A 55389-nucleotide genomic window follows, 5' to 3' on the forward strand; every position below is an offset into this window, starting at 1 on the left:
GACAAACTCCCCCGCCGGGCGTGACCCCCCACCCGGGGGGGCCCACGACGGGAGTCCGTGCGGTGACCGCCTCCGGCCGCCGGCCACGCCGTGGAATCATCGGGCCGCCGGGTGGGCACGCAGCGCTGTGAAGGGTGGTGATCGGCCATGGCCGCCGACTGGCAGTGGGACGACACGTTGTTCGCGGGCACCGCCGCCTACTACCACCGCGGACGGCTGCCCTACGCCCCCGGCCTCGCGGACCTGCTTGCCGAGGCCGCAGGGCTCGACGGGCGGGGGCGCCTGCTCGACGTGGGGTGCGGACCGGGCACCGTCGCCCTGGGACTGGCGCACCTGTTCGCCGAGATCGTCGGCGTGGATCCTGACGGCGGAATGATCGCCGAGGCCGAGCGCGGCGCCGCGCGGACGGGAGCGGCCCCGAAAGCGCGCTGGGTGCGGGCTCGGGCCGAGGACCTGCCCGCAGGGCTCGGAACGTTCACCGTCGCGACCTTCGGCCAGTCCTTCCACTGGATGGATCAGGATCTGGTGGCGGCCACCATCAAGGACATGCTGCTCCCCGGCGGGGTGCTGGTGCACATCTCGGACGTGAAGACGGAGGACCGGTCCGTCGATGGCCTGCCCCATCCGGCAGTGCCCTATGACGCGATGGACGCCCTGGTCAGGCAGTACCTGGGACCGGTCCGACGAGCCGGCCGGGGAGTACTGCCGCAGGGAACGCCCGGCGGTGAGGCGGTGGTGCTCACCCGGGCGGGTTTCGCCGGCCCCCAGCGTCATGTCGTCCCCGGCGGCCACCCTCTGGAACGCACCGTCGACGACGTCGTCGCGTGGGCGTTCTCCCTGTCGTCCTCGGCTCCGCATCTGTTCGGCGCACGCCGCGTCGACTTCGAGGCAGATCTGCGCAGGCTGCTGACGGACAGCTCGCCGGCCGGCCGGTTCTCCGCACGGCAGCCCGGCACCGAAGTGTTCCTCTGGCGGAAGAGCGACGTCGGACAGGTGCCCGGGACTACCACGCCGAGCGTCAACCTGGCGTGACAATCGGGGTCACCAAATCGAGTGGCGCTGTTTCAGCGAATGTCCCTTGATCATTGGCGATGGACCAATTCAAGCCACGGATAGGGATCTTGGTCGGGCTATGTTCCGGATGCAGGAGAGAAATCTCGCCATTCGCATACAGGAGCATGAACGTGACCTCGATTGCCCACCAGACGGCCCCGCCGGGTCGGACGATGGAGCGGACGACCGACCCGGCGCCGGTTCCGCAGGTCCTGCAGGGATTGACCGCCGTCGTCACCGGCGGTTCCGCAGGACTGGGACGACACCTGGCGAAAGGTTTCCTCGCGGCCGGAGCCCGGGTCATGTGCGCAGCACGAGGCGCTGGCGACGTCATGGATCTGCTGGCCGACCACGAGGACCGTGCCGCCTTCCTCTCCGCCGACGTACGTGACCCCGACTCGTTGCAGCGGCTGATGTCGGAGACCGCCGAGCGTTTCGGGGGCATCGACATCGTGGTGGCCAACGCGGGCATCACCCGCAACGGCGGTGTCTCACGCCTCAGCCCGCAGGACTGGCGCGAGGTGATGAACACCAACGTGGACGGTGTCTTCCACACCGTGCGGGCGGCGCTGCCCCACCTGGAGCGGTCCGGCGGCAGCATGCTCACGGTCTCGTCCGCGATGGCCTCGCGCGCGGTGCCCGGCGCGAGCGCGTATGCGGCGTCCAAGGCCGCGATCGAAGCGTTCACCCGCTGCTGCGCGGTGGAGTTCGCCCCCCGTGGTATCCGGGTCAACTCCCTGTCCCCCGGCATCCTGAACACGGGCATGGGCGAGATCGTCGGCGCGGACGAACGGCTGCGCGCCCTGTACTGGCCGAGGATGCTCGCAGGCCGTGCGGGCACGGCGCAGGAGGCGGTGGACGCAGCCGTGTTCCTGGTCAGCCCGGCAGCGTCGTACGTCAACGGACACGTCCTCGAGGTCAACGGGGGGCTGATGTGACGGTGCGCATGGAGATCGACCGGAAGGTGGCGTGGCTGCACCTGGACCGGCCGCGTCTGAACCTCTTCGACAGCGCCCTGCAACGCGCCGCCGAACAAGCCCTCCGGACGTTGGAGGGGCACCACGGGATCCGCGCCGTGGTGTTCACCGGCGCACACGGGAACTTCTCCGCCGGCGGGGACCTCAAGGAGATGACCTCGCTGACCGGCGACGCGGTGACGGAGTACGCCGCCCGGATCAGCCGTCTGACGCGCGAGGTCGCCGCGCTGCCGCTTCCGGTGATCGCGGCCGTGCAGGGCCTGGCGCTGGGCGGCGGGTGCGAACTCGCCCTCGCCGCCGACTTCCGTATCTGCTCGCCCACCGCCCGGTTCGGTCTGCCCGAGACGCCACTCGGCCTCATCCCCGGGGCCGGGGGCACTCAGCGGCTGCCGCGCCTGATCGGGACCTCGCGCGCCAAGGACATCGTGTTCTCGGGCCGGCAGGTCGACGCCGACGAGGCCGCCCGCATCGGACTGGTCGACCTGGTCGTTCCCACCGCCGACCTCCGCACCGCCGTCACCGAGTGGGCGCTGCGCTACACCGCACATCCCGCCGGGGCACTGGCTGCCGCCAAGCAGGCGATCGACGCGTCCCAGGAGGGCCCGCTCGCCCAAGGGCTCGACCAGGAGCGCGAACTCTTCGCCCCGCTCCTCGCCGCCGGCGAACGGACCCGGTGGTTCCACCGTTTCCGGCAGACCCCCGCGGTGTCCGTCTCCTGAGCCAGCGGCCCCGAACCGCAGCGGCCGAATGCTCAGGCCGCCCGCCAGAACCGTCAGACCGCCAGAACCGCCACACCGTCCGAGTCGTCCCGGCACGGTCGCTCGCACGCGCGCCGGCTTCCTGTGCCCCTCGTGGAAAGCACCGCCCTGATGCACGCAGCTCCCGCCCCGTTCCCGTACGCCCTCACCGGCGCCCACACCACGCTGGGACCGGTGGTCACCATGGACGCCTGGGCCAAAGTCGCGCAGGTCCCCGACCGCCGCAACCCCGGCGAGGCCCTGGAAGGCTCCTTCATCACCCGCCTGCTCGGCGTCGAGAGCAAGAGCTGGGGACCGGATCAGTTCGCCACCCCCGAGACGGTCGCCGAGACCGCCCGGGCCGCCCTCTCCAGCGCGTGCCTCGAACCGCGCGACATCGACGCCGTCGTCGTGGTCACCTGCAACCCGTACCAGATCCTGCTCGACCAGGACGCCTTCACCCTGATGCGCCTGCTGGGCATCGCGGACCACGTGCCGCCCCTGCAACTGGGCGCGGGCTGCGCCGGCCTGGCCCGCGCAGCCTCTCTCGTGAGCCGGCTGAGCGCCGAACGCGCCCTGGTGATCGCCTACAGCGTGCCCAGCCGGACCAGCACCTGCGCCGATGGCACGCTCCTCCCGGCCTACCGGGACAACACCGTCCACCCGTACGGAAGGAACATGTGGTCGGCGCCCGCGCTCTTCTCGGATGCGGCGTCGGCCATGGTCCTGGAACGCGACGAGGCCATCGACGGTCTGGTGCTGTACTCCCGGGACAGCCAGTCCTTCGGCGACGAGGCCGCGATCGACGACCCGCTGATCCACTTCCTGGGCGGCGGCACCGACAGCCCCGCCGGAACTCCCGGCTCGGCGGAACTGGCCTGCTTCGGCATGAACCCGCCCGAGATCACTCGCTATTACAGCGGCGGGATGACACTCAACCACCAGGCCCTGGAGACCGCGCGCCCGGGCTACCTGGATCACGTCAGCCGGGTCTACACCCATCAGGCCAACCCCCGCCTGGTCGACGAGTTCATCCAGGAGACCGGCCTGAGCGCGGAGAAGGCGCCCAGCAACGTTCGGCAACTGGGCAACACCGTGTCGCCGTCCACACTGGCGCTGCTCCACGCCGACCAGCTGAACGGCAACCTCGCCTACGGCGACCGGGCCTGCTTCTCCGTCGTCGGCTCGGGACCCGAACGCGGCGCGTTCATCACCCCGATCCGCATTCCCGCGCTCCGGCAGCCCGCCACGCTGCCGGCCTGACACGAGCCGGCCGGAGTGCTCGGCCCGCGCCGGCGAACGCAGACCGAGCAAGGCCCGCTGACCCCGTGCCCGCCGCCCGCTGTCGACCGGGCGGCGGGCACGGGGGCCCGGCAGACATCAGGAGCTCGTGAGGATGACGAGTTGCTGCGTGGCTCGGGTCATGGCGACATAGCGGTCGACCGCTCCTTCGATACCCGTGCCGAACGACTCCGGATCGACGAGGACGACCAGGTCGAACTCGAGCCCCTTCGACAGCTCCGGAGTCAGCGACCGGACGCGGGGCGTCGCCCGGAACGCGGGATCGCCGATGACGCACGCGATGCCTTCGGCATGCGCGCCGAGCCAGGTCTCGAGGATCGAGTCCCGTTCCGCGGCCGATCCGTGGACGACGGGAAGGTCACTGCTGCGGACGGAGGTCGGCACGTTGGCATCCGGCAGTTCGGCGCGGATGACCGGCTCGGCCTCCGCCATGACCTCCTCCGGCGTCCGGTAGTTGACGCTCAGCGACGAGACGGTGACCCGGTCGAGCCCGACGCGCTCGAGCCGTTCCTGCCACGACTCCGTGAACCCGTGCCTGGCCTGGGCGCGGTCCCCGACGATGGTGAAGCTGCGCGACGGGCAGCGCAGCAGCAGCATCTGCCACTCGGCGTCGGTCAGTTCCTGTGCCTCGTCGACGACGATGTGCGCGAACGGGCCCGCGAGCAGGTCGGGCTCGGCGACGGCCAGTGCGCTCTCATCGATCAGGGTGTCCCGCAGGTCCTGTCCGTGCAGCATCCCCAGCGCGCCTTCGTCCTCGCCGATCTGGACGTTCTGCAGGAAGCTGTCGATGGCGTCGGTCCTGTGCGCGCGTTCGGCGGCGACTTCGGCCTCGTTCTGCCGCATGCGGGCGGACGCCTTCGGGTCGCCGAGCCGCTGGCGTGCCGCGTCCAGGAGCGGCAGATCGGACACCGTCCAGGCCTGCGTGTCCGCGCGCCGCAGCTTCCGGACGTCGTCCGGCTCGAGCCAGGGCGCGCATTTGCGCAGGTAGGCGGGCACGGACCAGAGATCTGCGACGAGGTCGTCCGCTTCGACCAGGGGCCACGCCCGGTGCAGGGCCTTGAGCAGTTCCCGGTCCTGCAGCAGCGACCTGCGCAGCAACTCGGGCGAGGCTTCGCTCGCGTCCTTGTCGATCAGGATCGTGAGCAGTTCCTCCATGATCTGGTCGTGGGCCTCGTTGTGCGGGGTGCCCGGCTCCACCGCTTCGAACGCCACCGCCCAATCGCGGGGGCTCAGCCAGATGCTGGACCAGTGGGTCTCGACCGACATGCCTTCGGTGGGCGGCTCCTCGTAGAGGCCGACCGCCGGCTCGATCGCCCTCACCAGGGCCGCCGACGCCTTCAGAAGGGCCACGTCCGGGTCGCCCTCGACCACCGCTCGGGCTCCCTCCGCGACGAGGTCGCGCAGAGTGCAGGTCTGCACACCCTCCTCGCCGAGACTGGGCAGGACATCGGCGACGTAGGCCAGGTAGGGCTGGTGCGGACCGACGAACAGCACACCGCCCCGACGGTGCCCCAGGCGCGGGTCGGAGTAGAGGAGGTAGGCGGAGCGGTGCAGGGCGACGACGGTCTTGCCCGTGCCCGGACCACCGTCGACGACGAGAGTGCCGCGGGAGCCCGCCCGGATGATGGCGTCCTGGTCGGACTGGATGGTGGCGAGCACGTCCCGCATCCGCGCCGAGCGGTTGCTGCCCAGGCTGGCGATGAAGGCGGACTGGTCGTCGAGCGCGGCGCGCCCTTCGAGTCCGTCCGCGGTGAACACCTCGTCCCAGTAGTCGCTGATCCGGCCGCGGGTCCAGCGGTACCTCCGGCGGCTGGCCAGACCCATCGGGTTGCCGTGGGTCGCCGCGAAGAACGGCTCGGCCGCGGGCGAACGCCAGTCGATCAGCAGTCGACGCCCTGTGCTGTCGGTGAGGCCGAGTCGTCCGATGTACACGGGCTCGGGGCTGTCGACCCCGACGATGTGTCCCAGGCACAGGTCGAGACCGAAGCGTCGCAACGCGCGCAGGCGGCTGCTCAGCCGGTGGATCTCCAGATCCCGGTCCATGGCCTGCCGGCCGATGCCGCCGGGCGCCTTGAGTTCGGCGTCGAGACGGTCGGACAGTTCGGCGATCGCCTGATCCAGGCTCTCCGCGATGGCGGCGAAGTGCTGCTCGTCGTCGGCGATCAGCGCCGGGGCGGCCTTGGGAAGGAGACGGTCGGAGAGGTCGAACGCGCTGGTGCTCAGGGGGTTCATGGCATCAGCTCCGGTCCGGGGTCGCCGCACAGCCCATACACGGCAAAGGCAAACGCACTGAGTAAATCTCCCATTTCCGCAGGTTCTGGTGTAGGACCGCGATTGTGCCCCACCACCGGGGCCTTGCCGCAAGCCCCCCAGTGAGTTATAAGTTGAAAGTGGCAAGGAGTGCCTGTTCCTCGTTGCCCACGGTGTCCACTCCCGACTGATTACTCGCGTCCGGCCGCACCCTGACAGCCGCGGTATGTGATCTTCCCGTCCGTCTCATAGGCTCCGGGACATGAGTAACGGGGAACCCGCCAGACGGGTCATCGACGGGCGCTTCGAGCTGGAGGCGCGACTCGGAGTCGGCGGCATGGGGTTGGTCTGGCGGGCACGGGACATCGTGCTCGACCGGGCGGTGGCACTCAAAGAAGTACGACCGACGGATCCGGGTCTGGCCGAGTACGATCCGTCCGCGGCAAGCCTGTTGCGCGCCCGCGTCCTACGGGAGGCCCGGGCGCTGGCCCGCGTCGAGCATCCCAACGTGGTCACCATCCACCACATCGTGGACGGCGGCGAGGGCACCTACCCCTGGCTCGTGATGGAGCTGGTGACCGGCGGATCGTTGCAGGACCGGCTGGAGCGCGGGCCGATGAACCCGGCGCAGGCGGCCCTGTTGGGCCGCGAACTGCTGGCGGCGCTGCGGGCCGCGCACGCCGTGGGAATCCAGCACCGGGATGTGAAGCCCCCCAACGTCCTGCTGCGCCCCGACGGGCGACCGGTGCTCACCGACTTCGGCATCGCCGCGATCCGCGAGTCGACGGTCCTGACCGCCACAGGGTCGATGATCGGCACTCCCGACTTCATGGCGCCCGAGCGGATCACCGGGGACGGCGGCGATCCCGGTTCGGACCTGTGGTCCTTGGCGATGATGCTGTACGTGGCAGTGGAGGGCCATCACCCGCTGCGCAGGGGAGCCACCCTGGCCACCCTGGCCGCCGTCCTCAGTGAGCAGCTTCCGCCGCCGCGCCAGGCAGGACCGCTGACGGAGTTCCTCAACGCCGTTCTCGTCAAGGATCCGGCCGCCCGGCCCGATGCCGGGACCATGGACCGCATGCTGGCGTTCGCGTCCCAGCAGCCGCCGACCGGAACGTGGCCCGGTGCGGGGACCGCGCCCGGAACCGGACCTGTGGCCGGGGTCGGACCTGTGCCCGGCCCGGGGACCGCGCCCGTAGCCACGTCCTTCCAACTGCGGCCACCGGCCGCGCAGGCCGCTGGGTCAGGCTCACACGGATTCGGGCCGCCCACGCCCCAGGACGCCGCTCCCCACGGTGGCGGTCCTGCGCCCTACCCCTCGCAGTACCCCCTGCCGGAGCCGGGCCCGACGCGGTCGACCGCGGGCAACCAGCGGCGCAGACCCGGCACCCGGTGGGTGGCGATCGGCTCGGCGGTCTGCGGAACCGTGCTGACGGGCGTGCTGGTGTGGACGCTGCTCCCGGAGCACCCCGGAGACGACCTCGCTTCCCAACAGCCCGGTGCGACCCCCTCCGCGTCCCACTCGTCGAGCCCGACGCCGGCGACCACACGCTCCACACCGCAGCCGCAGAACGACCCGGCGAAGGGCAACCTGCTGACGCCCGCCGGTATCCGTGCGGCGGTCAAGGAGATGAAGGCGCAGATGGGGACCGACAAGGTCGGCCGCTTCGTGGTGTACCCGGAGTACATCTCCGCCTACGGCATGGTCAAGGGCAGCGCCACCCGCTACGACAGCTACGACTACCGCGTCGGCCAGGGCGTCACCCGCGGCTCGAGCAGCGGAACGCTGCCGGGCGGCGACATGCCCGTCAGCCTGGACGCCTACAACTGGGACGCCCTTCCCGCCTTGATCAGCCGGGCGGAGAAGGACCTGAAAGTCCCGAAACCCACGACGCGCTACCTCGTGATCCGCCAACCCAACAAGACCTTCAACACCCCGGCGGCCATCGCCGTCTACCTCGCCGACGCCTACGACGGCGGCTACCTCGAAGCCAACCCCCAGGGCAAAGTCACCAAGCTGATGCCCGCCGGCGACTGAGGACGCCGGCCTTGCCGGTCCGCCCCGGGCTCGAGCCCGGGGCGGACCGGGGACCTGGCCGGAAAAGCCGCACTGTCCTACGGGTGACCCACCGTCACGACGCGCCGCCGAAGTCGACGTCCTTGGTCGTCGCTGTCCCGGCCGTCCGCCCCGGCGCCGTCTGGTACGTCCAGTACAGGTTGGTGTGCGCGACGACCTTCTCCGGCGTCGGAGCACCCCACTCCGACTGGTCCTCCGTCGTGTGGGCATCGCTGACCAGCAACGCGTCGTACCCTCGCACCAGCGCGCCGTGGAGCGTGGAGCGGATGCACGCATCGGTCTGCGCACCGACGACGACGAGCCGACCGACCTCCAGGTCCGACAGCACGGACTCCAGAGTGGTGTCCTCAAAAGAGTCGCCGTAGTTCTTCTCGACCAGCGGCTCGGCCTCGCCCGGAGTCAGCTCGGGAACGATCGGCCAGCCGTCGCTCCCCCGCTCGAGGTTCTCGTCGGAGTGCTGGACCCAGACGACCGGGACCCGCTGCCCCCGCGCCTGCTCGACCAGGCTGCCGATGTTCGCGACGACCGCGTCGCGCTCATAGGCCCCCTCGACGACGCCGACCTGCACATCAACGACGAGCAGCGCGGTATTGGGTCGGTTCTCGAGTGTGGTCATGGCCCCTCCTGATCACGCCGAATCCTTTGAACAACCCACGGTAGACCCCCGCACCGACAGCGAGGGTGACCGCCGGTCGTCAGCCCGTCAGACCCGCGGGGCGCCGCAGCTCCCCACCCCACCGATGACAAACGATCTTCTTCCCGGGCCTTGACGCGGTTTCGCCACAGCGAACAGTCTGGACCCCATGACGTTAGGAAACTTTCCTAACTACTAGCTCTGGGGTCCCCCATGACCACCATCCCCGCTCCCCCCACTCCTCCGGAGACGCCCTGATGCCCGAACCCCGCACCGCAGCCTCCCGGACCACGACCGCCCGCGCGTTCGGCAGTCACCGGCGGCGCACCCGCCGACGCCTGGTGGCCGCCTCACTGGTCGCCGCGGCAGCCGGAGGCGCCGCTTTCGCGGCCACGCTGCCAGGTTCCGCCTCGGCCGCCGTCGCCACCCGGACCGTCAACGTCTCCTCCGCCGCACAGCTCACCGCGGCGCTGGCCGATGCCAGGCCGGGCGACACCATCAAGCTCGCCAACGGCACGTACAAGGGCCAGTTCAAAGCCACCGCCGACGGCACCTCGTCCTCCCCGATCACTCTGACCGGCGCCAGCGGGGCCGTGCTGACCTCCGGCGGCGGCAACGGTTACGGCCTGTGGCTCAGTACCGCGCCCCGCTGGAACATCAAGGGCATCACCGTGGCCGGCAGCAACAAGGGCATCGTCATGGACGCCTCGCCGTATGTCACCATCGACGGCGCGACCGTCCGTGACATCGGATACGAGGGCGTGCACTTCCGCTCCGGCAGCGACCACGGAGTCATCAAGAACTCCTCGGTCCACGACACCGGCACCACACACCCGAACTACGGCGAGGGCGTCTACATCGGCTCCGCGAACAGCAATTGGGACCAGTACGCCGGCCCCACCGGCGTGGACGCCTCCGATTACGTCCAAGTCCTCAACAACACCATCGGCCCCAACGTCGCCGCGGAGGGCATCGATATCAAGGAAGGCACCAAGGGCGGTCTCGTCCGCGGCAACACCCTCGACGGCACCGGGGAGAAGAACCAGAACTCCGGCGACTCCACCATCGACGTCAAGGGCGACAAGTACGTCATCGACGGCAACACCGTCACCCACCCGTACACCGACGGGTTCCAGGTCCACAACGTCTATGACCCCTACGGCTGCGGAAACACCTTCACCGGCAACAAGTTCACCCTCGGCTCCGCTCCCGGCTACGGCATCAACGTGACCGACAACAGCGGCTGTGCCCTCAAGAACACCGTCGCCTCGTCCAACACGTCGAGCGGCGGAAAGGGCCTGACGAACATCCCCGTCGTCAACTGACGCGGGCCGGTCCCCCGGCCGGCCCAACCGAACCCCGACTCCGGTTCCCCCGCCCAGGGGGGCGGCCGCGAGCCGGGGTTCGGCGCGTCACGCGAAGGTCAGGCCGCCGTGACGACCTCGGTGTCGTAGAAGCAGAAGTGGTCCTTGATCGCGGCCACGTCGTCCTTCGGCTCGTGGTACGCCCAGACCAGGTCGGCCGCGCCGGGCACCGACCAGTACGAGGCGTCCCCCTTGAACGGGCAGTGCGTGGTGGTGTCCGAAGCGACGAGCAGCTCCGTGCGCACATCCTCCGGCGGCAGGTAGTAGCGCACCGGACAGCCCGTCTCGCGCAGCTCCAGCGGCCGGCTGCTCTCCGCCAGGAGCTGTCCGTCGCGCACGACCCGTACCGCGGTCGTGCCCTCTTCGATGGTGATGCGGTGTCCATTCGTCATATCCACTGCAGCGCCGGGAGACCGTCGGTTCTTCCCCCCGCGGCCGATCCCCGGCGCGTCATTGCGCCCGGGTTCCGTCACGGAGTGCCGGACGGGTCGTCGAGATCCCCTCCGCCGGCGCGGATTCCCGGGCGGCGAGCACCCGGGCGACCAGGATCTGCCCCGCGGCCAGCGCGAGGGAGGTGGCTGCCAGTCCCGACCACAGGAACGCCGGGCCCGCGTGTTCGAGGATCTGGGTGCCGGCGATCGGCGCGGCGACGCCGGCGAAGCCCCAACTGATCCCGTACACGGCCAGGTAGCGGCCGGTGCCGCCGGGCGGCGCCAGGTCCGCGACGAGTGCGTAGGACCGTCCGAGTATCACCAGATCGCCCAGGCTCCAGACGACGGTCGCGACCAGCGAGCCCGTCAGGGTGTGCGCCGCCGCGTAGCCGGCCAGGCCGGCCGCGAGCACGACGTGGCCGAGCGCGAGCGCCGCGGGCGCCGACAGCTCCGCCAGGCGCCGCAGACGCAGCAGGGGCTGGGCGACGACGATCGTCAGGGCCGAGACCGTGAAGAGCACGCCCGCGTCCGCCGGTCGCATCCCGCGGCGCGCCAGGGACAGCGGAAGCGCCATCATCACCTGCAGATAGACCAGGGCGGAGACGGTGCCGCAACCGAGCAGGAGCAGCAGGGTGCGATCACGCCACGGCTTGATGCCGACGGAACGTTCGGAGGCGCGGAGGACCGTGGGATCACGTCGAAGCGGGCGGTCGCCGGGCAGCACGAGCCGGATGATGACCGCGCAGGCCAGGCAGCTCAGGGCGTCGGCGACGAACAGCCAGCGCAGGTCCCACCGCCCCAGGCCCGTCGCGATCAGTCCGGCGCCCATGCCGCCGACGGCGAGGGCGGCGTTCAGCAGGCTGTAGGCGCGGACCCGGTCGGCGGGTCCCACGCAGTCGGCGATCATCGCCTGGCTCGGCGGTTCGTACAGTTCGAAGACGAGTCCGAGCAGCACGGCGAAGATCGCGACCGCCGTCAGGGACTGTGCCGCCGCGATCCCGAGCTGGGCGACGGCGCAGCCGGTCAGGCCGAGGACGATGGTGCGGCGCCGCCCGAGGTGGTCCGCCAGGCGGCCTCCCGCCAGGCGCGACGGGATTGTCGCGAGCCCGAAGGCGGCCGAGACCAGCCCGGCGGTGGCGACGCTCGCCCCGAAATCGGTGCTGATCAGGACGGCGAGGAAGGACAGGGAGAAGGCCCCGAGCCGGTTGATCGCCCGGGCTGCGAGCAGCAGCCAGACGGTGCGGGGCAGTCGGCCGCCGCGCGCCTTGGGTCCCATGCCCGATCCCACTTCCTATCACTGGTGAATCGACTATCGTCAGTGACGGACGTTAAACCGGAAGAGGTAACTGGTCAAGTGCTATTCGACAGTCACATGGCGGCACTGCTCGACGCGTGCGTTGCGCTCGTCAACGCGCTGACCGACGGCGACGCGCGCGGCAAACCGTTCACCGCACCGGCGGGCGCCGACCTCCCCGCCGCCGTCCATACCGCACTGCCCTCCCCCGGCGCGCGCTCCGGCACGATCGAACCGGCGGCGGCCGCCCACCTGGCCGAGACGGCGCGGAGACTGCGGGAGGTCTTCGAGGCGGTGGCCGGCGACCGCATGGACGACGCGGTCACGGTCCTGAACGAGCTGCTCCGCTCGAACGGCGCCCGCCCGCAGCTGGACCGGGTCGAGGGCGAGCCCTGGCAGGTCCACTTCCACGGCGCGGACGACTCGCTGGCGGTGGGGTGGAGCGCGGGTTGTGCGACCGGCCTGGCCATGGTGATCGGCGGTGACCTCGCCGGCCGCCTCGGCATCTGCCAGGCGGCCCGGTGCGATCGGGTCTATGTCGACACCTCACGCAACGCCGCCCGCCAGTTCTGCTCGACGGCATGCCAGAACCGCTCCAAGGCTGCCGCGTTCCGTGCGCGCCGCGCCACGAAGCCGTGAGCCCTGAGCCCCGAGTGAGCGCTGAGCCGTGACCTCGCTCCGGGCCCGGAGCCGGCCCGGCACACAGGTGCCGCCGGCGCGTGCACCCGGCCGAGGCACGTTCCTCGGCCGGATGGAGCACCGTGAAGGGCGCGGCCGGACGCGTCATCCGAAGCTGGGCACGTGACTGCGAGGTTCGACCCGCGCCACGCTCCCCGGGAGGTACGCACGTGCTGTCACGATCGTCCGGACGCCGCCACACCCGACGCCTGATGCCGTTCGCCGTGGTGATCGCCGCCGCGGCAGCCGGCGGGCTCGTCCAGCCCGCGCACGCCGGGGACCAGGCCCGTCCCGACCCGGACCAGGCGCTGCGGCGCGGCCTCCAGCAGCTGGTCGACACCGCGGGCGGGCCGCCCGGAGTGATCGCCGTGCTCAAGCGCGGCAACCGGACCGAGGTGTACCGGGCCGGTGTCGCCGACGTCGAGACCGGCGGCCCCCTGCACGCGACCGACCACATGCGGCTCGCCAGCGTCTCCAAGGCGTACAGCGGGGCCGTCGCCCTGCGACTGGTGGACCGGGGGCGGCTCAAGCTCGACACCACGATCGGCGAGCGGCTTCCCGCACTACCCGCCGCCTGGTGCAAGGTGACACTCCGCCAGTTGCTGAACCACACCAGCGGACTTCCCGACTTCACCGGCTCCGCCGAGTTCCGGCGGATCCTGACCGAGGACCCGCACCACGTCTTCGACTCGCGGAAGCTGCTCGACTTCGTCGCCGACAAGCCGCTGGTCTTCCCCGCGGGCACGCGGTACCAGTACTCCAACTCCGACAACATCGCCGTCGCGCTGATGGCCGAGGCGGCGACGGGCCGGCGCTACGAGGACCTCCTGAAGGAGCTGGTCTACCAGCCGCTGAACCTGCGGCAGACCAGCCTCCCGCAGGGTTTCCGGCTCCCCCGGCCCTACCTGCACGGCTACGCGGCCGACCCGCCCGCCCCGCCCGAGGACGTCACCGAGCTCTTCGGCTCCTCCGGCGTGTGGGCCTCCGGCGCCGTCGTGGCGACACCGAACGACCTCACCGCGTTCATCCGCGGCTACGCCGGCGGCAGCCTCGTGTCGCCGCAGACCCGCAAGCAGCAGCTGACCTTCGTCCCCGGCGGAGCGTCGGAACCCGCCGGCCCGGGCGTCAACGCGGCGGGTCTGGCGATCTTCCGCTACACCACCCGCTGCGGAGTGCTCTACGGCCACACCGGAAACACCGCCGGCTACACCCAGCTGGCCGCCGCGACACCGGACGGCAAACGATCCCTGACCTTTTCCGTCACCACTCAGATCAGCAAGAGCATGAAACCCGCGCTGCTCGCCCAGGTCCGCGACATCCAGGAGGACTTCGCCTGCGCCCTGCTGCGCCCCTGAGCTCTCGCGGACCCGCCGTACCCGCCGTGGCCCGACGTTCCTCAGCCGGCGCGGAAGGCCCGGCGATACGCCGTCGGTGAGACGCCGATCGTGGTGGCGAGGTGCTGGCGGAGCGAGACCGCGGTGCCGAAACCCGCGTGGGCGGCGACCTGGTCGACCGGCAGGTCGGTGGTCTCCAGCAGCCGTCGGGCGTGGCCGACGCGCTGTTGGAGGAGCCACTGGCCCGGCGGCATGCCCACCTCGTCGCGGAAGCGCCGGCAGAACGTCCGGACGCTCATGCGGGCGTGCGCCGCCAACTCGGCCAGGGGGACGGGGCGGTGCAGCTGGCCCAGGGCCCAGTCACGGGTCGCCGCGGTGGTGGCGGCCGAGGGCTCCGGGATCGGGCGCTCGATGTACTGGGCCTGACCGCCCTCCCGCCAGGGAGGCACCACGCACAGCCGGGCCACCTGGTTGGCGACTTCGCTGCCGTGGTCGCGGCGCACCAGATGCAGGCAGAGGTCGATCCCGGCGGCGACACCGGCCGCCGTGAGCACCTGCCCGTCGTCGACGAACAGCACGTTCGCGTCGACCTGGATCAGCGGGAACGTCCGCTGGAAGTGCTCCGCCTCGCTCCAGTGGGTCGTCGCGGGACGGCCGTCGAGCAGACCTGCCGCGGCCAGCACATAGGAGGCGGTACAGATCGAGACGATGCGCACGGCGGACGGCAGAAGGGCGAGCGCTCCGGCCAACGCGTCGGGCAGCCAGTCCCGTTCCTCGTCGGGGCCGCAGGCGAAGGGCGGGATGACCAGCGTGTCGGCGCTCCGCAGCGCCTCGCTCCCGTGGGCCACCGTGACGGCGAAGTCGGCGCTGGTGGTGACAGGTCGCCCGTCCAGGCTGCACGTGACCACCTCGTACAGCGCCTCGCCGTCACGCCCCACGGCGGTGCCGAAGATCCGCGCAGGAATGCTCAGTTCGAAGGGATAGACGCCTTCCAGGGCCAGGACCACGACTCGGTGCATGGCAAGATTCTTTCAGATGCTGGCCATCTTGCCACTCGTTCTCCCGTGCGCGATACGGAAACCTTGATCCCAACGGGCTGCAGGGGCCCGGCGGAACAGGGGGAATGACGATGCGCGCGATCGGCCAGGACGGCTTCGGCGGGCCCGAGGTACTGAAGGTCGTCGAGGTGGAGCGGCCCGAGCCCGGACCGGCCGAAGTGCTGGTGCGGGTGCACGCGGCCGGGGTCAACCCGACCGACTCCTGGCACCGGGCCACCGGTGGCCTCGCGGGTATCGCGATCCGGCTCGGCTGGGACGTCTCGGGGGTCGTCGAGACGGTCGGACTCGGGGTCACCACACTCGCCCCCGGCGACGAGGTGTTCGGGATGCCACGCCACCCGCTCCCGGCGGGCACCTACGCGGAGTACGTCGTCTCCCCGGCCCGGCACCTGGTCCGCAAGCCCGCCGGACTGACCCACGCGCAGGCCGCCGCCCTGCCGCTGGCCGCGCTCACCGCCTGGCAGGCGCTGGTGGACGTCGCGGACGTGCGTGCCGGCCAACGCGTACTGATCCACGCGGCGGCGGGCGGTGTCGGCCACCTCGCCGTCCAGATCGCCAAGGCCCGCGGCGCGCACGTCATCGGCACCGCCCGCTCGGCGAAACACGCCTTCCTGCGCGGCCTCGGCGCCGACGAACTGATCGACTACACCCAGGCCGACTTCGAGACCGCCGTCGAGCCGGTCGACGTGGTCATCGACACGATCGGCGGGGAGTACGGGCCCCGTTCGCTGCGCACCCTGCGCGCGGGCGGCATCCTGGTCGCCCTCGCCTCCCCGGCCGAGACCTACCTCGCCGACCTGGCCCGTCCACTCGGGCTGCGCGCGGCCTTCATGGTCGTCGAAGCCGACCAGGCGGGCCTGCGGGAGATCGCCGCCCTCGTCGAAGCGGGCCTGCTGCGCCCCGAGATCGACACGGTGCTCCCCCTCGAACACGCCGCCAAGGCCCACGAGCTCGGCGACGGCCGCCGCGCCACGGGCAAGATCGTCCTCTCCGTCACCGACTGACCCGCGGAAGGTCCTGCCGGCCGCCGCACCGGACCGAACACCCCCCGTCAGGCCGCCTTGGCCTGACGGCGGTAGCCACCCGGCGCCACGCCGAACTCGCGCTTGAAGGCCTTGGCGAAGGCGAACTCCGAACCGTAGCCGGTACGGGCGGCGACCGTCGTCAGGGGAGCGTCGGACTCGCGCAGCAGGCGGGCCGCCGCCGTCATGCGCCAGCGGGTCAGGTACGCCATAGGCGGTTCGCCCACCAGCGCGGCGAACCGCCGGGCGAAGGCGGCACGCGACAGCCCGGCCTGCTCGGCCAGCGACTCGACCGTCCACTGGGCGGCGGGGTCGGCGTGGATCGCCTCCAGGGCCGGCGCCACCGCCGAGTCGCCGAGCGCCGCGGCCCAGCCCCGCGCCGCCGCCGGCGGTTGATCGTCGAGCCACGCCCGCAGGATGTACAGGAGCAGCGAGTCGATCAGGGCGGGCACGATGCCGTCCGAGCCGATGCGTGGGTTCTCCAACTCGGAGCCGAGCAGTTGCACGGCGGCGGTCAGCTCCGGATGGCGGCCGTGCCGCGTCGCCAGGTGGATCACCTCGGGCAGCTGCCGCACCAGGGGGTGCGGGCGACCCTGGTCCAGGTGGTAGTTGCCGCACAGCAGGCTGGTCTCGGGGCCCTCGCCGCCGATCGTGACCGAACCGATCGGCGAACCGGCCCGGAACTGCTCCGCTCGGGACTCCTCCCCCGGTGTCGTCGGTTGGTCGGCGAGGATGTGGCCGCGTCCGTCCCGCAGGAAGACCACGTCGCCCGGGCTCAGCGGGATCGGCTTCAGGTGCGGCGCCTCCCCGTCGAGCGGCACCAGCCAGCAGGTCCCGTACAGCACCACATGGAACCCGGCGCCGGCGACCGGCGGCAGCCGCAGGCCCCAGGGGGCGCGGCCGTTGGTCCGCACGGACGCCGGCTGCCCGGTGCGCATCGAAGCCAGCGCCTCGGTGAGGATGTCCATCCGGACTCGCCCTTCCTGGTGCGGCCCGTGTGGTCAGACCGTCAGGACAATCTTGCCCTGTACGTGCCCCGAGCCGACCAGCTGGTGGGCCTTTCCAGCCTCCTCCAGCGGGAACACCTCCTCGACGTATGGGCGGATCCGTCCCGCGTCGACCAGCTCGGCGATCGCCTCGAGGGCGGCGTAGTCGGGCTCGACCGATATGCCGGCGAAGCGCCGCCCGGCCGCCCGCACCCGCGCGGCGAGCTCCGGGTCACCGTGTTCCAGGATGCTGATGAGTACGCCGCCGGGACGCAGCACGCCGAGCGACAGATCACCCTGGGCCGTGGAGTCGAAGACCGCGTCGACGTCCTTGACCGCCTCGGTGAAGTCGGTGGTGCGGTAGTCGATGACCTCGTCGGCGCCGAGGCCGCGGACGAAGTCGTGCCGGGCGGCACTGGCGATGGCGATGACATGGGCGCCGCGCGCCTTGGCGATCTGCACCGCGAAGTGGCCGACGCCGCCGGCCGCCCGGTGGATCAGCACCCGGTCGCCTTCCTTGACGTCGGCTGCCTGCACCAGACCCTGCCAGGCGGTGAGCGCCGCGAGCGGGATGGCGGCGGCGTGCACATGGTCGATCGAGGCGGGCTTGCGGGCCACCTGGCGGGACGGCACGGCCACGTACTCGGCGTACCCGGTGGCCGCGCGGGGGAAGAACGGCATCCCGTACACCTCGTCGCCCACCTCGAACCTGGCGCCGGGGCCGGCTTCCTCCACCACCCCGGAGATGTCCCAGCCCACCCCGAACGGCGGCTCGCCGAGAAGCGGGAAAGCACCCGCCCTGACGGCCACGTCCACCGGGTTGACCGCGCTGGCGCGGACCTTGACGAGGACTTCGCCGGACAGCGGCTTCGGCCGCTCGACTTCGGCGACCTCGAGGACCTCGGGACCGCCGAAGGACTTCTGGATCACTGCGCGCACGGTGACTCTCCTGGGGTTGTGTTCTGTTGCCGTCCTTGTCGGCGGCTTGATGTCCTCAACCCTAGGGAGATCGAATGAGCGGCAGAATGGCCTTCCGTCTCGGCTACATGTCTCAGCGTCTTGCACAACGTTGCGCACGGCCATACGCGCCTTCACATGATGACGGCATCCCCGGCGTTCTCGCGGTTCTCGCCCTTCGCAAGGTCGCTACGCGCCCCGGCGCGCGTAGCGCCGACACCCGCGACCACCACGAACGCGACACCGAACGCGGACGCCGGGCCGGGGACCTGGCCGAGGATGACGAGCCCTACGGCTACAGCGATGGCCGGCTCAAGGCTCATCAAGGTGCCGAAGGCCGTGGTGGTGAGTCTGCGCAGGGCGAGGAACTCCAGGCTGAACGGGAGCACCGGATGCAGCAGGGCCAGTGCCAGCCCGATGAGCACCAGGGGCCAGGTCACGTGGCCCACTTCGGTCGGTGCGGCGAAGAACGTGGTGACGATCGCGGCGACCGGCATGGAGAGGGCGAGGCCCTTCAGGCCGGTGACCTGGTCGCCCACCTTCTGCGTGAACGCGATGTACACCGCCCAGCACAGCGCGGCGGCCAGCGCGAACCCGACCCCGACGAGGTCGGTGCCCCCGTGCCAGGGTTCGGTGAGCAGCACCACGCCGGCCCCGGCCAGCAGGGCCCACAGCCTGCGGCCGCCCGCCGCGCCGTACAGGGCCAGACCCAGCGGCCCCAGGAACTCCAGCGCACTGGCGGTACCCAGCGGGATGCGGGTGACCGCGCACATGAAGAGCACCATCAGACCGGCTGTCGCCACGCCCAGGACGGCACACGCCACCAGGTCCTTGCGCATGAAGTCCGACCGGCGCGGCCTGACCAGCACCAGGAGGAGGAGTGCGGCCCAGACGAGCCGCAGCCACACGGTGCCCACGGGGCCGAGCCGGTCGAGCAGCGGGACCGACACGCCCAGGCCGAGCTGGACGCAGAGCATCGACGCGACGGCCATGAGCGCGCCGTTCCGGGCTCCGCCGGGCGGCCGGCCGAGGCTGGAAGGTGGTGCGGGGAGCGCGGGAGCCGCGGTGTCGGCAAAGGTCATGGCTCCAGTAGACGGCGCATCCATCGTTGATGTCCACGTTCCGATCATGGACAGTCCGTTCATGAATGCTGAACAATGGCGGGATGGAGACGCGGAGGCTGGAACTGCTGGCGGAACTGTCCCGGCTGGGCTCGATGCGTGCTGTCGCCGACGTCCTGGGCACCACGACCTCGACGGTGTCGCAGCAGATCGCGGCCCTGTCCCGGGAGACGGGCAGCGTCCTGCTGGAGCCCGACGGACGCAGGGTGCGGCTGACGCCCGCGGGGCGCCGGCTGGCCGAGCACGCCGTGACCATCCTGGCCGCGGTCGAAGAGGCCCGCCTGGACCTGGGCCCGGAGGCGGAACCCAACGGCACGATAAGGGTCGCCGGTTTCGCCACCGCCATCCGCGGCTCCCTGCTGCCGGTCATCACCGAACTCGCGACGAGCCACCCCCGGGTGCACCTGCTGATCCGCGAGCACGAGCCGGCCGAGGCCCTCGCACTGCTGGCCGGCGACGGCGCGGACCTGGCGCTGACCTACGACTACAACCTCGCTCCGGCGACCATCGACCCGTCGCTGCGGGCGACACCACTGTGGACGGCGGACTGGGGACTGGGTGTGCCCGCGCTCCCCGGTACTCCGACCGGGACGGCGCAGGAGGTGTTCACCCGGTTCCGCACGGCCGACTGGATCGTCAACTCCCGGAACACCGCGGACGAGCACGTCATCCGTACCCTCGCCTCCATGGCCGGCTTCAGCCCCCGCGTCACCCATCAGGCCGACAGCCTCGACCTCGTGCAGGACATGATCACCGCGGGTTTGGGCGTGGGCCTGCTGCCCATTGCCGCCACGCCCAGCTCCGGCATCCGCATTCTCCCCCTCACCTCCCCCGGCGTCGTGTTGCGCTCCTACGCCGTCGCCCGGCACGGCCGCCTGAACTGGCCGCCGCTGGCCCTGGTCACCGGCCTCCTGCGCGACCGTGCCGACGGCAGTGACGCAGCGGAATCGTGATGGAGAGGGTGACCCCATGATCTCCTCGCGGAAGCCCGTCGCCCTCGTCCCCGTCTCTCCCCGGTCCGCCGAGGCACGCGACCTGATGAGGGCCTATTTCGACGACATCCTCAGCCGGGCGTACGGCCGCCCGGCGACCGGCAGCGAGATCGACACCGTGCTGCGGAACGCCCCCAGCGCCGATCTCGCCCCGCCGCACGGCCTGTTCCTGGTGGCCCGCCAGGACGACGTCGCCGTCGCCTGCGCGGGGCTGCTCCTGCTGCCACCCGCCACCGCCGAGATCCGCCGCGTCTACACCGCGCCGACCGCCCGCGGACAGGGCATCGGAGCACTCCTCCTGCGAGAGCTGGAAACGCGCGCCCGCGATCTCGGAGTGACGCGCATGCGGCTCGACACCCGGGACGACCTCGTCGAGGCGCGCCGGATGTACTCCCGGCTCGGCTACAAGGACGTGCCGGCGTTCAACGACGACCCGCACGTCGACCACTGGCTGGCTAAGACCCTGCCGTGAGTCCCGCACCGAGGCCGAGCCGGTACGCCTCCAGTCGGTCGACCAGATCCTGCGGACGGGAGAGGGACGGGAGGTGTCCGCTGTCCATCTCGTCCGGGGTGAAGCCCAGCCGTTCCCGGACGACACGGCGCTGGAACGCTGCCGGGAGGAACCGGTCGTGCCGGCACAGCAGGAACCGGGTCGGCACCTGCGGCCAGCTCCGCAGCGGCCAGGGCTTGAGGAAGGGCGCATCCGCCTGGTTGCGCGAGTGCTCCGCCATCAACTCGGCGGCCAGCTCCTTGGGAACGTCGTGGAGGAACGCGACGTCCGGATCGAACGGGGCATCCGGGTCACGGCCCGCGGCCGCCTCCGCCTCCCGCCTGGCACCGGACAGACCGGTGTTGTCCCACCATTCCCCCGGCGACTCCCCCGGGGCGGGAACCATGGCCGCCACCAGCACCATCAGGTCCACCGGCACCCGTTCGCAGACCAGCGGCGCGGTGAACCCACCCAGCGAGTGCGCCACCACCACCAGGTCGGTACGGTCGCCGATCGCGTCCAGGACCGCCTCGGTGTACGCCGCCAGACCCGCCGACTCGTCCTCGCACGGCAGGTCGGCCGCCACCACGTCGTGCCCCCGCTCACGTAGCAGCGGCACCACCAGATGCCAGTACCAGGGGTCGCATCCGGCGCCGGGAATCAGCACATAGGTCGTCATCGTCAGTCCTCACACAGTCCGGCAACGCGCACACCACGCCACCCCAACGTCAGACACCGCCAGGCCCCGAAACTCATCGCCCGGCCCGAAGCGGAGGTGACGGCCGCACCGGGGCGCCCTCACTTCCCGCAGTTCCGGCCCGGCGGGTGCCGGCGCATCTTGTATGGCGTCGCGCTCCGCGGGCGGGCGTCGGGCGCTTCGTGACGGGTTCGGGTGGGCCGGATTGACCCATGATTCTGTCGCTGAAATGAACCCTGCACCGGGTCTATTGGAGACCTAGAGTTGTCTTCATCAAGCCACCGAGAAGTCCGCGGTCATCGCTGCGGAGCAGGGAGAACCACCATGAACGCCACCGCACTCACGCCGGTTCTGACGCGCGCCGCCACCGCTGAGACCACCAGTGACCCGAGCAGCGTCATGACCCTCCTCGCCGACTGCGGTACCGGCGGCAGTTCGGTGACGAGTTACCGCTCGCAGTTCGCGCAGGGGGCGGTGGGCGCGCCGGCTCACTTCCACACGCGGGCCTCGGAACTCTTCTTCGTCATCGGCGGTTCCTTGCAGGTGCTCGTCAACGACGAGGTGAAGATCCTGAACGCGGGCGACCTGCTGCTCGTGCCGCCGCACACCCCGCACGCCTTCGCGGCGGCCCCCAGCGCCGAGGCCGATGTGCTGTTCGTGTTCACCCCCGGGATGCCGCGCTTCGACTACCTGCGGCTGCTCGGCCGGGTGATGCGCGGCGAGGCGAGCCCCCAGGAGATCAAGGACTCCTCCGAGCAGTACGACAACCACTACGTCGACAGCCCCGCGTGGCGAGCCGCTCTCGACGCGGCGAAGTGACGGGACGCGAATAAGCCGGAGACGTCCGCCGCTCCTCTGCTACCGTTCGAACCATGATGCGCGCTGCTATGACGACGACGCCGGAGAGTGTCCCGGCGCGCTGACTACTGTCTTAGTCCGAAGCCCCGGGGCGAGTGCCCCGGGGCTTCGCCGTGTGGTCACTCGCCTCATCGTCCGCGAGGAGACCACCATGCACGATCACCGCAAGCTCGGACGCGAGCTGGAACTGTTCGACACCGACCCGCTGATCGGCGCGGGACTGCCGTACTGGCTGCCCGACGGTGCGGCCGTGCGCCACGCGCTGGAGGAGTACATCCGCACCGCGGAGCGGCGCGCCGGCTACCGGCACGTGTACTCACCGGTGCTCGGCAAACGCGAGCTCTACGAGATCTCGGGGCACTGGTCGCACTACAGCGACGACATGTTCCCACCGATGGAACTCGGCGGTGAGCAGGTGGTGCTGCGGCCGAGCCTGTGTCCGCACCACGCGGTGATCTACCGCTCGCGCTCCCGCAGCTACCGTGAACTGCCGCTGCGCATGGCCGAACTGGGAGGCATGTACCGCTCCGAGCAGTCGGGCGTGCTCGGCGGACTGACCCGCGTGCGGGCCATCCAGCTCAACGACGCGCACATCTTCTGCACCCTGGACCAGGTCGCCGACGAGACCCGGTCGGCGCTGGAGATGATCCGCTCTGCGTATGCGGCGCTCGGCATCAGCCCGAGCCGCTACCGGCTCTCGCTCCCCGGCCCGGGCGGCAAGTACGTGGCGGCTCCGGAGATGTGGCAGCGGTCCACCGCCCTGCTGACCCGCGTCCTGGACGACTCCGGCCTGCCGTACGAAGCGGTCGAAGGGGAAGCCGCGTTCTACGGCCCCAAGATCGACGTGCAGGTCACCGACGGCGCCGGCCGCGAGTCCACCCTGTCCACCGTCCAGATCGACTTCCATCAGCCCGAGCAGTTCGATCTGTGCTACGTCGGCGCGGACGGCGCGAAACACCGTCCGGTCATGGTCCACCGCAGCATCATCGGCAGCGTGGAACGGGCCGTCGCCCACCTCATCGAGCAGCACGGCGGCGCGTTCCCGGCCTGGCTCGCACCCACCCAGCTCGTCGTTCTCCCGGTCTCCGAAGCCGAGTTGCCGCAGGCCGCCGCACTCGTCCAACGCTGCCTGGACCAGGGGTTGCGCGCAGAGCTCGCCGGTCCGGAACGCGGCACCTTGGGTGCGCGCATCCGGCTCGCGCGGCTCGTGCCGTACCAGGCGGTGATCGGCGCCAAGGAGGCCGTCGACGACCACGTCGCCGTCCGACTGCGGGACGGTCGCCGGTTGCCCGCCCTGCCCGCCGCCGAGGCACTGACCCGCATCTCCGCTCTCGTCGGCGCCCACCGCACCGACCTGTGGGACGACGACACCCGGGTATAGGGCCCGGCTCGCTTCGGAGGCACTGCGACGAGCCGGATCGGATGGATTTGGCCGGGCCATCCGATCCGGCACCTCGGCCCCGTCGGCGGGGTCCAGGGGTCTAGCGGGTATCGCCTTCCCAGTCCCAGTGGTCCGGATCGCCCGCGCGGGGGCCGTAGAGGGCGCGCCCGCCGGGGCCGAACTTGCCGATCTCGGTGACCAGCGCGGCGCTTTCCCGCAGTTGCCGGTCCGTCCACCCGGTGACGTCGAGCAGCAGTCCGTCGAGGGGACCGCCGACCAGTTCCCGGTATACGTGACCGGTCCGGGGCCCCGGATCCGGATCGTCGTGGTCGGCGCCGTAGACCCGGCGCCAGATCAGTTCACCCATGCCCGTCAGCATTGCAGCCGGCACTGACACCGCGCCGGGATCGACTGCTCACGCGCAGGTCGGCGACCGTCGTCGCGCGATGAGGCCGACGCGGATACGGACGGTCCCCCGTGACCGGATGACAGGAGCCCGTCTGCCGGGGGTGGAGAGGTCCACGGCCACCTGGACGGTTCAGTCCATCCAGCGCACGACGAGCAGCGCGGCCAGTGCCACCGCGAGGGCGATGACGCGGAAACCGCTGTCCATGGCACCGCTCAGGGCCGCCGCCGAGGCCCCGCTGCCCGCCGTGTTCGCACCGAGCGCGGTACCCATGGCGGCGACGCCCAGGGCGCTCCCCACCTCTCGCGCGGCACCGTTGACCCCGGATCCCATGCCAGCGCGTTCGCCGGGCAGAGCGGCCATGATTCCGCCGGACAGCGGGGGCAGCGCGAGTCCGATACCGGCCAGCGCCAGCGCCGGGCACAGGATGTAGAGCGCGTACGGGGTGTCCGCGCCGACCAGCGAGAACGCCGCGAGTCCCGCGACGAGTGCGGCGAACCCGACGGCCACCACCGGCCTGGCGCCCCAGCGGCGCACCAGTTTCGTGGAGGCGCGGGACGTCAGCCCCATCGCGACCGCGATCGGCGCCAGCGCGACGCCGGCCAGGGCGAGGGAGTAGCCGTGGGCGACCGTCAGGTACTGGGCGTTGACGTAGAACATGGCGAAGGCGCCGACGAAGGCCACGGCGACCCCCAGCGTCCCGGCCCGCAGCGGGCGCAGCGCGAACACCCGGGGGTCCAGCAGGGGGTGGCGCCGGCGCAGCCCGACGAGCACGTACATCAGCGTGATCAGGGCCGCCGCGGCGAACGATCCCAGGACCAGGGCGGACGTCCAGCCGCGTTCGCGTCCCTCGATCAGTCCGTAGAGCAGCGCGATGATGGCCGCCGCGAGCAGCACCGAGCCGGGTGCGTCGAGCGGCGCCGGGCGCGTCGGTGTCCGAGGGGCCCGCAGGGCCGTGATCGCCGCGAGCAGGGCGCCGGCTGCTCCGAAGACGATGAACAGCCCCTGCCAGGGCAGGTACTCCAGCACCACGCCGCCGACCACGTTGCCGAGGATGCCTCCCGCGGCCAGCGACGCCGTCCAGGTGGCCACCGCGTGCGGGCGACGGGCCGGCGGGAAGAGCAGCATCAGCAGTCCGAGGGTGACCGGCAGCGCGAGCGCGGCTCCGGCGCCGGCCACCAGCCGGCCAGTGATCAGCAGCGGCACCTGTCCGGCCATGGCCGCGAGTACGCTGCCGGCGGTGAACAGGCAGAGTCCGGTGATCAGTACACCCTTGCGGCCGAGCCGGTCGGCCAGCGCGCCACCCGGGATCAGCAGGCAGGCGAAGGCGATCAGATAGGCGTCCACGATCCACACCAGGGCGGTGGGACCGGGGTGCAGCGAGCTGTGGGCGAGCGACGGGATCGCGAGGTTCATCGCGGCCGCCATCGCCTGCAGGGTCCCCACGCACAGGGACATCAGGACGAGCATTTCCCGGCTGCGCGGGTGCTCCTCGGATGCCGGCGGCGGTGCGGGTGATGCCAGTTGACCGTCTGTCTGTCGCCCTGCCACAGCGTCTCCTCGAGCTCTCGGTGCGGTACCCGGGAAACGGTAGGAGCGGCCTGACACAACGGCAAATGCACTTATCTCACAAGTATATTGCGTCACACACAATCAACCAGGCGAGAGGCATCGCATGACCCGGAACATGGATCTGAATCTCCTGATCGCTCTCGATGCCCTGCTCGACGAACGCTCCGTCACGGCCGCCGCCGATCGCCTCGGCCTGTCCGCTCCCGCGATGAGCCGCACCCTGGCCCGGATCCGTACCGCGTTCTCGGACCCGATCCTGGTCCGGTCCGGGCGGTCGATGGTGCCGACCCCGCGGGCCGAGGCCGTGCGCCAGGAGGTCAAAGCCCTCCTGGACCGCTCGCGTGCGCTGTTCGCCGAGGGCCGCCCGGTGGACGCGGCGCGGCTGGAGCAGACGTTCACGATCGTCGCCAACGACCTGCCGTCGACCGCCCTCGCCACCCGGCTGCTGCCCGGCCTCCAGCACTCCGCCCCGGGCGTCAGCGTCGTCCTGCTCCCCGAGAGCCCTCACCCCGACGACTTCGTCCTGCGCGACGGGACAGCGGACCTCGAGATCCGCATCATCACCGCACCGCCGCCCGAAACCCTCGTCGAGACACTGTTCACCGACGAGATGGTCGCCGTCGTCCGGCGCGGGCACCCCCTCGCGGGAAAGCCGCTCACCCCGGCCGGCTTCGCCGGCGCCCTGCACGTCCTCACGTCCCGGCGCGGCCGACTGCGTGGTCCACTGGACGACGCCCTCGAGGCCAAGGGCCTGCGCCGCCGGGTGGTCGCGGCGATGCCGACCTTCGCCGCGGCCCTCCAACTCGTCGCCGCCTCCGATCTGATGGGCCAGGCCCTGGCCAGAACCGGCGCACACCTGATCACCGCGCTCGGTCTGGAAGTCCTGCGCATCCCGCTGCGCATCCCGCCCATCGAGATCTCCATGGGCTGGCATCCCCGGCACGACAACGACCCGGCACAGCGCTGGTTCCGGGAGCAGGTGCGTGCCGCTCTCGGCGGCGACGCCGCCCCGGCCACCGGCCACGGCGCGTGACCGTCCCACGTCCCAGGGGCCGCACCGGCGTCCCTCCCGTGCCGTCGCCGACGGAAGCGGGCGGCGTTGGGCTTAGTGTTCGGCTCATGGAGTCCTACACCATTGGTCAGGCGGCGAACCTGCTCGGCGTGAGCGTCGACACGGCGCGGCGCTGGGCCGACGCAGGCCGTTTCCCCACCCACCGCGAGAACACCCGCCGGTTCGTCGACGGCCCGGACCTGGCGGCCTTCTGCGTCGAGGTCGCGCAGGAGACAGCTGCGGAGAACGGCGAGGCGCACACCTCCGTGCGCAACGCCTTCTCGGGCATCGTCACCGCGGTCAAGCTCGGCGACGTCGCCGCCCAGGTCGAGATCCAGGCCGGCCCCCACCGGCTGGTCTCCCTGCTCACCCGCGAGGCAGTCGAGGAACTGCGGCTGGAAGTGGGCATGCGGGCCACCGCACGGGTGAAGTCCACCAGCGTCCACGTCGACCTCACCTGAACCGCGTCCCGCCGCTTCGGGCGCCCGCCGCTCACTTGCGGCGGGACAGCGCGATCATGACCAGCACGAGAACGCCGACCAGCAGCAGGATCCCCACCACGGTGAGAACGACATGACTGCCGCCGGACGCGGAGGGGGGTGGATCGGGAGCGAGGTCAGCCAGCAGAGACACGTGTGTTCTTCCCTTCGACGGGACCGGTGATGGCGGCCGGGGCCGCCCCCAGACCCAGAATGAGCATCAGTAGGACCGGGAACTCCAGATAGGCGTGGTAGCTCGCGACGGCCGCGTACAGCGCCTTGCCCTGCGCGTAGTCCGTCGCGAACAGGCACGCGAGTGCGGCGGCCGCGCCCAGGCCCAGCGCCCACGCCCGCCAGCCGCGCAGCGCCGGCACGCGGCGTTCGAACGCCCGCGAGGCGTCGGGCGCGTAGCGCGGCAGGAACCAGACCCAGACCACGTAGTGCATCGTCTGCAGGAACGCGAAGACCGCGACGAAGCGCAAGCTCACCGCCGAGTCCAGCCACGCCGGTGGGGTGTACGCGGCGGACAACCGGTCGGTCCACGCCGTGCCGGCGGCCAGCCAGTGGTCGAACGCCCCGGCCATCAGCAGCGCGGGCACCAGCAGGACCCATCCGCACTGCACCGCACGGAAGGTGCCCCGCCCATGGGGCAGCCGCCGCGACCACTCCCACAGGAAGAGCAGGGGCACGATGTTGTGCAGATGCGTCAGCACCACGAAGTGGTAGGCCGGGAAGGTCAGTGAGGTGCCGGCCGCCGCGGCGAGCACGGCGACCGCCGCCGCCAGCAGCGGCGTCCGGGAACGCAGGGCGTGCACACACGCGGTGCCCAGCAGCCCGTACGCCAGCAGGATCTCTCCGGTGCGCGTCACGGTCGACGGCGGCAGCAGGCGGCACACCACGATCCCCGTGATCAGCAGGCCCAGGAGTCGCAGGAGCGGCCCGCGCAGCACTCCTTCGAAGCGGCCGGCCACGTACCGCAGTTCCAGCACGTTGTGCAGGATCCCGAACGTCGCGAGCCCGACGACGGCGGTGCCGGCCGGAAGCCGCAGCGCCGCGACCAGCGCGACGGCAGCCGCGCACCCGAACCCCAGCACCGGCGCGGCACCCAGCCCCCGCACGACGGGCAGGGCCGCCGCCTGCGCGCTCGCCATCCGTCCCCTCCCCGTGACACGATCCCGCCGTGCCGTACGTGTTCGCACTCGCTCTGACCGTGCTCGTCGAGGTTCCCGTCTACATCGCAGCGCTCACCGTAGCGGGCCGCGTCCGGCCGACGCGCGCCGGCGTCGCCGCCCTGATCGTCAACGGTGTGACGCACCCACCCCTCTGGTGGTTCCTCACCCATGTACCGGCCGCGGGCTACTGGGAGTACTTCGCCGTGGCCGAGGCAGTCGTCTGCCTGGTGGAGGGGGTGCTCCTGAGCCGTATGCTCCGGCTGAGGGGGCCTGTCCCGTACGCGGCATCCGTGACGGCCAACGCGGCATCGATCATCGCCGGGCTGCTCCTGGCCCGAGCAACCTGATCCCTAGTCCAGAACCAGTTCCCCGACCCGCTGGTCCCCGCTCATCTCACCCGTCGGCCGGACCCCGAGCCCCAGGTAGAAACGCTCGGGGCCGTCCTCACCCGGGTGCCAACTGGTGGTGAGGCGATTGCCGCCACGGCGGCGGATCTCAGCGGCCACGGCCTCGACGGCGAACCGCCCACAACCGCGGCCCTGCTCGCCGGCCGCGATGTTCAGGCGCCACAGACCGGAGCGGATGTCGTTGCCCGTGCCGTCGCCGGCGAAGTCGATGTCCAGAAAGGCCATGACGAAGCCCACGATCCGGTCGCCGTCGACGATGAGGCGGGGCCAGGCGATGCCGGGGTGGAGGTACGCCTCGGCGAGGGACTTCACGACCGGAGCCACCAGGTGCTCCTGGTCGGGCCGGACCTTGAGGTTGATGGCCGCATCGAAGTTGTCGGCGGTGATTTCCGCCAAGCGGAGCGCAGTCGTCATGCGGAGACCCTAAGACAGTGGATCAGGTGATTCTCCGGCCCCCGGGCAGGGGGCCCGCTGAGTGGCGGACGCGCAGGTGCCCGGCCGGCCTTGGGCAGGCCGGCCGGGCACCTGATGCTTCGGTGTGCCGGTCAGGTGGTGAGGTGCCACTGCTGGTTGGCGGCGGTGCTGTTGCAGGCCCAGATCTGGAGGCGGGTGCCGTTGGCCGAGCTGGGGCCGGTGGCGTCCAGGCAGCGGCCCGATCCGGTGTTGACGAGCGTGCTTCCGGCGCCCACCGTCCACTTCTGCGCGGCGGTGCCGTTGCAGTCGTAGAGCTGGATCTTGGTGCCGTCAGCAGTGCCCGCGGCGGTGACGTCCATGCACTTGCCGAGCGCCCGCAGGGATCCGTCGGACGCGGACGTCCAGGACTGCGCCCCCGTCCCGTTGCAGTCCCAGAGCTGTACGGGCGTGCCGTTGGCGGTGTTCGACGAGGCCACGTCGACGCACTTGTTGCCGTAGCCGGTGATCGGGTGGCCCGTTCCGTTCCCGCCGCCCGTGTCGCTGGTGGTGACGTGCACGTAGTCCACGACGAGCTGCTGCGGGAAGGTGGTGTTGGCGTCGGGGTCGCCGGGCCAGTAGCCGCCTACCGCGAGGTTGAGCAGCAGGTAGAAGGGATGGTCGAACACCCAGCGGTTGCCGCCCAGGTCGGCGGGGGTGCGGGTCTGGTAGAGGTTGCCGTCGACGTACCACTTGATGGAGTTCGGGGCCCAGTCCACGGAGAAGGTGTGGAAGGCGTCGGAGAAGCTCTGGCCGCCGGGGAGCGTGTAGCCGGCGCCGATGCCCGCGGCGCCGGAGTAACCGGGTCCGTGGATGGTGCCGTGCACCGTACCGGGCTCGAAGCCGACGTTCTCCATGATGTCGATCTCACCGCTGTTGGGCCAGCCGGCCGTGCCGATGTCGTTGCCGAGCATCCAGAACGCGGGCCACATGCCCTGGCCGCGCGGCAGCTTCATGCGGGTCTCGAAGTGCCCGTACGCCTGGGTGAACTTGGACGGCGTGGAGAGCCGGGCCGAGGTGTACTGACAGGTGCCGTACCAGCACTGGTAGTTGGCCGGGTTCTCCTTGCGGGCGGTGATGACGAGGTTGCCCTGGCCGTCGAGGGCCGCGTTGTGGTTGCCGCTCGTGTAGTACTGCCGCTCGTGGTTGTTCACGTTGTCGCCGGTCTCGTAGCCCCACTTGGAGCTGTCGACCGCGCTTCCCGCGGCACCGTTGAAGTCATCGGTGAAGGTGGCGGCAGCCGCTGCGGAAGGGGCGTTCTCGGCGCCGGAGGCCTGTGGGGCCAGCGCCTGCTGTAGCCCGCCGCAGAGCAGCAGCACGGCGGCGGCGAACAGCGCGAGGGGGCGGGGACTTATGCGTCGGGTGGGGGGTGACGCCGACATGAAGGGCTCCTCAGTGGGGGACGGGGAAAGCCGGAAAACCGTCTGACTCCTTACGGACGGACGAGGGTGCGGGTCAGGCCGAGAGCGCTCTCAGAAACGCCGTCACACACGGGCACGCGTGCGCGAGGAGTCGACCGAGGCGACTGCGGTACCGCTTCCGACGCCCCGCAGCGTCGGATCATCGGTACACGACAGAGCAGCGCTTTGAGGCGCTGCACGGCCACGACCATGCTTGGACTAGACCACGCCCCTGTCAAGACCACGGCCGGCCCTTCCGGTCATTCGGTGGACATCGGCACAGGACAGACGCCTATCGAGATACGCAAGCCGCCGAAAACCACCGGCGGGAGACAACTGCCGTATGTGCGCCAAGCCTTGACGGGGCCTTGCCGCGTCGGTTAACTCACCGTCTGGATTAAGTCGTGAAGTAAGTGGAGCCGCTACTGCCGCCCTCATCAGCGGGTGTCAGCCCCCCACCCGGCCGTGACCGACCCGCATCGGCCCCGGCCACCGCTTCCCTTCGACGGGCCGTCCACCGACGTGTCCGCACGTTGTTCTCTCCGCACGTCCCCCCCACCACCACTCCGCCGTGCCCAGGAGGAACCCCGTCCCATGGTCCGAACCCACACGGCACACTCCGTGCAACGCGTACTGATACGGCTGCTCGCGCTCTGCGCGCTCCTGCTCGGATTCGCCACCGTCCCGGAGACCGGCACCGCGCACGCGGTCCCCACCTTCAAAGTGCTGGCGTTCTACGACGGCACGTACGACGCGGCGCACATCAGCTTCGTCCACGAGGCCAACCAGTGGTTCCCGCAGCACGCCGCGGAGAACGGCTTCACGTACACCCCGACCAGTGACTGGAGCCAGCTCAACACCGCGAATCTGGCCAAGTACCAGGTGGTCCTGTTCCTGGACAACCACCCGCAGACCGCTGCCCAGCAGAGTGCGTTCAAGACGTACATGGACAACGGCGGCGGCTGGATGGGCTTCCACGTCTCGGCCTACAACGACGCCGGTTCCAACGCCTGGTCCTGGTACCACAACACGTTCCTGGGCACCGGCACCTTCAAGAGCAACACCTGGGGCCCGACGGGCGAGACGCTGAAGGTCGAGGACCGCGCACACCCGTCGATGGCAGGGGTCCCGGCCACCTTCGCGTCCTCGGTCAGTGAGTGGTACAGCTGGAACAACGACCTGCGCCAGAACCCGAACATCGACATCCTGGCCTCACTCGACCCGTCCACCTTCCCGGTCGGCACCGACCCGGCCCAGACCTGGAACAGCGGCTACTACCCGATCATCTGGACCAACCGCCAGTACAAGATGCTCTACGCGAACTTCGGTCACAACGCGATGAACTACGACACCAACACCGCGCTGTCGTCGACCTTCGCGAGCGCCCAGCAGAACCAGTTCCTCCTCAACGGCATCAAGTGGCTCGGCGGCGGTGCGCCCGATCCGGGCGCCGGCTTCACGCTCGGCGTCACGCCCGCCTCCGGCACGGTGGCGCCCGGCGCCTCGGCCACCGCCACGGTCACGACAGCGGTGACGTCCGGTGGCACGGCACAGAGTGTGGCGCTGACCGCGAGCGGTGCCCCGTCGGGGGCGACGGTGTCGTTCAGCCCGGCGTCGGTGACCTCGGGGAGCAGTTCCACGCTGACGGTGACCACGACCGCGGCCATCACACCGGGTACGTACCCCATCACCGTCACCGGCACCGCTTCGTCGGGCGCCCGTACGGCCACCTACAGCCTGACGGTGTCAGGCACCGGTGGCGGCTCGGGTGCGATCACGGGCTACGGCGGCAAGTGCGTGGACGTGGCGGGCGCCAGTTCGGTGAACGGTGCCGCGGTGCAGCTGTACGACTGCAACGGCACCGCCGCGCAGAGCTGGGCGGTGGGTTCGGACGGCAGCGTGAAGGCCCTGGGCAAGTGCATGGACGTCACCGCCGCCGGAACCGCGAACGGCACCAAGGTCCAGCTCTACGACTGCAACGGCAGCGCTGCGCAGAAGTGGAGCCCGAGCACCAACAACACTCTGGTCAACACCGGTTCCGGTCGCTGCCTCGACGCCGCAGGACCGAGTTCGGCCAACGGCACCCGACTCCAGATCTGGACCTGCAACAGCGCCGCCGCCAACCAGCAGTGGCACCTCCCCGGCTGAACGGACGGTGATCCCCCGGGGCAACCCGGGGGACCACCCGCCCGGCACGCGGTCACCGGAGCCGACGCGCTCCAGCCCGTCAGGCGTAGGTGTAGCGGGAGGTGTGGTCGATCAGGTCGGCCGGGGTGATGTCGTTCCACGGCTTCATGGTCTCGCGCAGGTCGACGACGTCCGGTGTCCCCGCGGCCGGCAGGTACGGCGAGGTCGGGTGCAGTCGCTGCCAGTCCGCCCACAGCTTGTCTATGAAGCAGTGGTGCAGCCAGAACACCGGGTCGTTGGGCGACACGCCCGTGCCCATCTGGCCGCCGACCCATACATGGACACGGTTGTGCAGGTTCACCCCGCGCCAGCCCTCCAGGTGGTTGCGGAACCCGTTCGACCGGCTGTTCCACGGGGCCATGTCGTAGACGGGCATCGCGAGGACGGAGTCGACCTCGGCCCGGGTCGGCAGGGGGCGGCCTCCGCCGCCGAGGGCACGGCGCAGGAAACTGCGGGAGTCCACACGGACGTTCACCGTCCACCGGCCGGAGTTGAAGGCGAACGGGCCGGTGGTCACCTGGGCGTCGGCGGCGCGTCCGTCGCCACCGAGGAAGTCCGCGCCCCACAGGGAGGCGGACGCCGTACGGTCCTGCGTCCAGTCCCAGTACGGGAGCATGACCTGGGGATCGACCGACTGCAGCGCCTGCTCGAACTCGAGAAGGAATCTGCGGTGCCAGGGCAGGAAGGACGGCGAGCGGTGCCCGACGCGCTCTCCGTTGTCGACGTCGGACATGATGAAGGCGTTGTGCGTGACGACGAACTCGTCGTACCGGCCACTTCGCTTGAGTTCCAGCACGGCGTCGGTGAAGGCACTCTTCTGTGCGGTGGTGAGGTTCGCCTGGTTCTGACGGACTGCCATGAGAAGTCTTTGTCCTCTTCGGGTGGTTCGGGTTCCGACGAGCGGGTGTGCGGGTGCGGGTGACTCGCGTCAGGCGAACGGAACGAGCGCGGCGCCGTGCAGTTCCAGCACCGCGGCCCGGGCCGCCGCGCGCGGCGTGGCGAACGTCTCGTAGTGGTTCACGACGCTGATCCAGGAGGAGTCGGCGTTCTGCATCACGTGCAGTTCCCCACCGTCCACGAACACGGCGTACCCCGCTCCCCCGCGGTGGTGTCCGGCGCCGGTCTGCGGCGCCCCCTGTATGCGCCGGCCCCGGTAGATCTCGTCGAACGCCTCGACTCCGGTGTGCGGGACGGACCCGGCGGTGTCGCCTCCGGGGCGCCGGGCGGCCAGTGCCACGGGGACGCCGAGTGCGACTCCGGTGAACGTGACGGCGGCGGCGCCGGTGACGGCGCCGCGCAGCACACTGCGGCGGGTGAGTTCGGACATGTACGGCCCCCATCGTGTCGCCTTCGGGTGCAACGACACCGAAAGGCAGGATTCCCAACAGGTGGTCACCTTTCGTGACCTCCCGAACGGGATGTTCGCAGGGGGCGGGCGCGGGTGGAAAGGAGCGTCCTTTTGGTTGGCTCCTTACCGGACATTCCATCGTAAGCCGTCGAAACTTGAACGAAGTGGATCTTGTAGAGAATCCTGCGGTCGGAGGGGTTCCACGCAAATATCTCTCGTGCATGGGCTGTCGCACGAGAGATATTCGGGTTGTACGGACGTTTTGGTGATATCGCCCACCAAAAGATCACGACGCAAAACCGTGCGGCCACGCGGCTCCGCGTGGCCGCCGCGTCACACCACGAGGCGGGCCGGCATCGTTCGGTCGACGTCGTCCAGACTCAGGACGCACTGCGGCACGCTGGAGCCGAAGCGGGGCTGGTGGATGCGGATCTGGAACGTCTGAGCGGGGTCCTCCGGCAGTTCGGCGGTGAGCACGCTCAGCCCGGCGCCGCGCATCCGCTCATGGACGACCTCGCGGCCGTCGACCAGAACCTCGACGTCACGTCTCATACCGGCACGGATGTTGACGGTGATCGAGTGACCCATGTGATCCAGGTGAAAATGATGACGTCGGAGCACGGCGCACCTCCGGGGCTGGCCTCCCTGCCAGCGTAGACCCGTCCTCCGGCGTTCGCGCTCCGCCGGCACGGACGATGCGCTGCGGTCAACGGTCGCTGCGTTCGGTGACCGATGCCGTCCGTGGCGGTCGTGCGTCATGGCTCCCGGGGCTCCACACGCCCTGCCGGCGGACGAAGGCCGCCACCCGCCCCGCCTGCCGGGCTGGTGAGGGGGGTGAGTTGCTGGATGTCGTGACGGGCCCGTATCGCGGCGATCCGCGCCTGGTCGGGCGGGCCTCCGGCGCCGAGCACGTCGGTGATCTCCTGGAGATAGTCCTCGTGGCCGGCCGGGGAGACCAGGAAGAGCATCCGGGCCGGTTCCGATGTGGGGTTGAAGAACGCGTGCGGGCAGCCGGCGGGCACGAACATGAAGCTGCCCGGCCCGCCCCGCATCACCTTGGCGCCGCTCTCCGACTCCCAGGAGCGCCAGTCGCCGCCGGCCTGCGTGGTCGGCTGGAAGGCGAGGAGATCGAGTTCGCCCTCCAGGACGTAGAAGACCTCCTCGGCCTGATCGTGCAGGTGCGCCCCGACATCGAATCCGGGCGCGATCTCGGCCTCGAACGTCGACCAGACCGTCGACCGCTCCGCTCCCGCCTTCAAGGTCATGTTCTGGATCCGGCGGCCGCCGCCGGGCGGCAGCAACAGTCCATCGGTCATGGCTCCTCGTTTCCTGTCGTCTCCTGGGCTCCGGGCTCCGGGCTCCGGCTGGGCCCGCCGCCGCCTCGCGGGCAGCCGGCCGGCCACCGGTGCCGGTCGGTTCCGATCGGCCGTGCGAAGCTCCTCCCGCTCGCCGGGCCGCGCTCCATAAGATAGGGCGGTCGCCGGATCCGGTCCTGGTACCGATGCTGCTACCCGGCGGCCGGTCGGACCGTTCCGTCGCACCCGGGGGTCACGTCGGTATGAGGGATGGTCAGGGGAATCCGCAGGCGGCCCGCCGGGCCGAGCTCGCCGCCTTCCTCCGGGCTCAGCGGGCACGGCTCCGACCGGCCGACGTGGGTCTGCGCGAATACGGCGAGCCCGGGCTCCGCCGGACGCCCGGCCTGCGGCGGGAGGAGGTCGCCGAGCTGTCCGGGGTCGGGGTCACCTGGTACACCTGGCTGGAGCAGGGGCGGGGCATATCGGCGTCGGCCCAGGTCGTCGACGCCCTGGCCCGCGCGATGCTGCTCGATCCCGATCAACACCGTCACTTGCGCAGTCTCGCCGGACTGACCGCCCCGGCGGTCAGCACACCGGTCGACGGCGCCCTTCCCCGGCTGCAGCGGCTGGTCGACGCGGTTTCTCCCACGATCGCGTGCGTCTACGACGTCCACTTCGACTACGTGGTGTGGAACACGGCTTACGCGCGAGTGCGGCACGACCCCCGGTCGCTCCCCCGCAACCGGTGCAATCTGCTGTGGATGATGTTCGCCGACGCCGAGAACCGGGCCAGGATGGTCCGTTGGGAGCCCGCCGCGCGTGCGGTGCTCAGCCAGTTCCGGGCCACCTTCGGACAGCAGCCGGACGATCCGCGATTCGCCGTCATGGTGGCGGAGTTGACCGAGGCCAGCCCCGAGTTCCGGGCCTGGTGGGCGGAGTACCCGGTCCGCTACTTCCGGCCCGCGACAACAGCGATCGAGCACCCGCGGATCGGGCGGCTCGACCTGGAGATCTTCCAGGTCCGCCCGGTCGAGGACCCCGATCTGCTCCTGGTCCTCCAGGTGCCCGCGGACCAGGAGGGCCGCCAGCGGGTGGTCGCGCTGCTCGACGAGGCCTGAAGCCGGTGAGCCGGGGGGTGGCGGCGCGCGGCCGTAGCACCCGGCGGGGGTCGGGCCGACGGGTCAGGCCGGACGGGCTCCGAGGGCGCGCAGCAGGAACGGGCGCAGTTCGCGGACCATCGCCTCACCCGTGGGCGACGGCGACGACCGGCCGGGGGTCAGGAAGACCCTGCTGACCATCGCCCCCACCACCAGGTCGGCCAGTACATGGGTGTCCTCCAGAGGCGGGATCTCACCGCGCGCGACCGCGCGGGCCACCAGTGCGGCGGCCCGGTCCCTGACGGGCTGGACGACGGCGTCGTCCAGGACGCGGGCCAGCGCCGGGTTGTGGGCGGCCTCGCCGATCAGGACGTGCAGCAGCCTGCCTCCCGGCCCGTCCAGCGTCCGGGCCTTGTCCCGGAGGAGCGCGGTGAGGTCTCCGTCGAGGGTGCCGGTGTCCTGGCCCGGCCCGAGGTCGCGGGCCCATTGGGTGGCCGTGCCGATGACCAGGTCCTGCTTCGAGCTCCACCGGCGGTAGAGCGTCGCGGTCGACACGCCCGCCCGCTTGGCGACCTCGGCCGTCGTCAGCCCGCCGTAGCCCTTCTCGTACAGGACCTCCAGCGTCGCTTCGAGCAGGACAAGGTCACGGCCGACGTCACGGCGCCTGCCGCGGACGGGGGAATCGTTCTCGGTGTGCTCGGTCACGTCATCAGGATATACGAAACGAAAGCTTTTCGTTTTGTGTACGTTGGATCCCATGACTCACCAAGACGAAACCCCGGACCTGGACGCCGCCGCCGTCGTCAGCCGCCTGCGCGCCACCTTCGCCTCCGGCCGGACCAAGCCGACGGCCTGGCGCCGTGCCCAGCTCAAGGCCCTGCGCACCCTGCTCGTGGACAACAGTGACGAGATCACCGCTGCCCTGCGATCGGACCTGGGCAAGGGCCTGAAGGAGGGCTACCGGACCGAGGTGGGCTTCACCATCAACGAGATCGACCACACCCTGGAGCACCTCGAGAGCTGGCTGGCCCCGCGCCCCGCCGCGCTTCCCGACAAGCTTCTGCCGGCGCAGGGATACGTCGTCCGTGACCCGCTCGGCGTCGTCCTGGTCATCGCGCCGTGGAACTACCCCCTCCAGCTGGCGCTGGCGCCCCTGGTCGGGGCGCTGGCGGCGGGCAACTGCGCCGTCGTCAAGCCCAGCGAGCTGGCGCCCGCGACCTCCGCCGCGATGGCCAAGTTCCTCCCCCGCTACCTCGACACCGAGGCCGTGACGGTCGTCGAAGGCGCGATCCCCGAGACCACCGCGCTGCTGGAGCAGCGCTTCGACCACATCTTCTACACCGGCAACGGCACCGTCGGCCGGATCGTCATGACCGCCGCCGCCAAGCACCTGACCCCGGTCACCCTGGAACTCGGCGGCAAGAGCCCCGCGGTCCTCGACCAGGGCTCGGATCTGGCCGCGGCGGCGCAGCGGATCGCGTTCGGCAAGTTTCTCAACGCCGGCCAGACCTGCGTCGCCCCCGACTACGTCCTGGCCATCGGCGACACGGCCCAGGCCGTCGAGCCGCTGCTCACCTCGGCCGTGCAGGCTCTGTACGGTGACGATCCCGCCGCCTCCACCGAGTACGGGCGCATCGTCAACGAGCGGCACTTCGACCGGCTCACCGGTCTGCTCGACAGTGGACGCACCGTGACCGGCGGAGAGCACGACCGCGCGACGCGCTACCTGGCGCCCACCGTCCTGGCCGACGTCTCGCCCGACTCCCCCGTCATGAAGGAGGAGATCTTCGGCCCGGTCCTCCCCATCGTGTCCGTGCCGGACCTCGACGCCGCGATCGCGTTCATCAACGCGCGCGACAAGCCGCTGGCGCTGTACGCGTTCACCGCGTCCGACGACACCAAGCAGCGGCTGCTGACCGAGACCTCGTCCGGCGCGCTCACCTTCGGCATCCCGGTGGCCCACCTCACCGCCCCGGAACTGCCCTTCGGCGGGGTCGGCGAGAGCGGGATGGGCCGGTACCACGGCGAGTACTCGATCGACACCTTCAGCCACAGCAAGGCGGTTCTCGACAAGCCGCTGTCCTGAGGACGGGCGGCGAGCGGGTGTGCGGCATCGGCCGGCGCCGGTCCGGATCGAATCGGACGGCTCCGGACCGATGACTTCGTACGGTGGAGGAAGTCCTACTACCGACCGCACACTCGAGAAGGTGGACCGATGACGAACCTGTACGACACCCTCGCCACGCATGTCAGCAAGGGGCCGGTGCCGGGAGCGGTGGCTCTGATGGCCCGCGGCGACCGGGTGGAGGTGCAGGTCGTCGGGTCCGCCGACGCCGCCGGCACCTCCCCGCTGACCAGGGATTCCATCTTCCGTATCGCCTCGATCGGCAAACCCATGACCGCCGCGGCGGTCATGATGCTGGTCGACGACGGCCTGATCGCTCTGGACGACCCGATCGGGCGCTGGCTGCCGGAGCTGGCGTCACCGACCGTCGTCCGTACCCCGGCCGGCCCGGTCGACGACGTGGTCCCGGCGGCCAGGGCGATCACCGTGGCCGATCTGCTCACCTTCCGCGCCGGGTACGGCTTCCCGTCCGACTTCTCGCTGCCCGCGGTCGGCCTGCTGTTCAGCGAGCTGAAGCAGGGACCGCCGCAGCCGCAGCTCACCGCGCCGCCGGACGCCTGGATGGCGACGCTCGCCGGTATCCCGCTGCTGCACCAGCCGGGCGAGGCGTGGCTGTACAACACCTGTTCCGACATCCAGGGCGTGCTGATCGCCCGGGTGGCGGGCCGTCCGCTGCCCGACTTCCTGAGCGAGCGGCTGTTCGAGCCCCTCGGCATGACCGACACCGGATTCGCGGTACCGGCCGGCGAACTCGGCCGGTTCACCGACTACTACCGCAGCGGCCCCGCGGGCGGTCTCGACCTGGTCGACGCGCCCGACGGGCAGTGGAGCAGCCTGCCGGCCTTCCCGTCCGGCGCCGGCGGCCTGGTCTCGACCGTCGACGACCTGCACGCCTTCGCCCGGCTGCTGCTCGCCGACGGAACCGTCGACGGCCACCGGCTGCTGTCGTCCGCGTCGGTGCGGCAGATGACCACCGACCATCTCACCCCGTCCCAGCGCGAAGCGGGCCGGCTGTTCCTCGAGGGCCAGGGCTGGGGCTTCGGCGGTTCCGTCGACGTCGCGGCCGTCGACCCCTGGAACGTGCCGGGCCGCTACGGCTGGGTCGGTGGCACCGGGACCGCGGCGCATGTCATCCCGTCCACCGGCGGGGTCACCATCCTGCTCGGCCAGTTGGAGATGGCCGGCCCGACCCCGCCCGACCTGATGCGGGACTTCTGGCGCTGCGCGGCGGCGTTCTGACGGCCGCCTCGCGGGCCGGCGGCAAGGCCCGCGAAGCGGCCACCCGACCGACAGACCGTCAGACCGCCAGCTCGGCCGGCACCGAGGCCAGGGCTTCCTGGATGGCGGCGATCAGCCGACGACCGGACTCCGCGGTCAGTTCCAGCGCGACGCGCGCCGAGGGGCCCTTGGACGGGTCGGCGAAGTCGATGTTGAGGGTGTGCTCGGCCATGGCGTGCACGGGATGGTCGAAGTACACCGTCACGTCGGTGACATGGAACCAGGAGCCGTTCGGCCCCTTGGCGCTGCCGTCGACGGAATCCTTGACGGTCGCGTACGTGCACATGCTCAGGCTCCCAGGTGGTCGGCGTAGAAGGCGGTGATCCGCTCCCAGCCGTCGTTGGCGGCCGCGACGTTGTAGGCGGGGCGGTCCGTCGAGAAGAAGCCGTGGCCCGCGCCTTCGTAGCTGTGGAACGCGAAGTCCTTGCCGTTGGCGGTCAGGATCTTCTCCAGTTCGGCCACCTGCTCGGGGCCGGGGTACTTGTCCTCCGCGCCGAACAGTCCCAGCAGCGGAGCGCTCAGTCGGGGCAGTTGGTCGACCAGGTTGGAGATCCGCATCGGGAAACCCTCGGGCACGGTGCCGGTGACGAACGCGCCGTAGCAGTCCACCGCGGCGTCCAGTTCCAGCTCCGGACGGCAGGCCACCAGCACGCTCTGCCGGCCGCCCGAGCAGTGGCCGATGACGCCGACCTTGCCGTTGGCGCTGGGCAGCGCCCGCAGGTGGTCCACGGCGGCGGAGATGTCGCCGGTCACGCGGCCGTCCGGAGCCCCGCCGTTCGCCCTGGCCGCCGCGGCGGCGTCGTCGGGCGCGGCGCCCGGTGCCTCACGGTAAAAGAGGTTGGGGCAGATCGCGTCGTAGCCGAGTTCGGCGAAGCGGCGGACGATCTCCTTGGTGCCCCGGTCGTACCCGGGCATGTGGTGGATGACGACCACACCCCCGCGCCGCTCCTGGCCCTGGGGGCGAGCCAGGTACGCCTCGATCTCGTCACCGCCGTGCCCGGTGATCCGGATGGTCTCCGCAGTCAGGGAATCACTCATGGCTTCAGCTATATCAGCCCGGCGCCCCGACCGGTGCCGGTCGGGCTCTGTGACCAAAAATGCCTGGTGGTGATGGGTGAACCCGTCAATACTCGGGCGTGTGTTCCTGACGATATCTCTCACCGGCGACGACGAGCTTCCCGCAACGGACCTCGGCTTCCTGCTGCACAAGCACCCGGAGAAGGCCCAGGCTTTCTCGACCTCCTACGGCGACGCGCACGTCTTCTACCCCGAGGCGTCCGCACAGATCTGCACGGCCGCGCTCCTGCTGGAGGTGGATCCGGTGGCGCTGGTGCGACGCGCGAAGGGCAAGGACCAGGGCGGAACGCCCGACGCGGCGCTCGCGCAGTATGTGAACGACCGGCCGTACGCCGCCTCGTCGTTGCTGGCCGTGGCGTTGCGCACGGTGTTCTCCAGCGCCCTGCGGGGAGAGTGCCGCACGCACCCCGAGCGCGCCGCGGCCCCGCTGCCGCTGCGGATCGAGGTACCGGTGCTGCCCGCGCGCGGCGGCGCCGCCCTGGTGCGGGCGCTGTTCGAGCCGCTGGGCTGGACCGTCGGAGCCGAACCCATCGCTCTGGACCCGCAGTTCCCCGAGTGGGGCGACTCGCGGTACGTACGGCTGACGCTGCGGGGTGAACTGCGGCTGTCGGACGCGCTGCGGCACCTGTATGTCCTGCTGCCGGTGCTGGACGACTCCAAGCACTACTGGATCTCGTCCGACGAGGTCGACAAGCTGCTGCGCTTCGGGGAGGGCTGGCTGGAGAACCACCCCGAGCAGCAGTTGATCGCCAGCCGCTACCTGTCCCGCCGCGCGGCCCTGACGCGCCAGGCCATGGAGCGACTGGAGCTGGCCCGGCTCGCGGACGCCGACGACATCGAGGTCGAGGAGATCGACAACGCCGTCGACGAGAGCGCCGACACCGAGGAGAAGCCGGTGCCGCTCGCCGCGCGGCGACGCGACGCGATCCTCGAGGCGCTGCGCTCCGCGGGCGCGACCCGGGTCCTGGACCTCGGCTGCGGCCAGGGACAGCTGGTCGGTGAGCTGTTGAAGGACGTCCGGTTCACCGAGGTGGTCGGAGTCGATGTGTCGATTCGGGCACTGAACGCGGCCTCCCGCCGACTGCGTCTGGAGCAGATGGGCGAGCACAAGGCCGCCCGCGTCAAACTCCTGCAGGGCTCGCTCACCTACACCGACACCCGGCTCAAGGGCTATGACGCCGCCGTGCTCAGCGAGGTCATCGAACACCTCGACCTGCCGCGGCTGCCTGCCCTGGAGTACGCCGTGTTCGGCGCCGCACGGCCCGAGACCGTCATCGTCACGACGCCGAACTCCGAGTACAACGTGCGCTGGGAGACGCTGCCCGCCGGTCACGTCCGCCACTCGGACCACCGGTTCGAGTGGACCCGTGCGGAGTTCCGCGACTGGGCGGACCGGGTCGCGCGGAGGCACGGGTACGACGTGGCGTACGTCCCGGTAGGGCCCGACGACCCCGAGGTCGGCCCGCCGACCCAGCTGGCGGCCTTCACCCGGAGCGCCGGCAGCACCGTGCAGGCGCCACAGCTCGCGGGGACCACCCAGACCACCCGGACCGCTCAGCCCGCGCAGACCGCTCGGACCCCGAAGGAGGAGTCGGCCGCATGACCAGCAAGCGCACGCTTCCCGTGACCGACCTGTCCCTCGTGGTCCTCATCGGAGCGACCGGCTCCGGCAAGTCGACCTTCGCCGCCCGGCACTTCAAGCCCACCGAGATCCTGTCCTCCGACTTCTGCCGCGGCCTGGTCAGCGACGACGAGAACGACCAGGGCGCCAGCCGTGACGCCTTCGAGGTACTGCACTACATCGCGGGCAAACGGCTCGCCGCCGGCCGCCTGACCGTGATCGACGCCACCAGCGTGCAGAGCGAGAGCCGCAAGCAGCTCGTCAGCCTGGCCCGCCAGTACGACGTGCTGCCGATCGCCATCGTCCTCGACGTACCCGAGCAGGTCTGCGTCGAGCGCAACGCCGCGCGCCCCGACCGGGCCGGCATGCCCCAGCACGTCGTCCAGCGTCACCAGCGTGAACTGCGCCGTTCCCTGCGCGGCCTGGAACGCGAGGGCTTCCGCAAGGTGCACATCCTGCGCGGCACCGAGGAGATCGACAGCGCCGAGCTCGTCCTGGAGCGCCGCTACAACGACCTGCGGCACCTGACCGGCCCCTTCGACATCATCGGTGACATCCACGGCTGCCGATCCGAGTTGGAGGCGCTGCTCACCCAGCTCGGCTATGCCCTGGAACGGGACGCGGCGGGACGGCCGGTGGGCGCCGCGCACCCGCTCGGACGCACCGCCGTGTTCGTCGGCGACCTCGTCGACCGCGGTCCCGACAGCCCCGGTGTGCTGCGGCTGGTCATGGGCATGGTCGCCGCCGGCTCGGCACTGTGCGTGCCCGGCAACCACGAGAACAAGCTCGGCCGCTACCTCAAGGGCCGCAACGTGCAGCACACCCACGGGCTCGCCGAGACCATCGCGCAGTTGGAGAAGACCGCCGGGGAGGAGCCGGAGTTCAACGCCCGAACGCTGAAGTTCATCGAGTCGCTCGTCAGCCATTACATCCTCGACGAGGGCAGACTCGTGGTCTGTCACGCGGGGCTGCCGGAGAAGTACCACGGCCGCACCTCCGGCCGGGTCCGCTCGCACGCGCTCTACGGCGACACCACCGGTGAGACCGACGAGTTCGGCCTGCCCGTCCGCTACCCGTGGGCCGAGGACTACCGCGGCCGCGCCACCGTCGTGTACGGACACACGCCTGTTCCCGACACCTCGTGGATCAACAACACCATCTGCCTCGACACCGGTGCGGTGTTCGGCGGCAAGATGACCGCGCTGCGCTGGCCCGAGCGCGAGCTCGTCGACGTTCCGGCCGAGCGTGTCTGGTACGAGCCGGTGAAGCCGCTCGTCACCGAGACGCCGGGCGGCCTGGACGGCCGGCCGCTGGACCTCGCCGATGTGGCGGGACGGCGCGTCGTCGAGACGTCGCAGCACGGTCGGGTCGCGGTCCGGGAGGAGAACGCGGCGGCCGCGCTGGAGGTCATGAGCCGGTTCGCGGTCGACCCGCGGCTGCTGGCCTACCTGCCGCCGACGATGTCGCCCTGTGCGACCTCGCAGGTGGAGGGCTATCTGGAGCACCCGCGCGAGGCCTTCTCGGCGTACCGCGCGGACGGTGTGCGCCAGGTGGTGTGCGAGGAGAAGCACATGGGCTCGCGCGCGGTGGCGCTGGTCTGCCGTGACGCGGAGGTGGCGCGGACGCGCTTCGGTATCACCGAGCCGGACGTGAGCGGCGCCCTGCACACCCGCACCGGGCGGCCCTTCTTCAACGACCACGCGGTCACCGAGCAGATCCTGGCCCGGCTGCGCGAAGCGGTCACCACGGCCGGGCTGTGGGACGAACTGGAGACGGACTGGCTGCTGCTCGACGCCGAGTTGATGCCGTGGTCGCTGAAGGCGTCCGGTCTGCTGCGCAGGCAGTACGCCGCCGTGGGCGCCGCGTCGGGCGCGGTGCTCCCGGACGCGATCGCCGCCCTGGAGGCCGCGTCGGCACGCGGCACCGCGGTGGCGGACCTGCTCGCGCGCCAGCGTGGCCGGGCCACCGACGCCGCCGCGTTCACCGACGCCTACCGGCGCTACTGCTGGCCGACCGAAGGGCTGGACGGGGTGCGCCTCGCGCCCTTCCAGATCCTGGCCGTCCAGGGCCGCAGCCTCGCCGCGCTCCCGCACGACGAGCAGCTGACGCTGATCGACCGCCTGGTCTCCGACGACCCGACGGGACTGCTGCAGGCGACCCGCCGGCTCGTTGTCGACACCGGCGACGAGCAGTCCTTGGCGGCGGGCACCGAGTGGTGGCTGGAGCTGACCGGCGCCGGGGGCGAGGGCATGGTCGTCAAGCCGCTGCAGGCTCTGGTGCGCGGTGAGAACGGGCGCCTCGTGCAGCCCGGCATCAAGTGCCGTGGCCGTGAGTACCTGCGGATCATCTACGGTCCCGAGTACACCCGCCCGGACAACCTCGCCCGGCTGCGCTCCCGGTTCCTGGGCCACAAGCGCTCGCTCGCCCTGCGCGAGTACGCGCTCGGCCTGGAATCCCTCGACCGGCTGTCGGCGGGCGAACCGCTGTGGCGGGTCCACGAGGCGGTCTTCGCGGTCCTGGCCCTGGAGTCCGAACCGGTCGACCCCAGGCTGTGATCGCGGCCCCGGCCAAGGGGACATTTCCCCTTGACCGGGGCACGCCACGCCCCTAATGTTCTCCCCGTCCGGCCTGATCCATTAGGTCGGGCCTTCACAGTCCTATGGGGGGACGAAGTGCATTACTACCTCGATGTACTCAAGAAGTACGTGGTGTTCAGCGGGCGCGCACGGTGCCGGGAATACTGGATGTTCACCCTCTTCCAATTCGTCATCCTCGTAGTCCTGGTGGCCCTCGACGCGGTGGTGGGATCGAGTCCGTGGATCGAATTGGCGTACTTCGTACCCACGTTCCTCCCCGCCCTGGGAGTCACCGTCCGCCGGCTGCACGACACCGGTCGCAGAGGCTGGTGGGTGCTGCTCGGACTCATCCCGCTCGTGGGGTTCATCTTCCTGCTGGTCATCCTGAGCGGTGACAGCGAGCAGGAGACCAACGCGTACGGCCCGAACCCCAAGGCCGTCCCGGTGCAGGACCCGCACTTCGCCTGACCACGCGCCCTTCCCCGACTGCCCACCGGCTTCCGCCGGTGGGCAGTCGGCGTTCCGGGTGCTCCGTAAAGCGGTTGCCCTGCGCGCCGGACGTCTGGTGCACTTCTCCACGACCACGACAGCCCAGTTGATCCAGGAGTCCTGATTATGTGCGGAACTTTCATGTCCATCCAGGAGGGAATTTCCATCTATCTCAAGGACATGAAACCGAGTGCATACGCTGAACCTGGGAATCCTGGCGCATGTTGACGCCGGAAAGACAAGCCTGACCGAACGGCTGCTGCACGCGGCAGGCGTCATCGACACGATCGGCAGCGTCGATGACGGCAGTACCCAGACCGATTCCCTGTCGCTGGAACGGCAGCGCGGCATCACCATCAAGGCCGCCGTCGCCTCGTTCGTCGTCGCCGACGTCACCGTCAATCTGATCGATACCCCCGGCCACCCGGATTTCATCGCCGAGGTGGAGCGGGTGCTGAGCGTTCTCGACGGAGCCGTGCTGGTCATCTCCGCCGTGGAAGGCGTGCAGGCGCAGACCCGCGTGCTGATGCGCACGCTGCAGCGGCTGCACATCCCTACCCTGATCTTCGTCAACAAGATCGACCGCGGCGGCGCCCGGTACGACACCGTCCTCCGCGGCATCACCGAGAAGCTGGCCCCCGCGAGTATCGCGATGGGCCCGGCCACCGCGCTCGGCACGCGCGGTGCGACGATCCGGCCCTACAACGCCGTCGACGCGGATTTCACGTCCCGGCTCGTCGACCTCCTCACCGGTCGCGACGAGGCGCTGCTGGCCGCGTACGTGGACGACGAGGCCGCGCTCTCCTATCCCCGCCTGCGGGCCGAACTCGCGGCGCAGACGAAGCGGGCGCTGGTGCATCCGGTGTTCTTCGGCTCGGCGATCACCGGCGCGGGGGTGGACGCGCTGATCTCCGGTGTCACCGAGCTGCTGCCCACCGCGGCGAACGACGCCGACGGCCCCGTCTCGGGCACGGTCTTCAAGGTCGAACGCGGTCCCGCCGGGGAGAAGATCGCCTACGTCCGCATGTTCTCGGGAACGGTCCGGGTGCGCGACCGGCTGCCGTTCCGCGGCACCGAGGAGGGCAAGGTCACCGCGCTCAGCGTCTACGAGGACGGCTCGGACGTCCTGGCCGGCGCCGTCACCGCAGGCCGGATCGGCAAGTTGTGGGGCATGGGCGACGTCCGCATCGGCGACGCCGTCGGCGTTCCGCACCGGACGCGAACGAACGACCACCACTTCGCCCCGCCGACCCTGGAGACGATCGTCGCACCGGTTCACCCCGCTGACCGGGGAGCCCTGCATGTCGCGCTCACGCAACTCGCCGAGCAGGACCCGTTGATCAACCTGCGGCAGGACGATCTCCGGCGGGAGACCGCCGTCTCGCTCTACGGCGAGGTGCAGAAGGAGGTCATCCAGGCGACGTTGGCGGACGAGTTCGGCGTCGACGTCTCTTTCCGCGAGACCACGACGTTGCACATCGAACGGCCGGTCGGCACCGGTGCGGCCGTCGAGATCATGCACGCAGATCCGAATCCGTTCCTCGCGACGGTCGGGCTGCGCGTCGACCCGGCACCCGTCGGCAGTGGCGTCGCATTCCGGCTGGAGGTGGAACTCGGCTCGATGCCCTACTCGTTCTTCAAGGCGGTCGAGGAGACCGTCAAAGGCACCCTGCAGCAGGGCGTTCACGGCTGGCAGGTCACCGACTGCACGGTCACCATGACGCATTCCGGGTACGCGGCACGCCAGAGTCACGCCCATGCCGTCTTCGACAAGAGCATGTCGAGCACCGCAGGGGACTTCCGCAACCTGACGCCGCTGGTGCTGATGAGCGCGCTGCGGCAGGCGGTGAGCCAGGTGTACGAGCCGATGCACCGCTTCAGGCTCGACGTCCCCGCGGACCTGTTCGGGCTGGTGCTGCCCGTGCTGGCGCGGCTGCGCGCGGTGCCGCACTCCTCGGCGGCGCACGGCTCGTCGTACGTGGTGGAGGGCGCGATCCCGGCAGCCTCGGTGCATGGACTGGAGCGACAGCTGCCGTCGCTGACCCGCGGCGAAGGTGTGCTCGAGTGCGCCTTCGACCACTACCAGCCGGTCCGCGGCGAGGTGCCCACCCGGCCGAGGTCGGACCACGATCCGCTCAACCGCAGGGAGTACCTGATGCGGGTCGCCCGCCGGGCCGGCGGGTGACGGCGGAAGGGAGCGCCGCCCGTCAGGGGCGCTCCCTTCCGTCCCATGCTCCCAGGACCCTGGCGGTGTACGCCGCCAGGTCGGCGCGCAACTGCTCGCGCGTCGCGCCCTGTCGGCCGACGAGGTGTTCCACCAGGTCGGCGCGGGTGGCGGCGAGCAGCGCGTGGGCGGTGAAACCACTGTCGGCGAGGCCGGGTAGCTGTTCCAGCGCGGTCCGGAGCGTGGTGTGCCAGCGCTCGTAGTGCTCCGCCGCGTAGGGGCTGTCGCCGCCGGCTCCCTCCAGCGCCAGGGCGAGGTGGCGGTGGTCGAGCTTGAAGCAGAGGACGGCGTCGAGGAGGGCGGGTACCCGCTGGAGCGGTGGGGTGGCCGGCCCCAGGGGCGGCGCCCCCTCCTCGGCGGCGCGCCGGATCGGGGCGAGCCGCAGCTCGTACAGCGCGTGGATCAGGCCGGTGCGGTCGCCGAAGCCGCGAAAGAGCGTCGCCTTGCCGACGCCCGCCGCGGCCGCGATGTCGGCCATGGTGACCGACTCGGGGCTCTCGCACCGGGCGAAGAGGGTGTCGGCGGCGGCGAGGACGGCCTCACGATTGCGCGTGGCGTCGGCGCGCGGCTTGCGCTCGGTCATGCGGTTCCTCCGGTTGCGAAACGGACCACGGGTCCGTATCGTCGTCTGCATGAACCGGACCCACGGTCCGTATCGTACCGGATGGAGCCACCCATGAACGTGACCACCGCACCGGCCGACCTCTACCGGCAGGGCCTACGACTCCTCCTGGACAAGGACATCGCCGGCTGGATCGATCTGTGGGACGAGCACGGGATCGCCGAATTCCCCTTCGCCCCGGAAGGCTGGCCCAAGCGGCTGGAGGGCAGGACGGCCGTCGCCGAGTACATGCGCGGCTACCCCGACCACATCGACCTGCACGACATCCCCTCGGTGGAGATCCACCAGACCGTCGTCCCGGAGACCATCGTGGTGGAGATGCGCGGCGTCGGGCGCCTGGTGACCACCGGCAGCCCCTTCGACATGACCTACATCGCCGTGGTCACCGTCAAGCACGGCCTCATCACCCACTACCGCGACTACTGGAACCCGCTCGCACTCCAGGACCCCGCCACCCACTTCGCCGGGAGCAACGGATGACCACGTCGCAGAAGTTCACCCTGGTCATCGGCGCCACGGGCACCACCGGCAGCCGCGTCGCCGCCCGTCTGGCCGCCGCGGGCCGCCGCGTCAGGGCCGGCAGTCGGCGAGCCGGCCCCGCGCGGGGGTCCGATTCCGGGCAGGGGCCGGTGCCCGTGCGGTTCGACTGGGACAACCCCACCTCCTTCGCGGGTGCCCTCCAGGACGCGGACCGGATCTATCTCATCCCGCCGCTCGGCGCCCCCGACCCGGCGGCCGTCATGCTGCCCTTCCTCCGCGAGGCCCGCACGGCGGGCGTCCACCGGGCCGTACTGCTCAGCTCGTCGGCGATCCCCGCCGGGGGCCCGTCCGTGGGGCAGGTACACCAGGCGCTGCCCGGCCTCTTCTCCGAGTGGGCGGTCCTGCGGCCGTCGTGGTTCATGCAGAACTTCACCGGCGATCACGCGCACGCCAGGACCATCAGAGCGGACGGGACCATCCGAACGGCGGCCGGCGACGGCCGCGTCGGATTCGTCGACGCCGACGACATCGCCGCCGTCGCCGTGCACGCGCTGACCGCGGGACAGGCCCCGAACACCGACCTGGTCATCACCGGACCCCAGGCCCTGAGCTACGACGACATCGCCGCCGTCCTCACCCGCACCACCGGCCGGCCCGTCACCCACCACCGGCTGACCTACGAACAGATGCGCGACCGCCTGGCCGCCGACATGCCCGCCGAGTTCGCCGCGCTGCTCGCCGGCCTGGACCGCTCCATCGCCGAAGGCGCCGAGGACCGCACCACCGACACCGTCCTGCGCCTCACCGGGCACGCCCCCCGCAGCTTCCGCGCCGTCGCGGAACGGGAGCTGCCGCGCCTCCCGAACTGACCCGGACGCGTCAGGGCACGACGGGGCTACGGTTCCTCCGGCCCGGCGGCGGTCGTGGCGGCAACGCTGAACAAGGTGCCCTCCGGATCCCGCAGAAGGGTCGCCAGACCCGAAACCGTCTCCTCCGGTCCAGTGACGATCGCGCCTCCCGCCGCTTCGGCGCGCTCGGCGGCCAGGTGCGCGTGGGAGGTGCGGAACACGACCTGCCAGCGCGGGCGGACCTTCGGGTCCGGTGCCTCCTCCACCGCTCCGCCGTGCAGGACGGCCACCGTACGGCCGTGGATGTCGACGAAGACCTGATCGTCCTCGTACCGCAGGGTGCAGCGCTCGGGTGGTTCGGTGTCCCAGCCCAGAACCTGGCTGTAGAAGATCGCCGCGGCGAAGACGTCCCGGGTGCGCAGCTCGATCCCCAGACGGCGGCCACCGCCCCTGGCGGGCCACCGCGGCTCCCGGGGGCCCTCCCACAGGGCGAACGGCGCACCCGCCGGATCGACGGCCCAGGCCACCCGGCCAGGACCGAACGGGAGGGGACCGACGGCGACGGTGCCACCGCGTTCGCGGATCCTGCCCGCGGCGCGGTCGACACTGTCCACCGCGAAGTGCACCGCCCAGCAGGCGGGAACGCCGAAGGAGTGCCCCTTGACGCCGAGTCCGGCGAACGGCTCACCCTCACTGAGCGCCTCGACATAGTCGTCGAGCCCGAATCCGGGACGGTACTCCCAGCCGAGCACGCGACCGTAGAAGGCCTTGCTCGCGGGCAGGTCGGCGGCGGTCAGGCTCACCCAACACGGCGCGCCCTGGACCGCACTTTCCGAAGGAGCCATGTCTGCAGCCTCGCCTCACGCAGGGGACTCCGATCACTTTGCCACTGTTCGCGCTGGTTCGCCCAAGTAGAAGCCCTTTGCCCTACGGGGCAGGCCGGGACCGCGACCGGTCACCGGGGCAGAAGGGGCGCTTTCCGGGTGCGGGTCCATTCCGCCAGCTGGGGGGCGGTCCACGTGTTGATGACGCGCTCCGCCGGCACCCCGCAGGATTCGGCGCGCGCGCATCCCAGGATCTGCCAGTCGAGCTGACCGGGGGCGTGGGCGTCCGTGTCGATGGCGAAGAGCACTCCGGCGTCGACGGCCTGGAGCAGCAGGTCGTGCGGCGGGTCCTGGCGTTCCGGACGGCTGTTGATCTCGACCGCCGTTCCGGCCTCCGCGCAGGCCGCGAAGACCTGTTCCGCGTCGAACTGCGACGGCGGGCGGTGCCGCCCCGCCAGCAGCCGGCCGGTGCAGTGCCCCAGGACGTCCGTCAGGGGGTTGCGGATCGCGTTGATCATGCGGCGCGTCATGGCGGGAGAGTCCATCCGCAGCTCGGAGTGGCTCGAGGCGACCACCAGATCGAGCTGGTCGAGCAGGTCGGGTTCCTGGTCGAGGGAGCCGTCGGAGAGGATGTCGCACTCGATACCCGTCAGCAGACGGAACGGCGCCCACTGCTCGTTCAGTTCGGCCACCACCTCCAACTGGTGGCGCAGCCGCTCGGGCGACAGGCCGTTGGCGATGGTCAGGCGGGGTGAGTGGTCGGTGAGCACGGCCCACTCGTGCCCGAGCTCGGCCGCTGTCCGGCCCATCGCCTCGATGGGGCTGCCGCCGTCGGACCAGTCGGAGTGCAGGTGGCAGTCGCCGCGCAGCAGGGCGCGGAGCGCGGTTCCGCCCTCCACGAGCGGCGCCGCCGCCTCCGCCTCCAGCTTTTGGAGGTAGCCGGGCACCGTGCCGGCCAGGGCCTCCTTGACGACCTGTGCCGTCTTGGGGCCGATGCCCTTCGCCGCCTGCAACGTACCCGCCGCCGAACGGGTGGCGACCTCCTCGGGCGGCAGCCCGGCCACCACCTCCGACGCCGTGCGGAACGCGTCCACCCGGTAGGTGGCCGCCTGAGCGCGCTCCAGCAGGAAGGCGATCCGGTCCAGTGCCGTCACCGGTTCCACAGTGGCCTCCTCGGGCCGGCCTCCTGCCTCACCCGGCCGCCTCCGGAGGGAGGGACGGCGCGGCGCGGCGGCGGGCCGCCGCACGCACCGTTCCACTGTCGCCCGGCCCCGCCGCCGGCGCACCCCGAACGCTTCCGAGCCCCTCGGCGGAGCTCCTGACGACGTGCGGCCTCCGGCTCGCGTGACGGCCCCGCACCGCCGGGCCACCGGGCGGTGCGAGGTCATCAGCGGGTCGACGTCAGCGCCGCTGCAGGTACTTGACGTTGTTACCGAGCGCCGAATGCAGAACTCTCAGCGCTGAATCACGTACGCCTGCCACTGGGCCGGCCGGCTCCCGCAATGGCGACCCCCGCCAGCGCAGGAGCCGACCGAGTGGCCCCACCCCGCGCCGAGTGAAGCCCGGGACCTCCCCTCCCTCATGTGTGTCTGCCTGTCCACCAGGCGAGCGGGCCGTACCGCTTTTCTGGAGTCGCCCTCTCAGCAGTGCTGAGTGGCTCCGCGGGTGAAGCCGTCAGGGTTGAGGGTGAGATTGGCGTCGGACATCCACCCCTCGGTTCCGGTGCCGGCGATCCGCGCCCACGTCCAGGTGTTGCCGTACTCGTTGACGGTGTAGCAGTGGTAGTAGAGGTAGGTCCCGTTGTACGTCTGACCGGAGTACGAGCAGGCCGCGTAGGGGCCGGACTTCAGGGCGTAGGTGCCGGTGGAGGAACCGGAACCGCTGTCCTTGTTGCTGTGGTTCCAGCCGCTGCAGCTCACCGTGGCCGCGGCCTGGCTCGGCGTGGCGACCGCGAGACTCGACGCCAGCGCAAGGCCGGTCGTGGCGAGCGCGAGAACGGCCTTCCTCTTGGTGCCCTTGAACGTGATACCTGCTGCCATGAGCTTCCTCCTCAGAAAGAGCGTGGTGCCTGCTTCCGTTCGTCAGCCTGTCCCACCCGGACAAGCCAGGCCGACCTGTTTCAACCTGGCTTGAAACACGGACCGCTGAAACAATCACGAGTGATCTCCAGGCAGGACTCACAACGGAGGAACCGTGGTCTACCGGATCCATTTCACGGCGGACGATCTGGCCCGGACCAGAGTGTCGGAGGGGCCGAGGCCGATGTTGGAACTGGCGAACGCGGTGCGGGTCCTGCAGGACCGGAGTCAACCGGTCCGGTACGAGGTATGGCGGCGGCGGGCCCGTGCCCGGTTACCCCCGCAGGCGCGCCTGGCCCTCGGGCTGATCCCCCCGCGTGGTTGGACACCGACTTTCCTGGCCCGCGGGCAACCGGGCAGCCCGCAGGATCTGCTGGAACAGATCCGCTCCACCTCACCGCAGGAGATCCGTCAGACCCTGGCGGGCCTCGCGGAACACCAGCCGCTGCCGTCCTGGTCCCGGCAGTTGGGCGATGACCCCCGTGTGCTGCAGCAGTTGGCGGACAGCATGCACGTCCTGCACGCGACGGTCCTGGGCCCGTACTGGCCCTCCGTGACAACCAGCCTCGCCGCCGATCGTGCCGTGCGGATGCGCGAGATGCTCGACGGTGGCGTCGAGCGTCTGCTGACCGGTCTGTACCCGCCCCGTGTCCGGTGGAGATCGCCGACGCTGGAAGTCGCCATGGCCTCCGGCATCGAGGGGGATCTGCGGTTGGAGGGCCGGGGGCTGCTGCTGGTGCCGTCGCTGTTCGGATCACAGTCACCGGTCATTGACCCGGATGCCGAGCCGCAGCCCCTCTTGACCTACCCGGTCGACTTCGGTGCGACATCGACCCCCCTGACCCCGTTCTCCGAGGTGTCCGTGTCCCGCAACGCATCGGCGGCGCTGACGGCACTGCTGGGCCGGACCCGTGCCGCCGTCCTGCATGCCATCGCCACGCATCCCGGGTGCAACACCGCCGAGCTCGCCGGTGTGCTGGGTATCGGCCCCTCCGGCGCCAGCCAACACGCCACAGTCCTGCGACAGGCCGGACTGGTCACGACTCTCAGGCACCGCAACAACGCGGTGCACACCCCCACCAGCGCCGGCCTCAATCTCCTCATGCAAGGCACCTGATCACCTACCGCGATGTGCATGGCGTCCATGAGCGCAGGGCAGTGGGTCAGTTGGCGGAAGGCACAGGTTCCCTCGTGAGCGCCACCCACGGTAGATTGGTCCAGACCTACCGTCAACAGGTCTGGACCAACTCCGCATCTGCCAACTCCGCACCGCCGGAAGCGAACGACCGGTCAGGCCCGCAGCACCCGGACTCCGCAGTCGGCAATGGTCTGCTCCCCGGACTCGTCGAGGCCGTCGTCGGTGACGAGGTCGTCGATGTCGGCGAGCGGGCAGATCTCCGCGAACGTCACGCGACCGACCTTGGTGCTGTCCGCGACAACCACGGAGCGCGCACTGCTGCGCAGGAACGCCCGGTCGGTGTGAGCCTCCATCTCGTCGTGCGTCGTGCACCCCTCGCTGGCGGTCAGGCCGTCCACCCCGATGAAGGCGATGTCCAGGTTGTACTGGGCGAGCATGCGCTCCGCGGCCGGCCCGACCAGTTCGTAACTGGCCGTCCGGGCGTTCCCGCCGATGACCACGAGGCGGATCTCGGAGCGGGCGATCAGGTCGGCGGCGATGTTGACCGCGTTGGTGACGACGGTGATACCGCTCCGATCGGCCAGCGCCCGGGCGATCTCGGTGACCGTGGTGCCTCCGGTCATCCCGACCACCGCCCCGTCCGGGACCAGGCGTGCCGCGGCGAGTGCGATCCGCCGCTTCTCCACCTGCTGGCGTCCCGCACGGTGGCGCAGCGGCAACTCCAGATTGAACGTGCCGGTCACCGCGCCGCCGCGGGTGCGGTGCAGGAGGCCCTGCTCGTGCAGCGTCTGCAGATCGCGTCGGACCGTCGCCCCCGACACCCCGAGCAGCTCGGTGAGCACATGGACGTCGGCGCTGCCCTCCTTGGAGATGTGATCAAGGATCCGGGCGATTCTGTCAACTTTGAGCATGGGGGGAGTCTAGCTCCAGGTCAGAGCGGCGGGACGGGCAATTCCCATCTCCCAGCGGGACGGATCCACAACATTCCGGCCTCGGCGACTGGACCCGGGAGCGGGACTGGTGAATACTCCGCGACACAGCTAAGGCGATCAGATTTGCTCGATAAATGCATGGTTGAATCAGTTCTGATCAAATATATTGCGAGTCCCGTCACCACCTTCGAAGGAAGCTCCGTATGCCCACGCCCTCCCGTACCTCCGCCGAGATCGCCACCCAGCCCGCCTGCTGGCGGCAGGCGGCCCGATCGCTCCCCGCCCACGCCGCCGCACTCCCCCGCCGGGGCGAGCGCGTCGCCGTCGTCGGCTGCGGCACCTCCTGGTTCATGGCGCAGTCCTACGCGGAGCTGCGCGAGAGCGGGGGTCACGGCGAGACCGACGCCTTCGCCGCCTCGGAGTTCCCGGCCGGGCGTCGGTACGACCGGATCCTGGCGATCACCCGTTCCGGCACCACCACCGAGGTGCTGGACCTGCTCGGCCGCGCGCGCGACGCCGG

The 55389-nt window shown here is 70.8% G+C and carries 55 protein-coding genes (1 of these 55 running past the window's edge); 28 read left to right on the forward strand and 27 right to left on the reverse strand.

The window, feature by feature from the left end; translation table 11 throughout:
- Positions 1-147 precede the first annotated feature (147 nt).
- The 4 genes from O3X23_RS21295 (at position 148) to O3X23_RS21310 (ending at position 4030) form a co-directional block, all read left to right on the forward strand.
- Positions 148-1032, forward strand: coding sequence for a class I SAM-dependent methyltransferase (locus O3X23_RS21295; protein WP_269273053.1), 885 nt, complete (start codon positions 148-150; stop codon positions 1030-1032).
- Positions 1033-1184: 152 nt separating this feature from the next.
- Positions 1185-1991, forward strand: coding sequence for an SDR family NAD(P)-dependent oxidoreductase (locus O3X23_RS21300; RefSeq protein WP_269273054.1), 807 nt, complete (start codon positions 1185-1187; stop codon positions 1989-1991).
- Between the two features lie 8 nt (positions 1992-1999).
- A complete protein-coding gene (locus tag O3X23_RS21305) occupies positions 2000-2749 on the forward strand; it encodes an enoyl-CoA hydratase/isomerase family protein (protein ID WP_269273055.1) in 750 nt (249 codons plus the stop codon).
- Positions 2750-2881: 132 nt separating this feature from the next.
- Complete coding sequence (locus tag O3X23_RS21310) at positions 2882-4030, forward strand: 3-oxoacyl-[acyl-carrier-protein] synthase III C-terminal domain-containing protein (RefSeq protein WP_269273056.1); 1149 nt, start codon at positions 2882-2884, stop codon at positions 4028-4030.
- 117 nt (positions 4031-4147) lie between these two features.
- On the opposite strand, the gene helR is transcribed toward O3X23_RS21310, so the two are convergent.
- Positions 4148-6301 carry an RNA polymerase recycling motor ATPase HelR gene (gene helR, locus O3X23_RS21315; RefSeq protein ID WP_269273057.1) on the reverse strand — a complete coding sequence of 718 codons (2154 nt, stop codon included), beginning with the start codon at positions 6299-6301 and terminating at the stop codon, positions 4148-4150.
- 280 nt (positions 6302-6581) lie between these two features.
- On the opposite strand from helR, the gene O3X23_RS21320 reads away from it, so the two are divergent.
- Positions 6582-8357 carry a serine/threonine-protein kinase gene (locus O3X23_RS21320; protein WP_269273058.1) on the forward strand — a complete coding sequence of 592 codons (1776 nt, stop codon included), beginning with the start codon at positions 6582-6584 and terminating at the stop codon, positions 8355-8357.
- A 94-nt stretch (positions 8358-8451) separates the two neighbouring features.
- Here the strand turns inward: O3X23_RS21320 and O3X23_RS21325 are convergent, their stop codons facing one another.
- The gene (locus O3X23_RS21325) at positions 8452-9012 is read right to left on the reverse strand and encodes an isochorismatase family protein (RefSeq protein ID WP_269273059.1); all 561 of its coding nucleotides are present in this window, start codon (positions 9010-9012) and stop codon (positions 8452-8454) included.
- A 275-nt stretch (positions 9013-9287) separates the two neighbouring features.
- Between O3X23_RS21325 and O3X23_RS21330 the strand changes: the two genes are divergently transcribed.
- Positions 9288-10355: a right-handed parallel beta-helix repeat-containing protein gene (locus O3X23_RS21330; RefSeq protein WP_269273060.1), complete on the forward strand. Its 1068-nt coding sequence runs from the start codon at positions 9288-9290 to the stop codon at positions 10353-10355.
- A 98-nt stretch (positions 10356-10453) separates the two neighbouring features.
- On the opposite strand, the gene O3X23_RS21335 is transcribed toward O3X23_RS21330, so the two are convergent.
- Both O3X23_RS21335 and O3X23_RS21340 read right to left on the reverse strand, forming a co-directional pair.
- On the reverse strand, positions 10454-10792 hold the full coding sequence (locus O3X23_RS21335) for a DUF427 domain-containing protein (protein WP_269273061.1): 339 nt from the start codon (positions 10790-10792) through the stop codon (positions 10454-10456).
- Positions 10793-10844: 52 nt separating this feature from the next.
- Positions 10845-12101 (reverse strand): MFS transporter, encoded by a 1257-nt coding sequence (locus O3X23_RS21340; protein WP_269273062.1) that lies wholly within the window; start codon positions 12099-12101, stop codon positions 10845-10847.
- Positions 12102-12179: 78 nt separating this feature from the next.
- On the opposite strand from O3X23_RS21340, the gene O3X23_RS21345 reads away from it, so the two are divergent.
- The gene (locus tag O3X23_RS21345; protein WP_269273063.1) at positions 12180-12758 is read left to right on the forward strand and encodes a CGNR zinc finger domain-containing protein; all 579 of its coding nucleotides are present in this window, start codon (positions 12180-12182) and stop codon (positions 12756-12758) included.
- Positions 12759-12967: 209 nt separating this feature from the next.
- Positions 12968-14152: a serine hydrolase domain-containing protein gene (locus O3X23_RS21350; protein ID WP_443047922.1), complete on the forward strand. Its 1185-nt coding sequence runs from the start codon at positions 12968-12970 to the stop codon at positions 14150-14152.
- Between the two features lie 41 nt (positions 14153-14193).
- On the opposite strand, the gene O3X23_RS21355 is transcribed toward O3X23_RS21350, so the two are convergent.
- Positions 14194-15150 carry a GlxA family transcriptional regulator gene (locus O3X23_RS21355; RefSeq protein WP_269273064.1) on the reverse strand — a complete coding sequence of 319 codons (957 nt, stop codon included), beginning with the start codon at positions 15148-15150 and terminating at the stop codon, positions 14194-14196.
- 110 nt (positions 15151-15260) lie between these two features.
- Between O3X23_RS21355 and O3X23_RS21360 the strand changes: the two genes are divergently transcribed.
- Positions 15261-16193, forward strand: coding sequence for an NADP-dependent oxidoreductase (locus tag O3X23_RS21360; protein ID WP_269273155.1), 933 nt, complete (start codon positions 15261-15263; stop codon positions 16191-16193).
- Positions 16194-16240: 47 nt separating this feature from the next.
- On the opposite strand, the gene O3X23_RS21365 is transcribed toward O3X23_RS21360, so the two are convergent.
- The 3 genes from O3X23_RS21365 to O3X23_RS21375 all read right to left on the reverse strand — a co-directional run bounded on the left by O3X23_RS21365 (position 16241) and on the right by O3X23_RS21375 (position 19236).
- The gene (locus O3X23_RS21365) at positions 16241-17179 is read right to left on the reverse strand and encodes an AraC family transcriptional regulator (RefSeq protein WP_269273065.1); all 939 of its coding nucleotides are present in this window, start codon (positions 17177-17179) and stop codon (positions 16241-16243) included.
- 33 nt (positions 17180-17212) lie between these two features.
- Entirely contained in the window at positions 17213-18136 is a 924-nt protein-coding gene (locus O3X23_RS21370) for an NADP-dependent oxidoreductase (protein WP_269273066.1), read from the reverse strand.
- 152 nt (positions 18137-18288) lie between these two features.
- Positions 18289-19236, reverse strand: coding sequence for an EamA family transporter (locus O3X23_RS21375; protein WP_269273067.1), 948 nt, complete (start codon positions 19234-19236; stop codon positions 18289-18291).
- An 83-nt stretch (positions 19237-19319) separates the two neighbouring features.
- On the opposite strand from O3X23_RS21375, the gene O3X23_RS21380 reads away from it, so the two are divergent.
- Together O3X23_RS21380 and O3X23_RS21385 are read left to right on the forward strand one after the other, a co-directional pair.
- Positions 19320-20228 (forward strand): LysR family transcriptional regulator, encoded by a 909-nt coding sequence (locus O3X23_RS21380; RefSeq protein ID WP_269273068.1) that lies wholly within the window; start codon positions 19320-19322, stop codon positions 20226-20228.
- Between the two features lie 16 nt (positions 20229-20244).
- The gene (locus O3X23_RS21385) at positions 20245-20739 is read left to right on the forward strand and encodes a GNAT family N-acetyltransferase (protein WP_269273069.1); all 495 of its coding nucleotides are present in this window, start codon (positions 20245-20247) and stop codon (positions 20737-20739) included.
- Here the strand turns inward: O3X23_RS21385 and O3X23_RS21390 are convergent.
- Entirely contained in the window at positions 20723-21436 is a 714-nt protein-coding gene (locus O3X23_RS21390) for an alpha/beta hydrolase (RefSeq protein ID WP_269273070.1), read from the reverse strand. The two genes, O3X23_RS21385 and O3X23_RS21390, sit on opposite strands and share 17 nt — an antisense overlap.
- A gap of 342 nt (positions 21437-21778) precedes the next feature.
- On the opposite strand from O3X23_RS21390, the gene O3X23_RS21395 reads away from it, so the two are divergent.
- Entirely contained in the window at positions 21779-22273 is a 495-nt protein-coding gene (locus O3X23_RS21395) for a cupin domain-containing protein (RefSeq protein ID WP_269273071.1), read from the forward strand.
- A 100-nt stretch (positions 22274-22373) separates the two neighbouring features.
- Positions 22374-23693: a threonine--tRNA ligase gene (gene thrS, locus O3X23_RS21400; protein WP_331283929.1), complete on the forward strand. Its 1320-nt coding sequence runs from the start codon at positions 22374-22376 to the stop codon at positions 23691-23693.
- Positions 23694-23793: 100 nt separating this feature from the next.
- On the opposite strand, the gene O3X23_RS21405 is transcribed toward thrS, so the two are convergent.
- Complete coding sequence (locus tag O3X23_RS21405; protein WP_269273072.1) at positions 23794-24060, reverse strand: hypothetical protein; 267 nt, start codon at positions 24058-24060, stop codon at positions 23794-23796.
- Positions 24061-24231: 171 nt separating this feature from the next.
- Positions 24232-25557 (reverse strand): MFS transporter, encoded by a 1326-nt coding sequence (locus O3X23_RS21410; RefSeq protein ID WP_269273073.1) that lies wholly within the window; start codon positions 25555-25557, stop codon positions 24232-24234.
- 229 nt (positions 25558-25786) lie between these two features.
- Here O3X23_RS21410 and O3X23_RS21415 point away from each other — a divergent pair, with 229 nt between their 5' ends.
- Positions 25787-26704: a LysR family transcriptional regulator gene (locus O3X23_RS21415; protein ID WP_269273074.1), complete on the forward strand. Its 918-nt coding sequence runs from the start codon at positions 25787-25789 to the stop codon at positions 26702-26704.
- Between the two features lie 86 nt (positions 26705-26790).
- Positions 26791-27183 (forward strand): TOBE domain-containing protein, encoded by a 393-nt coding sequence (locus O3X23_RS21420; RefSeq protein ID WP_269273075.1) that lies wholly within the window; start codon positions 26791-26793, stop codon positions 27181-27183.
- 31 nt (positions 27184-27214) lie between these two features.
- Here the strand turns inward: O3X23_RS21420 and O3X23_RS21425 are convergent, their stop codons facing one another.
- On the reverse strand, positions 27215-27355 hold the full coding sequence (locus tag O3X23_RS21425) for a hypothetical protein (RefSeq protein WP_269273076.1): 141 nt from the start codon (positions 27353-27355) through the stop codon (positions 27215-27217).
- A complete protein-coding gene (locus O3X23_RS21430; RefSeq protein ID WP_269273077.1) occupies positions 27339-28352 on the reverse strand; it encodes a hypothetical protein in 1014 nt (337 codons plus the stop codon). Before O3X23_RS21430 ends, O3X23_RS21425 begins: the two co-directional genes overlap by 17 nt.
- A 29-nt stretch (positions 28353-28381) precedes the next feature.
- On the opposite strand from O3X23_RS21430, the gene O3X23_RS21435 reads away from it, so the two are divergent.
- Positions 28382-28720 carry a hypothetical protein gene (locus tag O3X23_RS21435; protein WP_269273078.1) on the forward strand — a complete coding sequence of 113 codons (339 nt, stop codon included), beginning with the start codon at positions 28382-28384 and terminating at the stop codon, positions 28718-28720.
- A 3-nt stretch (positions 28721-28723) separates the two neighbouring features.
- On the opposite strand, the gene O3X23_RS21440 is transcribed toward O3X23_RS21435, so the two are convergent.
- Both O3X23_RS21440 and O3X23_RS21445 read right to left on the reverse strand, forming a co-directional pair.
- Positions 28724-29194, reverse strand: coding sequence for a GNAT family N-acetyltransferase (locus O3X23_RS21440; protein WP_269273079.1), 471 nt, complete (start codon positions 29192-29194; stop codon positions 28724-28726).
- Between the two features lie 131 nt (positions 29195-29325).
- Positions 29326-30612: an RICIN domain-containing protein gene (locus O3X23_RS21445; protein WP_269273080.1), complete on the reverse strand. Its 1287-nt coding sequence runs from the start codon at positions 30610-30612 to the stop codon at positions 29326-29328.
- A 612-nt stretch (positions 30613-31224) separates the two neighbouring features.
- Between O3X23_RS21445 and O3X23_RS21450 the strand changes: the two genes are divergently transcribed.
- Positions 31225-32778 (forward strand): ThuA domain-containing protein, encoded by a 1554-nt coding sequence (locus O3X23_RS21450; RefSeq protein ID WP_269273081.1) that lies wholly within the window; start codon positions 31225-31227, stop codon positions 32776-32778.
- Positions 32779-32857: 79 nt separating this feature from the next.
- Here the strand turns inward: O3X23_RS21450 and melC2 are convergent, their stop codons facing one another.
- From melC2 to O3X23_RS21470, 4 genes are all read right to left on the reverse strand, one after another.
- Positions 32858-33676, reverse strand: a complete 819-nt coding sequence (melC2, locus tag O3X23_RS21455; protein WP_269273082.1) for a tyrosinase MelC2 — start codon at positions 33674-33676, stop codon at positions 32858-32860.
- A gap of 69 nt (positions 33677-33745) precedes the next feature.
- On the reverse strand, positions 33746-34144 hold the full coding sequence (gene melC1, locus O3X23_RS21460; RefSeq protein WP_269273083.1) for an apotyrosinase chaperone MelC1: 399 nt from the start codon (positions 34142-34144) through the stop codon (positions 33746-33748).
- 354 nt (positions 34145-34498) lie between these two features.
- Positions 34499-34717, reverse strand: coding sequence for a hypothetical protein (locus O3X23_RS21465; RefSeq protein ID WP_269273084.1), 219 nt, complete (start codon positions 34715-34717; stop codon positions 34499-34501).
- 203 nt (positions 34718-34920) lie between these two features.
- Entirely contained in the window at positions 34921-35481 is a 561-nt protein-coding gene (locus tag O3X23_RS21470; RefSeq protein ID WP_269273085.1) for a cupin domain-containing protein, read from the reverse strand.
- Positions 35482-35723: 242 nt separating this feature from the next.
- Between O3X23_RS21470 and O3X23_RS21475 the strand changes: the two genes are divergently transcribed.
- Entirely contained in the window at positions 35724-36578 is an 855-nt protein-coding gene (locus O3X23_RS21475; protein ID WP_269273086.1) for a helix-turn-helix transcriptional regulator, read from the forward strand.
- A gap of 63 nt (positions 36579-36641) precedes the next feature.
- On the opposite strand, the gene O3X23_RS21480 is transcribed toward O3X23_RS21475, so the two are convergent.
- Positions 36642-37262: a TetR/AcrR family transcriptional regulator gene (locus tag O3X23_RS21480; protein WP_269273087.1), complete on the reverse strand. Its 621-nt coding sequence runs from the start codon at positions 37260-37262 to the stop codon at positions 36642-36644.
- 52 nt (positions 37263-37314) lie between these two features.
- Here O3X23_RS21480 and O3X23_RS21485 point away from each other — a divergent pair, with 52 nt between their 5' ends.
- Positions 37315-38643 (forward strand): aldehyde dehydrogenase family protein, encoded by a 1329-nt coding sequence (locus O3X23_RS21485; RefSeq protein WP_269273088.1) that lies wholly within the window; start codon positions 37315-37317, stop codon positions 38641-38643.
- Positions 38644-38772: 129 nt separating this feature from the next.
- Positions 38773-39921, forward strand: coding sequence for a serine hydrolase domain-containing protein (locus O3X23_RS21490; RefSeq protein ID WP_269273089.1), 1149 nt, complete (start codon positions 38773-38775; stop codon positions 39919-39921).
- Positions 39922-39979: 58 nt separating this feature from the next.
- On the opposite strand, the gene O3X23_RS21495 is transcribed toward O3X23_RS21490, so the two are convergent.
- Both O3X23_RS21495 and O3X23_RS21500 read right to left on the reverse strand, forming a co-directional pair.
- Complete coding sequence (locus O3X23_RS21495; RefSeq protein ID WP_269273090.1) at positions 39980-40246, reverse strand: DUF6295 family protein; 267 nt, start codon at positions 40244-40246, stop codon at positions 39980-39982.
- A 2-nt stretch (positions 40247-40248) separates the two neighbouring features.
- Complete coding sequence (locus O3X23_RS21500) at positions 40249-40998, reverse strand: dienelactone hydrolase family protein (protein ID WP_269273091.1); 750 nt, start codon at positions 40996-40998, stop codon at positions 40249-40251.
- Positions 40999-41098: 100 nt separating this feature from the next.
- On the opposite strand from O3X23_RS21500, the gene O3X23_RS21505 reads away from it, so the two are divergent.
- The 4 genes from O3X23_RS21505 to O3X23_RS21520 all read left to right on the forward strand — a co-directional run bounded on the left by O3X23_RS21505 (position 41099) and on the right by O3X23_RS21520 (position 47908).
- Entirely contained in the window at positions 41099-42640 is a 1542-nt protein-coding gene (locus tag O3X23_RS21505; RefSeq protein WP_269273092.1) for a 3' terminal RNA ribose 2'-O-methyltransferase Hen1, read from the forward strand.
- Positions 42637-45213 (forward strand): polynucleotide kinase-phosphatase, encoded by a 2577-nt coding sequence (locus O3X23_RS21510; protein WP_269273093.1) that lies wholly within the window; start codon positions 42637-42639, stop codon positions 45211-45213. Before O3X23_RS21505 ends, O3X23_RS21510 begins: the two co-directional genes overlap by 4 nt.
- A 117-nt stretch (positions 45214-45330) precedes the next feature.
- Positions 45331-45702, forward strand: coding sequence for a DUF805 domain-containing protein (locus O3X23_RS21515; protein ID WP_269273094.1), 372 nt, complete (start codon positions 45331-45333; stop codon positions 45700-45702).
- A gap of 211 nt (positions 45703-45913) precedes the next feature.
- Positions 45914-47908 carry an elongation factor G gene (locus tag O3X23_RS21520; RefSeq protein ID WP_269273095.1) on the forward strand — a complete coding sequence of 665 codons (1995 nt, stop codon included), beginning with the start codon at positions 45914-45916 and terminating at the stop codon, positions 47906-47908.
- 22 nt (positions 47909-47930) lie between these two features.
- Here the strand turns inward: O3X23_RS21520 and O3X23_RS21525 are convergent, their stop codons facing one another.
- On the reverse strand, positions 47931-48530 hold the full coding sequence (locus tag O3X23_RS21525) for a TetR/AcrR family transcriptional regulator (protein WP_269273096.1): 600 nt from the start codon (positions 48528-48530) through the stop codon (positions 47931-47933).
- Between the two features lie 93 nt (positions 48531-48623).
- Between O3X23_RS21525 and O3X23_RS21530 the strand changes: the two genes are divergently transcribed.
- Both O3X23_RS21530 and O3X23_RS21535 read left to right on the forward strand, forming a co-directional pair.
- On the forward strand, positions 48624-49049 hold the full coding sequence (locus O3X23_RS21530; protein WP_269273097.1) for a nuclear transport factor 2 family protein: 426 nt from the start codon (positions 48624-48626) through the stop codon (positions 49047-49049).
- Positions 49046-49918, forward strand: a complete 873-nt coding sequence (locus O3X23_RS21535; RefSeq protein WP_269273098.1) for an NAD(P)H-binding protein — start codon at positions 49046-49048, stop codon at positions 49916-49918. The genes O3X23_RS21530 and O3X23_RS21535 overlap by 4 nt, the downstream gene beginning before the upstream one ends.
- 26 nt (positions 49919-49944) lie before the next feature.
- On the opposite strand, the gene O3X23_RS21540 is transcribed toward O3X23_RS21535, so the two are convergent.
- From O3X23_RS21540 to O3X23_RS21550, 3 genes are all read right to left on the reverse strand, one after another.
- Positions 49945-50742, reverse strand: coding sequence for a VOC family protein (locus O3X23_RS21540; protein WP_269273099.1), 798 nt, complete (start codon positions 50740-50742; stop codon positions 49945-49947).
- 110 nt (positions 50743-50852) lie between these two features.
- Complete coding sequence (locus tag O3X23_RS21545; RefSeq protein WP_269273100.1) at positions 50853-51884, reverse strand: PHP domain-containing protein; 1032 nt, start codon at positions 51882-51884, stop codon at positions 50853-50855.
- Between the two features lie 477 nt (positions 51885-52361).
- A complete protein-coding gene (locus tag O3X23_RS21550) occupies positions 52362-52760 on the reverse strand; it encodes an SH3 domain-containing protein (protein WP_269273101.1) in 399 nt (132 codons plus the stop codon).
- A gap of 223 nt (positions 52761-52983) precedes the next feature.
- Between O3X23_RS21550 and O3X23_RS21555 the strand changes: the two genes are divergently transcribed.
- Complete coding sequence (locus tag O3X23_RS21555; protein WP_269273102.1) at positions 52984-53916, forward strand: ArsR/SmtB family transcription factor; 933 nt, start codon at positions 52984-52986, stop codon at positions 53914-53916.
- A gap of 173 nt (positions 53917-54089) precedes the next feature.
- On the opposite strand, the gene O3X23_RS21560 is transcribed toward O3X23_RS21555, so the two are convergent.
- Entirely contained in the window at positions 54090-54848 is a 759-nt protein-coding gene (locus tag O3X23_RS21560; RefSeq protein ID WP_269273103.1) for a DeoR/GlpR family DNA-binding transcription regulator, read from the reverse strand.
- A 224-nt stretch (positions 54849-55072) separates the two neighbouring features.
- Here O3X23_RS21560 and O3X23_RS21565 point away from each other — a divergent pair, with 224 nt between their 5' ends.
- Positions 55073-55389: the beginning of an SIS domain-containing protein gene (locus O3X23_RS21565; protein WP_269273104.1), read on the forward strand. Its footprint extends 631 nt past the window's final position; only the first 317 of its 948 coding nucleotides appear in the window; the start codon lies at positions 55073-55075; the stop codon falls past the right edge of the window.

It is taken from the genome of Streptomyces sp. H39-S7 (assembly GCF_027158205.1).
Taxonomy (GTDB): domain Bacteria; phylum Actinomycetota; class Actinomycetes; order Streptomycetales; family Streptomycetaceae; genus Actinacidiphila.

What these genes read in the sequence shown, in the direction of transcription:
- O3X23_RS21560 (WP_269273103.1), bottom strand. Translation starts at nt 54,848, where the DNA reads ATGCTCAAAGTTGACAGAATCGCCCGGATCCTTGATCACATCTCCAAG.
- O3X23_RS21495 (WP_269273090.1), bottom strand. Translation starts at nt 40,246, where the DNA reads ATGTGCACGTACGCGACCGTCAAGGATTCCGTCGACGGCAGCGCCAAG.
- O3X23_RS21325 (WP_269273059.1), bottom strand. Translation starts at nt 9,012, where the DNA reads ATGACCACACTCGAGAACCGACCCAATACCGCGCTGCTCGTCGTTGAT.
- O3X23_RS21465 (WP_269273084.1), bottom strand. Translation starts at nt 34,717, where the DNA reads ATGAGACGTGACGTCGAGGTTCTGGTCGACGGCCGCGAGGTCGTCCAT.
- O3X23_RS21540 (WP_269273099.1), bottom strand. Translation starts at nt 50,742, where the DNA reads ATGGCTCCTTCGGAAAGTGCGGTCCAGGGCGCGCCGTGTTGGGTGAGC.
- O3X23_RS21360 (WP_269273155.1), top strand. Translation starts at nt 15,261, where the DNA reads ATGCGCGCGATCGGCCAGGACGGCTTCGGCGGGCCCGAGGTACTGAAG.
- O3X23_RS21340 (WP_269273062.1), bottom strand. Translation starts at nt 12,101, where the DNA reads ATGGGACCCAAGGCGCGCGGCGGCCGACTGCCCCGCACCGTCTGGCTG.
- O3X23_RS21440 (WP_269273079.1), bottom strand. Translation starts at nt 29,194, where the DNA reads ATGACGACTGCGCTCCGCTTGGCGGAAATCACCGCCGACAACTTCGAT.
- O3X23_RS21385 (WP_269273069.1), top strand. Translation starts at nt 20,245, where the DNA reads ATGATCTCCTCGCGGAAGCCCGTCGCCCTCGTCCCCGTCTCTCCCCGG.
- O3X23_RS21390 (WP_269273070.1), bottom strand. Translation starts at nt 21,436, where the DNA reads ATGACGACCTATGTGCTGATTCCCGGCGCCGGATGCGACCCCTGGTAC.
- O3X23_RS21380 (WP_269273068.1), top strand. Translation starts at nt 19,320, where the DNA reads ATGGAGACGCGGAGGCTGGAACTGCTGGCGGAACTGTCCCGGCTGGGC.
- O3X23_RS21405 (WP_269273072.1), bottom strand. Translation starts at nt 24,060, where the DNA reads ATGGGTGAACTGATCTGGCGCCGGGTCTACGGCGCCGACCACGACGAT.
- O3X23_RS21555 (WP_269273102.1), top strand. Translation starts at nt 52,984, where the DNA reads ATGTTGGAACTGGCGAACGCGGTGCGGGTCCTGCAGGACCGGAGTCAA.
- O3X23_RS21320 (WP_269273058.1), top strand. Translation starts at nt 6,582, where the DNA reads ATGAGTAACGGGGAACCCGCCAGACGGGTCATCGACGGGCGCTTCGAG.
- O3X23_RS21355 (WP_269273064.1), bottom strand. Translation starts at nt 15,150, where the DNA reads ATGCACCGAGTCGTGGTCCTGGCCCTGGAAGGCGTCTATCCCTTCGAA.
- O3X23_RS21375 (WP_269273067.1), bottom strand. Translation starts at nt 19,236, where the DNA reads ATGACCTTTGCCGACACCGCGGCTCCCGCGCTCCCCGCACCACCTTCC.
- O3X23_RS21525 (WP_269273096.1), bottom strand. Translation starts at nt 48,530, where the DNA reads ATGACCGAGCGCAAGCCGCGCGCCGACGCCACGCGCAATCGTGAGGCC.
- melC1 (WP_269273083.1), bottom strand. Translation starts at nt 34,144, where the DNA reads ATGTCCGAACTCACCCGCCGCAGTGTGCTGCGCGGCGCCGTCACCGGC.
- O3X23_RS21450 (WP_269273081.1), top strand. Translation starts at nt 31,225, where the DNA reads ATGGTCCGAACCCACACGGCACACTCCGTGCAACGCGTACTGATACGG.
- O3X23_RS21530 (WP_269273097.1), top strand. Translation starts at nt 48,624, where the DNA reads ATGAACGTGACCACCGCACCGGCCGACCTCTACCGGCAGGGCCTACGA.
- O3X23_RS21430 (WP_269273077.1), bottom strand. Translation starts at nt 28,352, where the DNA reads ATGGCGAGCGCGCAGGCGGCGGCCCTGCCCGTCGTGCGGGGGCTGGGT.
- O3X23_RS21500 (WP_269273091.1), bottom strand. Translation starts at nt 40,998, where the DNA reads ATGAGTGATTCCCTGACTGCGGAGACCATCCGGATCACCGGGCACGGC.
- O3X23_RS21535 (WP_269273098.1), top strand. Translation starts at nt 49,046, where the DNA reads ATGACCACGTCGCAGAAGTTCACCCTGGTCATCGGCGCCACGGGCACC.
- O3X23_RS21415 (WP_269273074.1), top strand. Translation starts at nt 25,787, where the DNA reads ATGGATCTGAATCTCCTGATCGCTCTCGATGCCCTGCTCGACGAACGC.
- O3X23_RS21490 (WP_269273089.1), top strand. Translation starts at nt 38,773, where the DNA reads ATGACGAACCTGTACGACACCCTCGCCACGCATGTCAGCAAGGGGCCG.
- O3X23_RS21410 (WP_269273073.1), bottom strand. Translation starts at nt 25,557, where the DNA reads ATGTCCCTGTGCGTGGGGACCCTGCAGGCGATGGCGGCCGCGATGAAC.
- O3X23_RS21470 (WP_269273085.1), bottom strand. Translation starts at nt 35,481, where the DNA reads ATGACCGATGGACTGTTGCTGCCGCCCGGCGGCGGCCGCCGGATCCAG.
- O3X23_RS21510 (WP_269273093.1), top strand. Translation starts at nt 42,637, where the DNA reads ATGACCAGCAAGCGCACGCTTCCCGTGACCGACCTGTCCCTCGTGGTC.
- O3X23_RS21365 (WP_269273065.1), bottom strand. Translation starts at nt 17,179, where the DNA reads ATGGACATCCTCACCGAGGCGCTGGCTTCGATGCGCACCGGGCAGCCG.
- O3X23_RS21485 (WP_269273088.1), top strand. Translation starts at nt 37,315, where the DNA reads ATGACTCACCAAGACGAAACCCCGGACCTGGACGCCGCCGCCGTCGTC.
- O3X23_RS21305 (WP_269273055.1), top strand. Translation starts at nt 2,000, where the DNA reads ATGGAGATCGACCGGAAGGTGGCGTGGCTGCACCTGGACCGGCCGCGT.
- melC2 (WP_269273082.1), bottom strand. Translation starts at nt 33,676, where the DNA reads ATGGCAGTCCGTCAGAACCAGGCGAACCTCACCACCGCACAGAAGAGT.
- O3X23_RS21475 (WP_269273086.1), top strand. Translation starts at nt 35,724, where the DNA reads ATGAGGGATGGTCAGGGGAATCCGCAGGCGGCCCGCCGGGCCGAGCTC.
- O3X23_RS21420 (WP_269273075.1), top strand. Translation starts at nt 26,791, where the DNA reads ATGGAGTCCTACACCATTGGTCAGGCGGCGAACCTGCTCGGCGTGAGC.
- O3X23_RS21395 (WP_269273071.1), top strand. Translation starts at nt 21,779, where the DNA reads ATGAACGCCACCGCACTCACGCCGGTTCTGACGCGCGCCGCCACCGCT.
- O3X23_RS21445 (WP_269273080.1), bottom strand. Translation starts at nt 30,612, where the DNA reads ATGTCGGCGTCACCCCCCACCCGACGCATAAGTCCCCGCCCCCTCGCG.
- O3X23_RS21550 (WP_269273101.1), bottom strand. Translation starts at nt 52,760, where the DNA reads ATGGCAGCAGGTATCACGTTCAAGGGCACCAAGAGGAAGGCCGTTCTC.
- helR (WP_269273057.1), bottom strand. Translation starts at nt 6,301, where the DNA reads ATGAACCCCCTGAGCACCAGCGCGTTCGACCTCTCCGACCGTCTCCTT.
- O3X23_RS21330 (WP_269273060.1), top strand. Translation starts at nt 9,288, where the DNA reads ATGCCCGAACCCCGCACCGCAGCCTCCCGGACCACGACCGCCCGCGCG.
- O3X23_RS21295 (WP_269273053.1), top strand. Translation starts at nt 148, where the DNA reads ATGGCCGCCGACTGGCAGTGGGACGACACGTTGTTCGCGGGCACCGCC.